The 56,802-nt window shown below is 41.9% G+C and carries 37 protein-coding genes and 3 tRNA genes (1 of these 40 running past the window's edge); 18 read left to right on the forward strand and 22 right to left on the reverse strand.

What is annotated here, in order from left to right; all coding sequences use genetic code 11:
- From ACED29_RS00955 to yfaE, 4 genes are all read left to right on the forward strand, one after another.
- Positions 1-346 carry the 3' portion of an HAD family hydrolase gene (locus tag ACED29_RS00955; protein WP_182756249.1) on the forward strand. The gene continues 326 nt to the left of window position 1, outside the view, so the window shows 346 of its 672 coding nt (coding positions 327-672); the start codon falls outside the window, past its left edge; it ends in the stop codon at positions 344-346.
- Positions 347-888: 542 nt separating this feature from the next.
- Positions 889-3,177 (forward strand): class 1a ribonucleoside-diphosphate reductase subunit alpha, encoded by a 2,289-nt coding sequence (nrdA, locus tag ACED29_RS00960; RefSeq protein WP_124014756.1) that lies wholly within the window; start codon positions 889-891, stop codon positions 3,175-3,177.
- A gap of 71 nt (positions 3,178-3,248) precedes the next feature.
- On the forward strand, positions 3,249-4,379 hold the full coding sequence (gene nrdB, locus ACED29_RS00965) for a class Ia ribonucleoside-diphosphate reductase subunit beta (protein ID WP_182697282.1): 1,131 nt from the start codon (positions 3,249-3,251) through the stop codon (positions 4,377-4,379).
- Positions 4,369-4,767 (forward strand): class I ribonucleotide reductase maintenance protein YfaE, encoded by a 399-nt coding sequence (gene yfaE / locus ACED29_RS00970; RefSeq protein WP_182722855.1) that lies wholly within the window; start codon positions 4,369-4,371, stop codon positions 4,765-4,767. The genes nrdB and yfaE overlap by 11 nt, the downstream gene beginning before the upstream one ends.
- Positions 4,768-5,388: 621 nt before the next feature.
- Here the strand turns inward: yfaE and ACED29_RS00975 are convergent.
- A complete protein-coding gene (locus tag ACED29_RS00975; RefSeq protein WP_371696753.1) occupies positions 5,389-6,243 on the reverse strand; it encodes a hypothetical protein in 855 nt (284 codons plus the stop codon).
- A gap of 42 nt (positions 6,244-6,285) precedes the next feature.
- On the reverse strand, positions 6,286-7,434 hold the full coding sequence (locus ACED29_RS00980; RefSeq protein WP_124014753.1) for a BamA/TamA family outer membrane protein: 1,149 nt from the start codon (positions 7,432-7,434) through the stop codon (positions 6,286-6,288).
- Positions 7,435-8,006: 572 nt separating this feature from the next.
- Between ACED29_RS00980 and ACED29_RS00985 the strand changes: the two genes are divergently transcribed.
- On the forward strand, positions 8,007-8,870 hold the full coding sequence (locus tag ACED29_RS00985) for a PA4780 family RIO1-like protein kinase (RefSeq protein ID WP_124014752.1): 864 nt from the start codon (positions 8,007-8,009) through the stop codon (positions 8,868-8,870).
- A 396-nt stretch (positions 8,871-9,266) separates the two neighbouring features.
- Complete coding sequence (locus tag ACED29_RS00990; RefSeq protein WP_182697280.1) at positions 9,267-9,590, forward strand: hypothetical protein; 324 nt, start codon at positions 9,267-9,269, stop codon at positions 9,588-9,590.
- A 429-nt stretch (positions 9,591-10,019) separates the two neighbouring features.
- On the opposite strand, the gene ACED29_RS00995 is transcribed toward ACED29_RS00990, so the two are convergent.
- Positions 10,020-10,310: a hypothetical protein gene (locus ACED29_RS00995; RefSeq protein ID WP_124014750.1), complete on the reverse strand. Its 291-nt coding sequence runs from the start codon at positions 10,308-10,310 to the stop codon at positions 10,020-10,022.
- Between the two features lie 290 nt (positions 10,311-10,600).
- Here ACED29_RS00995 and ACED29_RS01000 point away from each other — a divergent pair, with 290 nt between their 5' ends.
- Together ACED29_RS01000 and yghU are read left to right on the forward strand one after the other, a co-directional pair.
- A complete protein-coding gene (locus tag ACED29_RS01000; RefSeq protein ID WP_371696756.1) occupies positions 10,601-11,275 on the forward strand; it encodes a haloacid dehalogenase type II in 675 nt (224 codons plus the stop codon).
- A 152-nt stretch (positions 11,276-11,427) separates the two neighbouring features.
- Positions 11,428-12,285 (forward strand): glutathione-dependent disulfide-bond oxidoreductase, encoded by an 858-nt coding sequence (yghU, locus tag ACED29_RS01005; protein ID WP_182697279.1) that lies wholly within the window; start codon positions 11,428-11,430, stop codon positions 12,283-12,285.
- A 141-nt stretch (positions 12,286-12,426) separates the two neighbouring features.
- Here yghU and ACED29_RS01010 read toward each other — a convergent pair whose 3' ends face one another.
- Positions 12,427-14,442, reverse strand: a complete 2,016-nt coding sequence (locus ACED29_RS01010) for an FAD-dependent oxidoreductase (protein ID WP_182722852.1) — start codon at positions 14,440-14,442, stop codon at positions 12,427-12,429.
- A 163-nt stretch (positions 14,443-14,605) separates the two neighbouring features.
- Here ACED29_RS01010 and sppA point away from each other — a divergent pair, with 163 nt between their 5' ends.
- Positions 14,606-16,450: a signal peptide peptidase SppA gene (gene sppA / locus ACED29_RS01015; protein ID WP_371696758.1), complete on the forward strand. Its 1,845-nt coding sequence runs from the start codon at positions 14,606-14,608 to the stop codon at positions 16,448-16,450.
- Positions 16,451-16,582: 132 nt separating this feature from the next.
- Entirely contained in the window at positions 16,583-17,596 is a 1,014-nt protein-coding gene (gene ansA / locus ACED29_RS01020) for an asparaginase (RefSeq protein ID WP_182697276.1), read from the forward strand.
- Positions 17,597-17,693: 97 nt separating this feature from the next.
- On the opposite strand, the gene ACED29_RS01025 is transcribed toward ansA, so the two are convergent.
- The 10 genes from ACED29_RS01025 to ACED29_RS01070 form a co-directional block, all read right to left on the reverse strand.
- The gene (locus tag ACED29_RS01025) at positions 17,694-17,975 is read right to left on the reverse strand and encodes a YeaC family protein (RefSeq protein ID WP_124014744.1); all 282 of its coding nucleotides are present in this window, start codon (positions 17,973-17,975) and stop codon (positions 17,694-17,696) included.
- Positions 17,972-18,289, reverse strand: coding sequence for a zinc ribbon domain-containing protein (locus tag ACED29_RS01030; RefSeq protein WP_124014743.1), 318 nt, complete (start codon positions 18,287-18,289; stop codon positions 17,972-17,974). The genes ACED29_RS01025 and ACED29_RS01030 overlap by 4 nt, the downstream gene beginning before the upstream one ends.
- A gap of 53 nt (positions 18,290-18,342) precedes the next feature.
- A complete protein-coding gene (locus tag ACED29_RS01035) occupies positions 18,343-19,467 on the reverse strand; it encodes a M14-type cytosolic carboxypeptidase (protein WP_124014742.1) in 1,125 nt (374 codons plus the stop codon).
- A gap of 96 nt (positions 19,468-19,563) precedes the next feature.
- Entirely contained in the window at positions 19,564-20,226 is a 663-nt protein-coding gene (locus ACED29_RS01040) for a response regulator transcription factor (protein ID WP_124014741.1), read from the reverse strand.
- Between the two features lie 154 nt (positions 20,227-20,380).
- On the reverse strand, positions 20,381-22,174 hold the full coding sequence (locus ACED29_RS01045; RefSeq protein WP_182697274.1) for a DUF885 domain-containing protein: 1,794 nt from the start codon (positions 22,172-22,174) through the stop codon (positions 20,381-20,383).
- Between the two features lie 855 nt (positions 22,175-23,029).
- The gene (locus ACED29_RS01050) at positions 23,030-24,349 is read right to left on the reverse strand and encodes a DEAD/DEAH box helicase (protein WP_182722848.1); all 1,320 of its coding nucleotides are present in this window, start codon (positions 24,347-24,349) and stop codon (positions 23,030-23,032) included.
- A 198-nt stretch (positions 24,350-24,547) separates the two neighbouring features.
- Positions 24,548-24,637: transfer RNA gene (locus ACED29_RS01055), tRNA-Ser, on the reverse strand.
- Positions 24,638-24,867: 230 nt separating this feature from the next.
- Positions 24,868-25,500 (reverse strand): YchE family NAAT transporter, encoded by a 633-nt coding sequence (locus ACED29_RS01060; protein ID WP_182742455.1) that lies wholly within the window; start codon positions 25,498-25,500, stop codon positions 24,868-24,870.
- Positions 25,501-26,134: 634 nt separating this feature from the next.
- Entirely contained in the window at positions 26,135-28,186 is a 2,052-nt protein-coding gene (locus ACED29_RS01065) for a prolyl oligopeptidase family serine peptidase (RefSeq protein ID WP_371696761.1), read from the reverse strand.
- A 207-nt stretch (positions 28,187-28,393) separates the two neighbouring features.
- Positions 28,394-29,929, reverse strand: a complete 1,536-nt coding sequence (locus tag ACED29_RS01070) for a fumarate hydratase (protein WP_124015022.1) — start codon at positions 29,927-29,929, stop codon at positions 28,394-28,396.
- A 180-nt stretch (positions 29,930-30,109) separates the two neighbouring features.
- On the opposite strand from ACED29_RS01070, the gene pabB reads away from it, so the two are divergent.
- The 4 genes from pabB to ACED29_RS01090 all read left to right on the forward strand — a co-directional run bounded on the left by pabB (position 30,110) and on the right by ACED29_RS01090 (position 37,265).
- A complete protein-coding gene (gene pabB / locus ACED29_RS01075) occupies positions 30,110-31,531 on the forward strand; it encodes an aminodeoxychorismate synthase component I (protein ID WP_371696762.1) in 1,422 nt (473 codons plus the stop codon).
- 371 nt (positions 31,532-31,902) lie between these two features.
- Entirely contained in the window at positions 31,903-32,586 is a 684-nt protein-coding gene (locus tag ACED29_RS01080; protein WP_124014735.1) for a glutathione S-transferase family protein, read from the forward strand.
- 326 nt (positions 32,587-32,912) lie between these two features.
- The gene (locus tag ACED29_RS01085) at positions 32,913-34,634 is read left to right on the forward strand and encodes a phospho-sugar mutase (protein ID WP_371696763.1); all 1,722 of its coding nucleotides are present in this window, start codon (positions 32,913-32,915) and stop codon (positions 34,632-34,634) included.
- Between the two features lie 237 nt (positions 34,635-34,871).
- Positions 34,872-37,265, forward strand: coding sequence for a TonB-dependent siderophore receptor (locus ACED29_RS01090; RefSeq protein ID WP_124014733.1), 2,394 nt, complete (start codon positions 34,872-34,874; stop codon positions 37,263-37,265).
- Between the two features lie 356 nt (positions 37,266-37,621).
- Here the strand turns inward: ACED29_RS01090 and ACED29_RS01095 are convergent, their stop codons facing one another.
- From ACED29_RS01095 to malQ, 6 genes are all read right to left on the reverse strand, one after another.
- Positions 37,622-39,352 carry a glycogen synthase gene (locus ACED29_RS01095; RefSeq protein ID WP_371696764.1) on the reverse strand — a complete coding sequence of 577 codons (1,731 nt, stop codon included), beginning with the start codon at positions 39,350-39,352 and terminating at the stop codon, positions 37,622-37,624.
- Positions 39,353-39,361: 9 nt separating this feature from the next.
- The gene (gene glgC, locus ACED29_RS01100; RefSeq protein ID WP_124014731.1) at positions 39,362-40,624 is read right to left on the reverse strand and encodes a glucose-1-phosphate adenylyltransferase; all 1,263 of its coding nucleotides are present in this window, start codon (positions 40,622-40,624) and stop codon (positions 39,362-39,364) included.
- A gap of 95 nt (positions 40,625-40,719) precedes the next feature.
- The gene (locus tag ACED29_RS01105) at positions 40,720-43,278 is read right to left on the reverse strand and encodes a glycogen/starch/alpha-glucan phosphorylase (protein WP_371696766.1); all 2,559 of its coding nucleotides are present in this window, start codon (positions 43,276-43,278) and stop codon (positions 40,720-40,722) included.
- Positions 43,278-45,377 (reverse strand): glycogen debranching protein GlgX, encoded by a 2,100-nt coding sequence (gene glgX / locus ACED29_RS01110; RefSeq protein ID WP_371696768.1) that lies wholly within the window; start codon positions 45,375-45,377, stop codon positions 43,278-43,280. The genes ACED29_RS01105 and glgX overlap by 1 nt, the downstream gene beginning before the upstream one ends.
- A 48-nt stretch (positions 45,378-45,425) precedes the next feature.
- Positions 45,426-47,651, reverse strand: a complete 2,226-nt coding sequence (gene glgB, locus ACED29_RS01115) for a 1,4-alpha-glucan branching protein GlgB (RefSeq protein ID WP_371696797.1) — start codon at positions 47,649-47,651, stop codon at positions 45,426-45,428.
- A 10-nt stretch (positions 47,652-47,661) separates the two neighbouring features.
- The gene (gene malQ / locus ACED29_RS01120) at positions 47,662-49,884 is read right to left on the reverse strand and encodes a 4-alpha-glucanotransferase (RefSeq protein WP_371696770.1); all 2,223 of its coding nucleotides are present in this window, start codon (positions 49,882-49,884) and stop codon (positions 47,662-47,664) included.
- A gap of 594 nt (positions 49,885-50,478) precedes the next feature.
- On the opposite strand from malQ, the gene ACED29_RS01125 reads away from it, so the two are divergent.
- Positions 50,479-51,054 carry a CoA pyrophosphatase gene (locus ACED29_RS01125; RefSeq protein ID WP_124014726.1) on the forward strand — a complete coding sequence of 192 codons (576 nt, stop codon included), beginning with the start codon at positions 50,479-50,481 and terminating at the stop codon, positions 51,052-51,054.
- A 93-nt stretch (positions 51,055-51,147) separates the two neighbouring features.
- On the opposite strand, the gene ACED29_RS01130 is transcribed toward ACED29_RS01125, so the two are convergent.
- A complete protein-coding gene (locus tag ACED29_RS01130; RefSeq protein WP_124014725.1) occupies positions 51,148-51,483 on the reverse strand; it encodes a hypothetical protein in 336 nt (111 codons plus the stop codon).
- A gap of 181 nt (positions 51,484-51,664) precedes the next feature.
- On the opposite strand from ACED29_RS01130, the gene asnS reads away from it, so the two are divergent.
- Complete coding sequence (asnS, locus tag ACED29_RS01135) at positions 51,665-53,065, forward strand: asparagine--tRNA ligase (protein WP_371696772.1); 1,401 nt, start codon at positions 51,665-51,667, stop codon at positions 53,063-53,065.
- A 147-nt stretch (positions 53,066-53,212) separates the two neighbouring features.
- Here asnS and uvrB read toward each other — a convergent pair whose 3' ends face one another.
- Positions 53,213-55,234: an excinuclease ABC subunit UvrB gene (uvrB, locus tag ACED29_RS01140; protein WP_124014723.1), complete on the reverse strand. Its 2,022-nt coding sequence runs from the start codon at positions 55,232-55,234 to the stop codon at positions 53,213-53,215.
- Positions 55,235-56,541: 1,307 nt separating this feature from the next.
- Between uvrB and ACED29_RS01145 the strand changes: the two genes are divergently transcribed.
- Positions 56,542-56,617: transfer RNA gene (locus tag ACED29_RS01145), tRNA-Asn, on the forward strand.
- 23 nt (positions 56,618-56,640) lie between these two features.
- Positions 56,641-56,716, forward strand: a tRNA-Asn gene (locus ACED29_RS01150).
- Positions 56,717-56,802 lie beyond the last annotated feature (86 nt).

Genomic DNA, 56,802 nt, shown 5'->3' on the forward strand with positions numbered 1-56,802 from the left:
TGTCGTCACCAATAAGCCAGCTCGATTTGCTCGGCCATTAATACAAAAGCTGGGCTTAACCGATAAACTGAAAACCATGATCAGCGGCGATAGTACCTGTCACGCTAAACCTCATACTGCGCCGATGTTATTAGCCGCTCAACAAATAGCCATCGCACCTCAAAGTATTTTATACCTAGGTGATGCTGAGCGTGATTTAGTTGCCGCTCGCAACGCAAGTATGATAGGTGGCATTGCCTTATGGGGCTATTTATCACCCAGCGACACACCGAATACATGGCCAGCAACATGCCAATTTGAACATGGTGCAGCATTAAAACACTTTTTTACTCCGTCGTCTTTTTGAGATCGATTCATCGAAAATACACCTCTGAATGCATCATTGGCTAAAGATTATGCTGACAATCACTTACCGATCAAAAGCCCTAAAAGATCAATCTAAAATTGAGGGTAAATTTTCGATCGCTGTTTATTTTAGCGATCAAAACTTTCTTATTTGATGGTTGAAAAAATATCATTTATAAAAAACACGTTATAAATTTGGGCTCTAGGGTTAGCTGTCACTAACCCTGCCGTTTATCCTCAAGTTATCCACAAGAAGTTAATATAATTGTGGCTTGCAAAAAAACTCAAACCTCACTATCTTGTATCTTAGATTTTAAATAACACCATATCTTGTGTGTGGCCGACAATCAAAACACTACTCCACAGCATAACAAGGAGATAGATGTTAACTGAACGTATTGGTGGTTTACTGCCATGTTGTGAGTACCTTCAAGTTGATTGTTTTAACATGGAATTGTTTTGTAACGGGTTCAGATCGAACCCAGCAGCACTGAATCCAACAACAGATCACATGATTAGATATAGAACCAAGGCCTCTCTTCAATGAATAGCAATATGACAGTCACTAAACGCAGTGGCGAACGTGAATCGATCGATTTAGATAAAATTCATCGCGTGATCACTTGGGCAGCCAAGGGATTAAAAAACGTCTCAGTATCTGAAGTAGAACTTCGATCTCATCTGCAGTTTTTTGATGGCATTCCAACTGAAGCCATTCATGAAACGATCATTAAGGCCGCGGCTGACTTGATCTCTCCTGAGTCACCTGATTACCAATTTGTGGCAGCCCGCTTAGCGGTATTCCACTTACGTAAAAAAGCGTTTGGCCAATTTGAACCGCCTAAGCTATTCGATCATGTCACCAAGTTAGTTGAAATTGGTAAATATGACATGCACATCATGGCGGATTACAGCCGTGAAGAATTAGACATCCTTGATGGCTATATTGATCACTGGCGTGACATGAATTTCTCTTACGCCGCAGTCAAGCAGCTAGAGGGTAAATACTTGGTTCAAAACCGTGTGACTCACGAAGTATATGAAAGCGCACAGTTTTTATACATCTTAGTCGCAGCGTGTTTGTTTGCTCGTTATCCGAAAGAAATCCGTTTGAAGTACATTAAAGACTTCTATGACGCGACATCTTTATTTAAGATTTCACTTCCAACGCCAATCATGGCGGGTGTTCGTACACCGACACGTCAATTCAGCTCATGTGTACTCATCGAGTGTGATGACAGCCTAGACTCAATCAATGCTACGGCATCGTCTATTGTTAAATACGTGAGCCAACGTGCTGGTATTGGTATTAATGCAGGCCGTATTCGTGCTTTAGGTAGCCCTATTCGTGGCGGTGAAGCATTCCACACCGGTTGTTTACCGTTTTATAAGTATTTCCAAACGGCGGTTAAGTCTTGTTCCCAAGGCGGAGTCCGTGGTGGTGCAGCAACACTGTTCTACCCGTTATGGCATCTAGAAGTTGAATCACTGCTAGTACTGAAAAATAACCGTGGTGTTGAAGACAACCGTGTGCGTCATCTTGATTACGGCGTGCAGCTAAACAAATTAATGTACCAACGTTTAATCAAAGGCGACTACATTAGCTTATTCAGTCCATCTGATGTGCCTGGCCTTTACGATGCTTTCTTTGAAGACCAAGTCGAATTTGAACGTTTATACCTGCAGTATGAGCAAGACAGCAGCATACGTAAAAAGCAGATCAAAGCAGTTGAATTGTTTTCACTGATGATGCAAGAACGTGCCTCTACTGGCCGTATCTATATTCAAAACGTCGACCATTGTAATACGCACAGTCCATTTGACTCTAAAGTAGCACCGATTAAGCAATCTAACTTATGTTTAGAAATTGCCTTGCCGACTAAACCGTTAACTAACATTGACGATCCAGACGGTGAAATCGCCTTATGTACTTTATCAGCGCTTAACTTAGGTGCGATTAAGGATTTATCTGAACTTGAGCCTTTAGCAGATTTAGCTGTGCGTGCATTAGATAACTTACTTGATTATCAAGATTACCCAATCAAAGCCGCGCAAACCAGCTCAATGAATCGCCGTACTTTAGGTATTGGTGTGATTAACTTTGCCAACTATTTGGCTAAAAATGGTAAAAAGTACTCTGACGGTTCAGCAAATAACCTGACTCATAAAACCTTTGAAGCAATTCAGTTCTATTTACTCAAAGCGTCAATGAACTTAGCTAAAGAGCAAGGTGCATGTCCGTTATTCCACGAGACAACTTATTCGAAAGGTATTTTACCTATCGACACCTATAAGCGCGATTTAGATAAAATTTGTGACGAACCATTGCACATGGATTGGGAAGGTTTACGTAGCGATATTAAGCAGTACGGCTTACGTAATTCGACCTTGTCTGCATTAATGCCTTCTGAGACTTCATCGCAAATTTCAAATGCGACTAATGGTATTGAGCCTCCACGTGGATTGATCAGCGTTAAGGCCAGTAAAGACGGGCAGTTAAAGCAAGTAGTACCAGACTTTGAGTTGCTTAAAGACAAGTATGAACTGCTGTGGAATATGCCAAATAATGATGGTTATATCCAGCTTGTTGGTTTAATGCAGAAGTTTATCGATCAAGCGATTTCAGCCAATACCAATTATGACCCAAGCCGTTTTGAAGGCGGTCGTGTACCAATGCAAACCTTGCTTAAAGACCTGTTAAGTGTCTACAAGCTAGGGATTAAAACATTGTATTATCATAACACTCGCGACGGTGCTTCTGATCAATTTGACGACATTATTGCTGTCGAAGAAGAAGACGATGGCTGCGGTGGCGGTGCGTGTAAAATTTAATCTTCACTTTATGTATATTTAGCGGGGGTCTTCCCCGCTTTTGGAAAATGCGTTTTCAGGACACCTAAATAATGGCTTACTCAACATTTTGTCAAATACCTAACGATTCGACCAAAGAACCTATGTTTTTCGGTCAATCCGTGAATGTGGCACGCTACGATCAGCAAAAATATGAAATTTTTGAAAAACTGATTGAAAAGCAATTAAGTTTCTTCTGGCGCCCAGAAGAAGTTGATGTCAGTCGCGACAAAATTGATTTCGGTGATTTACCTGACCATGAAAAACATATTTTTCTGTCAAACCTTAAATACCAAACATTGCTCGACTCTATTCAAGGGCGTTCACCTAACGTAGCGTTTTTACCGTTAGTATCGCTACCTGAATTAGAAACCTGGATTGAAACCTGGTCATTTTCTGAAACGATTCACTCGCGTTCGTACACTCATATTATTCGTAATATTGTTAACAATCCTTCTGTGGTGTTTGACGATATTGTGCAAAATGATGAAATTTTAAAGCGTGCCGGTGATATTGCGGCTTATTACGATGATTTAATTCACCTTACCCAGATTAATAACCTGTTAGGCGAAGGCACTCATGTGATCGACGGCAAAGAAATTACCGTTAACTCACGCATACTGAAAAAGTCATTATATTTGTGCATGATGTCGGTTAATGCTTTAGAAGCGATTCGTTTCTATGTCAGTTTTGCATGTTCATTTGCTTTTGCTGAGCGTCGCGTTATGGAAGGTAATGCTAAAATCATTCGCCTGATTGCCCGTGATGAAGCCTTGCACCTTAACGGTACGCAACACATATTAAGCTTAATGCAAGGCGGCAAAGACGATCCTGAAATGGCCGAGATTGCAGCTGAATGTAAGCAAGAGGCCTACGACTTATTTGTCAAAGCGGCAGAACAAGAAAAAGCATGGGCCAAGTATTTATTTAAAGACGGATCAATGATTGGTCTTAACGAACAGATTTTGTGCCAGTATGTTGAATTTATTACTAATCAGCGGATGAAATCGGTACATTTACCACAGCCATACGAAGAATCGTCAAATCCTCTTCCGTGGATGAAAAACTGGTTAGAAAGTGATGCAGTACAGGTTGCCCCACAAGAAGTTGAAGTGTCTTCATACCTTGTAGGACAAATTGATTCTTCTGTTGATGGCGATGAGTTTTTAGATTTTGACCTATAAAACATTTTTCAAAAAAGCGCCTATTGTAAGCTTGAAAGGACAGCCGGTTATTTTATTTGACGGCCAACACTCAAGCTTACTAGAAGCGCTTGAAGCGAAAAAAGTAAAAGTATTTTCAGAGTGTCGCAACGGTTTTTGCGGCGCCTGTAAAACCACAGTCATATCAGGAGAAGTCAGCTACCTCTCCAAACCTCTGGCAGAGCTTAAGTCTAACGAATGTCTGCCCTGCTGCTGTGTGCCTGAAAGCGATTTAAACCTCAAATTATCCACTGAGGGCGTACAAATTGTGGCTAAACGTCAATATGCGGCGGAAAATAGTAGCCATAAACAGACAACAGCATTAACCCAGCAGTTACAGATAACCCCCAAATTAGCCCACGAAGGTTAATCGATAAATTATTCTGTACTGTTTCTTGTATTTCAGTTGATCTGTTCCGTTAAACGACATCAGCAAATATCTTGCAGTAAATGGATTGCAGCGGCTGTATTGACCTTTACATACAAAGGTTAGGATTACGGCTCAACTGTTGGGATTTAACTATTGAGGTTTAACCTACTCGCTGATATTCAGGGCGAAAATGAATGGTATTTGTTTACCCAACTGAATCTAAACCTTCCAGCACTAATGCTAATCTAATCTTAACCTCAGTTATCTCCATAACAGCAGATCGCGGTATATTTTATCGCCGCTAACACTATTATCTTAAGCACATATGTCTCTTCATCAGCTTGGTTATTTTTAGCAGTAACACTGTCTATTTAACCTGAACTCGGGATAAGCATTGGACAAGAAAAGCCTGAAGGAGTGATGTTAAATAGGGCAGGCAAAAAGCGGATTGTAGCGCGACTGATATACCTAACGTCAGCTTAACCCTATGACTAACACTGATAACTGAAACTGAATCGCCATAATATGGAGCATGAAGGGATCAATAAGCAGCGTTTAAGCTTGTTATCGGGACAACAAGCTATTCAGAGGACATCGCTTATCACCTCTTTACGTTAGCGATTAACTATTGCTCAAAGCGTCGCAAGATGACACGTAACTGTCTAACTCAATATTCCCTTGTAAAATAATCCCATGGTAATGTGCTTTTACCAGTTGATAATCTATGCTCGGCGCAAAATAGTAAGTCACCTCTTCCGCCCCAGTTTGCTCAACGGGTATAAGTTGTAATTCTCCCCAGGGTGCGATGTTAGAGGTGAGTGGGTCTTTAACATAGTACTGATAGGATTCAACCGCATCAGAGGCTTGTCTTATCAGCGCAAATTGCTGTCGCCCGTTGAGTAAATACTCACGAATTTGAATGGCTAGAGTATCAACATCTCTGAGCGGTATGCTATTTGATTGGTAATGGCTGACTTCACCATCAACATCAACACGAGAGCCGAGACCGTGATTTTCTAGAGTGACTTGCATGTCTCGGGCACGAAAGCCGGTCACTTGTTGATGAAACTTATGCGTTAGCCATTCATGAGTGGAATTTGACCAAGATAACTCAGTGCGCTGCTGGTATTGAGTGCCAATACCTAAAATACTGGCTTTACTTGTTGAGGTAATAACGGCTGATTTACCCTGCCAGTTCTCGGTGCGGGTCATGTTACCCATGTGCAGACCACTGAGAAAAATAGAGTAATGAAAGTTTCGCTGACACTCTTGCTCAACCTCAGCGGCCATGGCACTACTACTGTGCAGCAATCCACTTGAAAAACCGAGAATCATCAGTATTCTCGTTGCCGCTAAACAAGCTGTGGTTGATACATTAATATGACAATACCTTGTCAGTATCGGTCTTATTGGTGCCATTGATGTCACTAGAAAAAGCATTTCGGTTTTCTTTTCCTTTAAAAATAGGAATCGCATGAAGGCCTTATAAGCAATAATAAGACCTTAGGAAATATCGACTTAAAAAACTTCATTTACATTTAAGTAGAAGTTAGTGTCGTTCTCACCCACCCCAACGTCAAAACGTAAATTAATATTGTCTTTAATTTTAAAGCGGAATCCAGTGCCGTAGGCGGTTAATAGAGTATCCGTTAACTCACTGACTTTAGGCGCAACACTGCCGACCGAGCCCCAAAATACCATGCCATAGCGCTGAAATATTGGTAATCGATATTCAACCTGTCCCATCATCATTTGCTCATCGCGATATCGGCCTCTAATGTAACCGCGCATCGCATCTGAACCGCCAAGGTCAGGTAAAAGATTCCACGGCACGTCACCACTGGTAAGGTGACCTTGAACTTGCCAAGCGATTAATCCAGGTGTTGTCCCTAAATCGATATAATTCGCTAATTCAATATTATAGGTAGAAAACGAATCGAATTGGTCATTTTGATATAATCCAGCATCCAGCTGAAACAACCAACCTTTTGTCGCATTTAAACGATAATCTCTTGAGTCATAAATACTGGTGATCACAACACCTGAGCTAAAATTATCTGGCAAAAGGCTATTTGCATCAACAGGGGCTTGGGTGGCAACTAATTCTAGACTGTCTGCTGTGGTATAAATAAAATCAGCACCTACGCCAATAAAATAGTTATCGGCGACTTCGGTCATCCAGCGCGGTTTAAAACTATACAGTTGTTCTTTGAATTCGTGATGATTAAGGTCTTGATCGCCTTGTTCAATCCCGACACCATAATACACTGCAGCTTCGTTGTGCAGCTCTAAATCAAGGAGCAATCGCTGCTTACCTTGATTTAAAAACGTCATGTTCTCGACTGTAACGCCATAGGATTGATTCATTGATGCAAACGAGTTCAATACTAATGATGAGGGCTGCTCTTCACTCGATGCATTATCGGTTTTATATAACCCTACCATTAATAGCCCTACACCAAACTTCTTCTCTGGGGTGTAATAAGCCGTAGGCAAATAGCTCATATCAATGGTTTTAGTGTCATCAAACTCACCATCGGCACCAAACACAGACAAAATATTATCAATCCATGTGGGTTGCATGTCTTTGGGGGTTTCAAAAAGAGGTTCAACTGCGTTGGCGGCGTTAGAAAAAATAAATAGTGCTAAAAGTAAGGTCCGTTTCATAAAAACTCTATTAAATGTAAAAAGAATTAGGCTTGCATGATGACTTCCATGCCAATGATTGAATCAAGCTTGTGTTAGTTGGCTCCGTAATACTAAGTGGTAAAAGCTGTTGTCGATACAATGGTTTCAAATTCAATAACGATCAAATCTTCAAGTATTATCCTCGCTATCACTCAATACTAACTGAATAAAAACTGAAGCCTTACTGAAGATAACGCTTATTTGAGTCAGAATTTAACCATTATCTCTTCCTCAAGCATCACTGTAGACATACTCTATTTGGCATCATTTACGTCAATGATACCACTAGTGTTCATAATGCCTGCTAATATAGCATATTCAGTGGTTAATATTGATGATAACTCCGAGCTCAGCCGATGGGCCTCACTCGGGGGAAATGTATAACATCAGCTATATTTAGGTGGGTTGCTACAGGATTTTGATTCATTAGACAAGAGTATACAAACGACAAATTCAGTAATATATGCCTCATTTAATCAGTGATCCATCTGCAAGTAAAAATTATTTCCTTAGATATATCATCCAGCGCGCAAGTAAGGTATAACGACGCTATGAAAACGCCTATACGATTACAACCACTGGTTGACGATGGTCTCGTCGATGAAGTGATAAGCCAACTCATGAGTGGCAAAGAAGCTACGGTCTATATGATCAGATGTGGCGATGCGATCCGCTGCGCGAAAGTGTATAAGGAAGCCACTAAACGCAGCTTTAAAAAAGCAGCACAATATCAAGAAGGTCGAAAAACCAAAAACAGTCGTCGTGGTCGAGCCATGGAAAAAGGCTCTAAATACGGTCGAGAAGAACAAGAAAAAGCCTGGCAAAATGCCGAGGTCGATGCATTATACAAATGCGCGGCGGCTAAAATTAGAGTACCTGTGCCTTATGGCTGCTTTGATGGTGTGCTACTAATGGAGTTGATCACCAATATTCATGGTGATGTTGCACCGCGATTAAACGACGTAACACAGATGAGTGTCGAGCAAGCACAAAGCCAGCATTACATTATGATGGGCTATGTTGTGCGTATGCTATGTGCGGGTATTGTGCATGGCGATTTGTCTGAGTTTAACGTGCTGGTCGACAAAGATGGTCCAGTGATCATTGACTTGCCTCAAGCTGTTGATGCATCAGCCAACAATAATGCCAAAGCAATGTTATTTCGTGATGTGAATAATATGACTGACTATTATTCACAATTTGCCCCAGAATTAGCCGCGACAAAATACGCTAAAGAAATGTGGGCCTTGTATGAACAAGGTGAATTAACACCAGAAACACAGTTAACCGGTTTGTTTGAAGAAGACACCACAGCCGCTGATGTGGATTCTGTATTAGAAGAAATCAACGCTGCTTTTGAAGAAGCTCAAGAAAGACGCGAGCGTATGAGCGAAGCGAACAACGACGAGTATTAAATCGATAGTTCATTCATGTGAACACCTAGGGAGACGTACGGACAAATTATCGAAGCTTTTATAGAAGATATAGTCTGGTAAATGTCTCCCTATTCTTTAGCTCTAATGAAAACGCAGAATCACGTACGCCCCCTTGTTAATTAAGCAGCAAGTTGTGTAAATATAAACGCTAGCTGCCTAAACTCTTCCGATTTGTGCAACCATAGCTAATCCTATTACGAACAAATACAATAATGTCCTTAATGGCTAAATCAGATCCTTTTTCCGCCATAGTCAGCAGAGAATCTTACCCTTGGCACACAGGCAAAATAATCAATTTCACCGCCTTACATAACCTTACTTTTATCATGGTTAATTAGGTGTATAATAAGATTGAAAGTTAACAAGGAGAATATTATGAATAGCTATGTTGTATCAGTATTACTCGTTTGTCTTACTACTTCTTTGCCTGTTACTGCTATTGGAAATGAAAATGGAGCCATGAGAATGTCTCAGATGCCTGTATTTTCCGATTTTGATAAGAATCAAGACAAATTGATATCTGAAGAGGAATTTGTGCAATTTCAAAAAGCACGGCAAGAGTTGCATCAATCTGAAGGGCGCATGTTAAAAAATGCCTCACGTGATGGTATGTTTGAACGTATCGATTTGGATCACAATAAGTTTATTGATGCTGAAGAGTTTCAATCTCATCGTGAAATGATGAGAAAGTCTAAATAATCTCTGCTCGGGATAATAATCAATATCACTTTAGAGAGGTCATCAACATCACCTCTCTTTTTAAATACACGAAACGAGAGCACATGAGATTTAGCCATCTCAATCAGCATAATAGAACGTCTAACTCCCCCCTTTCCAATCAAACACCATTCAAACTTGGCTTTATCGGGCTTATGCTTTGCGCAGTTCTCTGTACAGCCCTAGAGATCAATTGGCCAGTGAAAATAATATCACTATATTGTCGACGTTTTTATACGCTTGTGATGATTTTATCCCGAACAAACATCGCCTCGGCCCTTTGGCTTATCAATGTTGACTATGTGTAGGTAAATGGCTAAAACACTGGGTCACACAGTCTCAGGTACTCATTGCTGCGTCGAATATCATAGCCTCAACATCACGAACTATCACCAAGCTAAAATGGATAAATTATTCTGCCGCAACAAGCTTGCTTTTAAACACGCCGTAAAAGGCAATGCAGGCACCAGCAAAACCTAAGAAAGAACACACCAGACGATAGTCATTGTTGTCGATAAAGAAATTAGCCACACTAAATACCAATAAAATCAATAAACCAATATTTTTGGTCATCATCATTTTAGGCTCAAACATCAGCCATTGTTCGCATTTAGGGCATTGTGTTTCAACGCCATGTTTACCTTTGCGTACTTGTTTAAGTGCCTTGCGGGCAAACACACCCTGACAACGAGGACATTCCATTTTACATCACCTTTAATGATTTTTAATCAATATAATACAATGAATTAACTTAGTATCAAAGCTTATCATTCAACCCAATTTCTGATAAGTATAACAAACACCTTTGATTATTTATTAATTTTAACGATCGCTCAAAATCATATTTGAACGAATGTTACAGTTAGTTTATAGTCAAGGGAACTTGGGCATCATTAGCAAAATAAACACCGCATAGATGTGGATATTAACAACCTAGCTTGGCTACTTATTCAGAGCTTCAGCATTGACCATACACTCACAGAGCAATAATCATGAATAAAGTCATTGGATTTGATGTTTATGGCACCTTAGTGGATCCGCTAGAGATGGGCCAACATCTGCAACAACTGATTGGCGATAAAGCGCTAGAGTTTGCGCAACTGTGGCACGATAAAAAAGTCGAGTATGCGTTTCGTCGCGGATTAATGCAGCAATATGCAGATTTTGCAGTTTGTACTCAACAAGCACTGCAATATTGTTTGACGGTTTACAACCTTACCCTCACTGCAAGTGCACAACAGCAACTGCTGGCAAAATTTAGTCAACTATCGGCCTTTGAGGATGTTATTGTTGGCCTAGCATTACTGCGTAATCAAGGCCATACCCTAGTCGCATTTTCAAATGGTCCAGAACTAGCCGTGCGCAATTTAATGCATAATGCTGGCGTGTTACCTCAATTACATGATGTCATCAGCGTGGACGACCTACAGACCTTTAAACCTAATCCTGCGGTTTACCATTATTTAATCAACCGCACTCAAACTGATCCCACTCATTGTTGGATGGTATCGAGCAATCCCTGGGATGTTATTGGTGCAAAAGCTGCTGGACTTAACACAGCTTGGATCCAACGCGACAGTAAAAAAGTATTTGACCCCTGGGGCATTGAGCCAGACTTAACCGTCAGCAATTTAATCGAATTAAGTGAACAGTTAGAAGCCTGGTAATAAATAATTAACATGTTGCATTTAAACAATAAAAGCATAACTCATACGCGTTGATGCTAATACATTATAGCGATACACGCTACACTCATAATATTGTGCTAAGCGCATTATAAATTTACATAACCTGCTTTCAGGTTGTACAAGGATATTTTATGACTAACCAATATACCCCACCTAAAGTTTGGCAAAATAATACCAATGGAGCTAACAAGTGGGCGAGTATTAATAGCCCTGAGTCAGGTGCTAGATTCGATAAACAACTGCCTGTCGGTAAGCATTCTTTACAACTCTATTCCCTTGGTACACCCAACGGGCAAAAAGTAACTATTCTGTTAGAAGAGTTACTTGCATTAGGCATTAAAGAAGCGGAATACGATGCTTATCTGATTAACATCGGAGAAAAAGATCAATTTTCGTCAGGGTTCGTTGCAGTCAATCCAAACTCAAAAATTCCTGCTTTATTGGATAAATCTGCTGATGAAGATGTGACTGTGTTTGAATCAGCTTCAATTTTGGTTCATCTAGCAGAGAAATTTGACCAATTCCTGCCTAAAGATGGTAAAGCCAGAACGCAAACATTTAACTGGCTGTTCTGGGCCCAAGGCTCTGCCCCATTCCTTGGCGGTGGTTTTGGTCATTTTTACGCTTATGCTGATGAAAAGCAGGAATACCCGATTAACCGTTTTGCAATGGAAGTGAAACGCCAATTAGATGTGTTGGATAAACAACTGGCAAGTAACACCTTTGTAACCGGTGAAGAATACACCATTGCAGACATCGCCATATGGCCTTGGTATGGCAACTTAGTCTTAGGTAATTTATACAGTGCCGCTGAGTTTTTAGATGTTGCCAGCTATAAAAATGTAACTCGTTGGGCCAATGAAGTATTAGCTCGCCCGGCTGTTCAACGTGGCAAAATAGTTAACACTTCATGGGGCGAACCATGGGAAATGTTACCAAATCGTCACAGTGCAGCAGACATTGATGCCGTATTAGCATTAAAGCCTTAATCTAAGCCCACAAATAACAGCTGATGAGCTAACCTCGTCAGCGTATTAAAAAGCCTTCTGCAATACAGAAGGCTTTTTATTTAATTCACGTTATGAAAGTGCTCTCAATGCAATCAGGTAAATACTCGCATTTCACAATGATTAGATGCTCATGGCAAGCTCAGCGCCTTGACGGATAGCCCGTTTAGCGTCTAATTCTGCAGCTACATCTACCCCGCCAATTAGGTGCACTGGCAAGCCACTGCTCTTCATTTCATCAACCAGACTGAGATTAGACATTTGTCCTGCACACAACACCACGTTATCAACAGCCAGAATTTCAGATTGTTCGCCGACTTTAATATGCAGCCCTTGCTCATCAAACTTTTCGTAACTTACACCAGTTTTCATGTGAACCTGATGCTGTTTTAACACACTACGATGGATCCAGCCGGTTGTTTTACCTAAGCCTTTACCCATTTTGGTGGTTTTACGTTGCAATAAATACACTTCACGACCAGGGACATGTTCAGCTTCTGCAGTTAATCCGCCAGCGTGTTGATAGGTCTTATCAATGCCCCACTGTTTTAACCATTTATCGGGTTGCAAGGTGCTCGATTCTAATTCACATAAGAAATGCGCCATGTCAAAACCGATACCGCCAGCACCAATTAGCGCTACGGTTTTACCAATCTCAACTTGGCCAGTTAATACTTGTTGATAATCGACCACTTTAGGATTATCAAAACCCGGTAGTTTTAAAGCGCGAGGGACAACACCTGAAGCAATGACCACTTCATCGAATTTCTCAGTAGCTAATACCGCTGCATCTAATTTAGTGTTAAGACGCAATTCAACCTTATGTAGCCTAATTTGATTCATAAAGTATCGAATGGTTTCGTTAAACTCTTCTTTACCCGGTATTTTACGGGCCAAATTAAACTGACCACCGACCTCTGACTTGGCTTCAAATAATACGACCTCATGACCACGAGACGCAGCATAAACAGAGAAAGCCATACCTGCTGGGCCCGCCCCCATAACAGCAATGCGCTTTTTATGGGTGGTAGGTAGAAAATTAATTTCGGTTTCATAACAAGCGCGAGGATTAACTAAACAGGTTGCTCGTTTCATCGAAAAGGTATGGTCCAAACACGCCTGATTACAACCAATGCAAGTATTAATCAATTCAGGGGTATTGGCAGCAGCTTTATTCACAAACTCAGCATCAGCTAAAAATGGTCGGGCCATTGACACCATGTCAGCTTGACCCGAGGCAATAATTGCCTCGCCAATTTCTGGGGTATTAATTCGGTTCGTGGCGATTAACGGTATTTTGACTTCTTGTTTGAGTTTTTCAGTCACCCAAGAGAATGCACCACGCGGCACACTGGTCGAAATTGTCGGAACACGCGCTTCATGCCAACCGATGCCAGTATTAATAATACTCACGCCCGCTTGTTCAAGGGATTTAGCCAGCTGTACCACTTCGTCCCACGTTGAGCCATTGTCGACTAAGTCGAGCATCGATAAGCGGAACACAATAATAAAATCACTGCCAACCTTGTGTCGAATAGCGTTGACGATTTCAATCGGGAATTTAACCCGATTTTCATAACTGCCACCCCATTCATCACTGCGTTTATTGGTACGCGAACTGATAAATTGATTGATTAGATACCCTTCAGAGCCCATCACTTCAACACCATCATAACCAGCTTTTTTTGCCAAGGCGGCACTGGTTGCGTAATCCTTAATGGTTGAGCGCACTTGGCGTGCAGACATCGCTGAAGGAGTAAAAGGGGTAATAGGTGATTTAACTTTGCTCGGCGCTAAACTAAAAGGATGATAACTGTAACGGCCCGCATGCAAAATTTGCATACAGATTTTACCGCCCGCCTCATGCACGGCATCGGTGACGATTTTATGTTTACCGACTTGCCAAGAAAAGCTTAATTGACAAGCATGTGGCGCTAAACGGCCGCGCAAATTAGGTGCGATACCGCCAGTAACGATTAACCCTACGCCACCTTGAGCACGCTCTTTATAAAAAGCTGCCAGTTTCTCAAATCCGCCTTTTTCTTCTTCTAAACCCGTGTGCATTGAGCCCATCAACACGCGGTTTTTCAGCTTTGTAAAGCCGAGATCTAAAGGTTCTAATAAGTGTGGAAACGACATTCAAACATCCTTTTTAAACAAGTGATTTAAATCAGCATACCCTGACAGTAAATTTTGCTCAATCATTTAAACGCTCCCTTGTTAAAAACCTTTACAATTGAATTTCACATTTATATTGATTTTCAGTTAGGATGACTACATTAGACTGATAAAGGAGTGGCAAATGTCCGCTAAACCCTCGTTTTTAAAAAGGATGTTTTTACTGTTATGGAATACAGTAAACGGTATCCGCAAGTTAATCATCAACATCATATTTTTTGGTTTGTTGGCCGTCATCGCTGTGGTATTGCTCAATAGCGAAGATGAGATTGTCATCGAAGATCAAACAGCCTTAGTACTAAACTTATCTGGCAGCATAGTCGATCAAAAACATTATGTTGATCCAATTGAAATGGCATTAAAACAGGGACAAGCTAATGATCCCGAAGGTGAAATGTTATTAGCAGATATTCTTTATACTATTAATAACGCCACTGAAGATAAACGTATCAATAGCATAGTGTTGGATTTGGCCAATCTTCAAGATGCTGGCATCAGTAAAATGACCGCCATAGGTGAAGCATTAAATCAGTTTAAAGCGGCTGACAAATCGGTGATAGCCATGGCCAATGGCTATGATCAAAACCAATACTTTTTAGCCAGCTTTGCGGACAAAATATACCTTAATAACCAAGGTATGGTGTCGCTTGATGGGTTAAGTCGTTACCGTTTATATTACAAAGCGGCATTGGACAAGTTGAAAATTACGACTCATGTATTCAGAGTTGGTACGTTTAAATCTGCTGTAGAACCCTTTATCCGTGATGATATGTCTGATGCGGATAAACAAGCCAGCAAGGTATTACTAAATGATATTTGGCAGAGCTACTCAACCATTGTGGCCAGTAACCGTCAAATTGCCCCCGACCAATTAGTGTTAACCACTGATGAGTACTTGGCTCAGCTTGATAAAGCTGAAGGTGACAGTGCTAAAATGGCTATAAACATGAAATGGGTCGACGAGCTGGTTTCTGCAGATGCATTTCGCGTTGCCATGATTGAGCGTGTTGGTAGTGATAAAGAAGGTAAAAACTTTAAACAAATTAGTTTTAATGACTACCGCAAATTAACGGCGCCAATGCCTCAATTTATTGAGCATGACTCTGTAGCGGTTATCGTTGCCAAAGGTACCATCCTTAACGGTAAACAACCTGCTGGACAAATTGGTGGCGAAAGTACCTCTGCACTGCTGATGAAAGCTCGCTTTGACGACAAAGTCAAAGCCGTCGTACTGAGAGTTGATAGCCCTGGCGGCAGTGCATTTGCCTCAGAGCAAATTCGTCAAGAAGTGTTAGCGCTAAAAGCGGCAGGTAAACCTGTAGTGGTAAGCATGGGGAGCCTAGCGGCGTCTGGTGGCTATTGGATATCAGCCAGTGCCGATTATATTGTCGCAACCCCAACTACCCTAACCGGTTCGATTGGTATTTTTGGTATGTTTGCTACATTTGAACAAGCACTGAGCCATTTTGGGGTGACCTCTGATGGCGTGGCAACCTCTGAATGGGCTGGATTGTCGCCGGTTCGGGAATTAAGCCCTCAAGTTGCTGCGGTAATTCAACGTCATATTGAACGTGGTTATCATGAGTTTATCTCTCTTGTGGCTACAGAGCGTCATATGACGCTTGAGCAAGTTGACGAAATTGCTCAAGGCCGTGTTTGGACAGGTAAACGCGCATTAACCTTAGGTCTAGTTGATGAGTTAGGTGACATGGATATTGCATTAGCCAAAGCGGCTGATTTAGCTAAAATGGACAAATTTGATGTGAAAGTGATTGAACAAGAACTCAGCGCTGAACAACAAATTATGCAGCAATTCATGGGGGCTGTGGCCGCTTATGTACCAGACAGCGTTCGTCAGACCAACATAGTTGAAAAGTTTGTCAGTCAGTGGGCTGGTGCATTTGAGACATTGTCAATGTTTGATGATCCTAACCATGCTTATTTGTATTGCGAAAACTGTAATTATTAACCTATTGCATCACCGTAATATGAAGATTATTCAAAAAAAGCCTGCCTAGCAGGCTTTTTTATTGGGGATCGTTAAATAAGCTCGTATAATTTACACAATCTGCAATTATCGCTAAATAAGAGTCCTATATTTATGCCAAAACGATCGATTTACGTAGCCTATACAGGCGGTACCATCGGAATGCAAAAAACAGCCAATGGTTTTGTGCCTGTGTCTGGGTTCTTAACCGATTGTGTACAGTCTATGCCGGAGTTTTATCATAACGAAATGCCTGAATTCGTGATTCATGAATACAGTCCACTGATTGACTCATCTAATATGGCGCCAACCGATTGGCAAATGATAGCAAACGATATTCAAGCAAACTATGAAAAGTACGACGGTTTCGTTATTTTGCATGGCACTGACACCATGGCTTATACCGCATCGGCTTTGTCATTTATGCTCCAAGGTTTGTCTAAACCTGTCATCGTCACCGGTTCCCAAATTCCATTGGCGCAATTGCGCTCAGACGGTCAAACTAACTTGCTCAATTCACTGTATATTGCCGCCAATTATCCTGTTGCTGAAGTGTGTTTATTTTTTAATAACAAGCTGTTTCGTGGTAATCGCTCCACGAAAGCGCATGCTGATGGCTTTGATGCATTTGCATCGCCTAACTTCCCTATGTTGCTTGAAGCAGGTATTAAAATTAACCTCAAAGCAGGTAAAATTAGTAAGCCAACAGGAGAGCCTTTAGAGGTTGTGACCATTAGTCCGCAACCCGTTGGTGTGGTTACGCTTTACCCTGGTATTTCTACGGACATTTTTAATAACATTTTACAACAACCGGTAAAAGCACTGATTTTATTAACCTTTGGAGTGGGCAATGCGCCACAAGATAAAAAGTTGCTTGATACCCTCAAACAAGCCGATGAACGCGGCATCATATTGGTCAATTTAACCCAGTGTTTTCAGGGCAAAGTCAATATGGGCGGTTATGCTACCGGTAATGCTTTAGCTCAAGCTGGGGTGATAAGCGGCGCAGACATGACCATTGAAGCTGCATTAGCAAAACTGCATTATTTGCTTTCAATCGGATTAACCTCAGCGCAAATCAAACAACGCATGCAGGAAAACCTTATTGGTGAGCTAACAGTCGATTAAGTTGCCTTGTCTGCAGCCTAATAGCAAAATCTGAAAACAAAAATGCGAGCTCTGTAGCTCGCATTTTTGTTGACTATAACTCGTTTATTGAATGAGTTTATAAATCAGCTTCTTTAAACTCGGCGATAGGATCGCCTTTAAACTGTTTTTTCAGCTCTGATTTAGACAACTCATTAATATTCCCACCCGCACCAATAGTAAAATGTTCAGTTTGCTGAAGCTTACGTGCTTGATACAACATCACTACTTGCAAAGTCGATTCACGCTGTGGCTGAGTTAATACTGTACCATCATCCCACTTACCTAACTCAGACGCAGACAATAAGCGCAGGTATACTTCTTCAGGCATTTCATCAATGACTTTATTGATATCGTTCATACTGATTTCCGTTTATGTAACACTATTCTGACTCGGGTAATAAGATAGCCCGTAAAGCCAATAACAAAACTTGCAATCGCGAGATAAGAAGTTGTGCCCTGAGCAGGCTCTCCTCCCCAAAACCACACGACAACCCCTGCGATAAACAATGTCAGAAAAATAAAGCTTTGGGTCATTAAGCTATTAGAACGCTCAATATGACTGATAATTTTTAAAGACTCAGTATTACCATCCAAGGCTGTTTTACAATGTTGACATTGTTTAGCCAGACTTGAAATACGCTTTTGACATTTAGGGCATGCAACTAAGGCCATAATTTACTCTACCTGCTGATCATCTAACATTAAATTTAGCGTTTATGTGGAAATTATAGCTGCTCAACAACAGCTAACATCGCGACTAAAGACGCTTCACCTAAATATACGCAACGTTCTGGAGACCAGCCCACAAATGGGTCGGCTAAATTAGCATTGTCTTTAAATGGCATCTCTAACGTGTTTGATAAACAACTGAATGTATTCGCTACCCAGTTAGACCCTACGGTTAAATTTGCTTGACCCGGTTCATCCTTGTCGTAACCAAACTCTGTTTGGAAATCAGCACTGGCAATCGTTAATGCACTCAGGAATTGTTGTTGTAATGCGGCCATTTTATCGTTGTAGTTTGGTACACCTTCACAGCCCGCTAGGAACACATAAGGAAGACCTTCATCGCCATGAACATCGTAAAACAAATCAACACCAGTTTGGTGCATTTTATTGACAACATAATACACCTCAGGACTTTTCTCTAAGCTCGGAGTCTGCCATTCGCGATTAAGATTGGTACCAACGGCATTAGTCCGTAAATGGCCACGAGCGCTACCATCTGGGTTCATATTAGGCACAATGTAAAAATTGGCTTTGTCTAACAACGCTTTAGATGTTGGGCAATCACTATCAAGCAATTGATTTAACAAGCCTTCGACTAGCCATTCAGCCATGGTCTCGCCAGGATGTTGACGCGCAGTGATCCAGATATTTTTCTTATCAGGATTAGCATCACCAATTTTAAGCAAACTCATGTCACGACCATCGAGGGTTAACCCAAGGTGCTCAAGACTGACAGCTGGATGCAATTGTACTTCGCTGATTAAATCTAAATGACGTTCGTAGCTATAAGGAGCAAAATAGGCAATTTGAATCGCTTCACAATCTAGCTCTGCGTGAATGGTTAACTTGCCATCAACATATTGGGTTGGCAATCTGAACCAAGTTTGACGATCATAACTGGCAACCGCTTGGTAATCTTCCCAACCTTTCGGGTATGAGGCATCACCTGCATTGATAATATTAAGGGTATATGTCTGGCCAACTTCACCTTCTAGACGAAAGTTAAACCACTGATAAAACTCACCGCCGAAGTCGGGACGAATGGCGAGTTGTATATCGTCATGTTTATCAATATTAATGACGTTAATGTTGCCGCCGTCGAAGTTTGCTGTAATCCGCATTAGATTATCCTTTAATGTGCTTGCACTTATTTTGGGCTGAGTAATCGCCTTTTTTATGCGCCATAGCTTATCAAATGCGGCAATTGCTGTGAACCTTTAAAAGTTAAAGCTGTACCCTTGACCGCGAACCGTATTAATTAGCTCACGTGGCAAATTGCGTTTAACTAATTTACGCCGTGTATTACTGATGTGCATATCTAAATTACGGTCAAATCGACCCAACTCTTTGTGTAATACTCTGCGTTGTAATTCTTGTTTAGTAATCACCTCACCCTGGCGATCAAACAAATATTTAAACAGGCGATACTCTGTTTGAGTCAGCACCAGGGACTTTTCAGCAAAACGAATCGTATAACTGGTGTCATCAAAGCTAATATCATGATTAAAATTATCATTCATTGGTGCTTGGAGGCGCCGATGAAGCACATTAAGACGCAATTGTAATTCACGTATATTGATTGGTTTTGCTAGATAATCATCGGCACCTAACTCAAGAGCATTAATGCGCTCTAGTTCGCAGCGACTGTCTGCGAGCACAATAATAGCCGTTGAAGGTTTTCTGGTAACGAGTAACCAAAAGGAATCCATTTTGGGCACTGAGTAGTCTAATAATATCGCTTCGAGCTGAGTGGTTTCCATATAAACCAATGCATCGAAGGCATTATTGACGCGATGAACACTATAACCCTGCTCACTTAGTTGTTGACCTAAGTCGCTTTTATCGGAGAGGCTATGTTCAATGAGTAGGATATTGTTCATGATAAATCACTTAATGATAACGATTACCATTAAGATTATCATATTGATTTGTGTATAACTAGATGTAATCTTTGTTGCCGCCGTTTGATTAACAAAAAAAGGCCTGAAAATTCAGGCCTTGAGATATTTGCCACACAAATCAGCAGAAGCTAAGCTATTTTTCTAGCATCAACTGCTTGATAAATTTAACCGGGGCACTGCCGTAACTTAAAAACTGTTCATGGAACTGTTTTAAATCAAAATCATCGCCTTGATTGGCTTTTAGCTGTTCACGGAAATCATAGATCTCACGATAACCAGCATAATAACTGGTTAGCTGTACTTGACTTAATGTTGCTCGGCGCCATTTTCCTTCAGCTTCAGCACGTTGCTGGAAGGCTTCATTTTCAAGTAAATCAATCACCTGCTCTTCGCCCATACCGTTGACTTGAATACTGTAATCTAAAATAGTGTTACAAATAACGCGTAAGTTCCACTTGTAATACATCAACCACATCTCTGGCTCAAAATTACCATAGCCCTCTTCTAACATCATGCGTTCAGCATAGACAGCCCAACCTTCTATCATGGCACCGTTACCAAATAGACTTTTGACTAAACTAGGCGACTGATTTGAATACACCAATTGGGTGTAATGCCCTGGGATCGCTTCATGGATATTAAGCACTTGTAAGATCCAATGATTGTATTCACGTAAGTAACTTTCAGCAGACTCGGCACTCATATTATCAAGTGGCGTCACATTATAATAAGTGTTACCACCTTGATCATAAGGCCCTGGGGCACTGATAGATGCGCCAGCAAAACCACGCATATACTCAGGGGTTTCACGAACAACCAATGGCTTATTAGGATCAAGTGTTACCAATTGCTTGTCATTCACAAATTGAATCAGCTCAGGAATTTGTTTGCGTACTTCAGCAACAAAATTTTCCCGTTTAACATGTTTGCTAGATAACACATCGATGAGCTGACGGATCGCTTGTCTTTCATCGGCAGGTTTTGGCGTATCAATATACTTTGACCAAAGAGTATCGGTTAGCTTAGCCATTTCTTGCTGAACTTGATTTTTATCTGCTACCGCTTTGTTGTACAACTGTTTTGCGGTCATACCAGACTGAATATCAAAGGCGAATTTTTCTTCATACAATGTTTCACCGATACGAAAATCTCGGGCGCCCTTTTCAGTCAATTTGCTTTCAAGTGCAGTTAACCACTCAATATGCTGTTTAATGGCTGCTGTTGCGGCATCAAAGCGCTGAGTGAATAAGGCCTTTTGATCTGTACTTAAGCCAGAATCGGCAACTTGCTGTACTAATGCATCAGACAATACCGAAAAAGCCCCTTGGTTTTGCATAATCGCAAGTTGAGTGTGCTCAAGAGTTGGGTCGCTAATGTTATTTCGTGCCGCTTCATAATAAGCAGGTACATTTTCAAGACGAGCAATCACTGAGGTGAGGCGTTCATCTAATGGTGCAAAGTCCTCATTAATAATTTGCGCAAATCCACCGGCAACATTGTAATTTGACGGGTCCCACTGCCAACCTTTAAACCGAGTAATTTCCCACTGCATTGAATCAACTAAATTACTCAACAGTTTATAATCGATTAGCTCATTAGCTGACAAGGATTGCGGATCAAACTCAGCCATAGCCATTTGCTGTTGCTTAACAAAAGCCAATGTTTTATCACGGCTAGCTTGATTTGGGATATCCAAATAGCCATCATTAACATGCTTACCACTATACAAGGCCCAAGTCGGTGACAATTGCCAAAGCTCATCGATAAACCGTTGTGAATATTGGTTAAAATTTAATTTTTCTGCTGATGTACTAGCCTGCGCATTAACGCTATTTTGTGGATCACTTTGTTGCATTGAGTTATCACTACAGCCCGCTAATGCGGCTAAAGCGAAAGAAACCGCCAAAGGAAGTAGACCTTTTTTCATTTGTTATCCCTTAAATTGTTATTATTGTTTGTGCAAAATGACTTATCTTATTATGTTACATTTAGCGCTTTTTGGGTGCTATTTTTATGAGTAATAACTTGCTTGATTAACGTGATCAAGTTGATGAAAACTATCTTGCTAGCATTATTAATAGTTAATCATGTTCGTGACTTATTTGCAGCAAGCAGACATCTTTTGTGACATAAAATCTTACGCTATCGATGCTATAACGGCCTACTACAAGGTATTTGGTTACATTTGTGCAGCCGTGCCCATCGCCAATGGCAGACCTTCAATATGACCACTATCCCTACTACCTAGATCTTAATGGCACAAAGGCCACTAATGCTGAAAGCTATCAGTGAGCAGGTTGCATCTTATTAAGATGAGATTACCTATAATGCTCAACGTTGGTAATTGCAGACAGCCGTTAACAGCGACAATTACTCATCGATATTATCTGGAACAACAATAATGACGTTATCAATGTCACAGTCAGCGGACTTGGTGCACAAAGGTAGCGTACAAGCCCCAAAGTAATTCAAAGATTTTCTTGGCGCTTATAGCTTAATGAGTTGAACTAGCGTAATTAGTTTCATTGGCTCAATTGGTTTAACAAAAGCGTTGGAGGTTAGCCATATCAGGGCAATGTTACCAGGCCTCATGGCTGTTTTGATGGTAAACCGTACCCTAGACAGCAAAAGCAGTTTGCAGTGTTAACCATAGCCATTCGGTTTGTGCTGTCGCCAGACTCCCCTAGCCTCTTTTTTATCGACACAAAAAGCATCGACACAAAAAAGCGGAATAGACATTCCGCTTTAATCAGAGACGAATTAACCTTTGACTCAGTCTAGGTTAGATATTCCATGGATTCACTTTACCGCCTTTAGTGCTTGTCGCTGCTTTGGTGGTTTTGGTTTTTCTAAAATCAGCTGGAGCCGTTTTCGACTTACCTAAACTAAGCGTGGGTCTGTCAGTATCGGGGGTTGATTTATGTTGACGACTCTTAGGCATAAAATTCAATACCGAAATTGGGATCGGTTTTTTTGGTTCAAAACCTTCGATGACCTTGCGTTCAATTAAATGCCCTAAACGACTTTCAATCATACACAGATTTTTAAAGTCATCATTTGACACAAAAGAAATTGCCACACCAGCAGCTCCCGCGCGACCTGTTCGGCCAATACGATGAATGTAATCATCGGCAGGAAAAGGTAAATCGTAATTGATAACACGAGATAAATCATCAATATCTATACCGCGGGCCGCAATGCCGGTTGCCACTAAGTATTTAATGTTACCTGATTTAAAATCAGCTAGAATTTGCTCACGTACTGGCTGACTTCTGCCACCGTGAATGCATTCAGCGCTAATGTCACGTTTTTCAAGCTGACTGACCAACTTGGCCGCACCTTGTTTGGTTTCGATAAATATCAGCGCTTGGTTCCACTCTTCTGTTTTAATTAAATGACTTAATAAAGCAGATTTTTTGTCTTTATCTACTGTGGTTAACCACTGTTCGATTTTTGGTGCTGAATCGCGATCAGCAATCACTGAAATTTCTACTGGGCGCTTAATGGCCGTTTTCGCTAACGCACGAACTTGGTTTGATAAGGTGGCTGAGAACAATAAACTTTGGCGCTCAGAAGGTAACTTATCAATCACTTTATTAATGTCTTCAATAAAGCCCATGTCGAGCATTCTATCTGCTTCATCCAGAACCAAGACTTCAACTTCATCAAAGTGCACAGCACGTTGAGTATATAAGTCGAGTAAACGTCCTGGGGTTGCAACCAGAATATCGACACCCTCGATTAATGCTTGTTTTTGCGGTTTTTCATCAACACCACCGTAAATCGCAAATGATGTTAACGGTAAGAACTTAGCATAATGCACAATATTGGCTTGTATTTGCACAGCCAGTTCACGTGTTGGGGTTAAAATTAATGCCCTAATACGCTTTTTACGCTGCATTTCACTGTCGGCTAAGCGCTCCAATATTGGTAACACAAAACTGGCGGTTTTACCGGTACCGGTTTGCGCGGCCGCAAGCAGGTTTTTACCCCGTAAAATAACCGGAATAGTTTGTTGTTGGATTGGTGTTGGTTGACTGTATCCCACTTCATGTAGGGCATTGACAATCGTGTCGCGTAATCCAAGTGTCGAAAAAGGCATGAAAGTGGGTCTCAGTAGTAGAATAAGAATAAAGCATTATAGAGGCTGCGCATAACAAGCGCTAACACCAAGTAAAGATAAGGCATGCGATAAAATAGCATGGTAGACAAGGGAGAGAACTAGCATCACCCAAATGTCGTGGTTTTATTTAAAAATACAAATGAAAAAAGACGTCCGAAGACGTCTTTTTTCATAATATGGCGGTGAGCGAGAGATTCGAACTCTCGTTAGGGATAAACCTAAACACACTTTCCAGGCGTGCGCCTTCAGCCACTCAGCCAGCTCACCAATTTTTTGACTGAATTTTTATCAATAACAGCAAAGTCATATGATAAAAAGCCAATCTTTAATATCTGATTACATTGAGGCTATATATTAGTTCTCACATACAAAACTGCATCAAGCTTAGTCGCAGTATTGCTAATCGAGGCGTACTTTACGCAAATGCCGATAGCGGGTCAAGCTAAAAAACCCGACTATCAAGCGTTTGCACAAATGCTCAGCAACTTATCAGTGAACTAACCGATTAATGTGGGGAAAAGGCCTTTAGCTCCTGCGGCAATGACTTCAATGCCTAATGACAACATTAATAGTCCCATTAAACGGGTAATAACGTTAATGCCGGTTTTTCCGAGTAACTTAAACAATACTGGCGCCATACGAAATAAAGCCCAGCTGACAAGGCCTATGGTCACAATAGTTAAGAACATGCCAACGAAGTTAACCATCTTATTATGCTCTGCGGCAAACACAATCACCGAGCTAATGGCGCCAGGACCTGCCATCAAAGGCAACGCTAATGGCACCACAGCAACAGATTCCATCCCAGAAGACTCACGATCTTCTTCTTGGTTACGTTTTACTTCACTGATCTTACCTTGCAGCATCGACATCGCAATAATACATATCAAGCTACCACCAGCAATACGAAATGCAGACAATGAAATACTGAACATACTCAGAATATGCTGACCGGCTATCATAGTGACTAATAAAATCACCACAACAGCAAAGTTAGCCACTCGGTTGGTATGGCGGCGCTCAACTTCAGTTTGATGGCTGGTTAAGCTCACAAATACAGGCAATAACCCTACTGGGTTAATGATGGCTAACAGTCCTAAAAAGAACTTGATATAAAGCATAAAATCCACTGACTGCACCCTCTTAATATTACCTGATTTAAAGCTCGATTCTGAGGGCGCTAATGTAGCTGAAACCCAGACATTTCCCAAATGAAATTTTTTATATTTGATAGGCCATTTTACAATACAAAAACTAATGGAACATCTATTTAACCTCTTTAACCGTTTAATTATAATCCACGAAAAATGAGGCGCTAAGTAATTTTATTTCACGATATTGCACACATTAGCCACTAACTGATGCTTTAATCTACTAACCGCTTTGGCGAATCACCTTGTCTGTACTAAAAATACTAACCCGCCACTGGTATGCATATTGGCCAAAGATGAAAAATACTAACATTGAGCCAAATTAGATAACTGAAAAATATTCATGTTTAGGCACTGGTTGGTCGTCGATAAAATCCCTTGCTATTGAGGCGATAATATTCACTCGCAACACCAAGATTAACCAGCCACTCATGCTTTCATGTTAATCCTGTAATAACCGCTGATATTAGGCCATAAAATAGCGTACAACAAAAAAGAGATGTTGCCAGTAGCAACATCCCTTTTATTTGACCGTTAATACTCATCTGTGTAATGACTAGGTCGCTGATATCAACACAGGACTGAGTCTAAAATTGCAGATAAGGTATAAAACCTATTTAGCCGTCCAACGATCCATCCAGCCAAGCACATTCTTGTACCATAGCTGTAGATTATCTTGATTTAAGATCCAATGGTTCTCATCCGGGAATACCAGTAGCTCAGATGGAATACCTTTACGTTGCATCAAGGTAAATGCGGCTAAGCCTTGGCCATAAGGTACGCGGTAGTCTTTTTCACCGTGAATAACCAGCATCGGAGTTTTCCAGTTTTCAACATAATTAGCTGGGTTAAACTTTTCATATAGCTCTTTGTTTTGATCGTATGGACCACCAAATTCATATTCAGGGAACCATAATTCTTCAGTGACATAATACATAGAACGCATATCAAACAAACCGGCATGATCAACTAAGCACTTGAAACCATCGTTCCACTTGCCTTGGAACCAGTTCATCATATAACCACCGTAAGAACCACCTAGGGCACATGCATTGCTCGCATCTAACCAAGGTTGCTGAGTCGTCACGGCAGCCATACCCTTTTTAAGATCTTCAAGTGGTTTACCGCCCCAATCTTTACCTATTGAGTCAGTAAACGCTTGGCCATATCCGGTAGAACCATGGAAGTCGACCATCACCACACCGTATCCAGCACCAGCCCATAGCTGCGCATTCCAGCGGCTGCTAAAACTGTTGCCAAATGAGCCTTGTGGGCCGCCGTGAACGAGGTAAGCAATCGGGTATTTTTTACCTTCTTCATAGTTAACTGGTTTAATCCAGTAGCCATGAACGGTTTCATCGTTCCAACCTTTAAAGTTAAACTGTTCAAATTCCCCAAAGGTAATATTGGCTAATTTGTCTTTGTTGACATCAGTCAGCTTAGTCAATCGCTCACCTTCTAAAGTCACACTGTATACATCACCGGGTTCAACTAATGTCGATTTTTGGAAGAACAATTTATTATTGGCGACCGCAATTAAGCTGTTACTACCTTGATTATAAATCGGACGCACATCGCCAAATTGGGTATTGACTTCAAACAGTGTCACTTGACCAAGATCTTGCGCCGTCACATATAACGTGCGGCCATCGGCGCTGAAATTGAGCGAACTTGGGCTACGATCCCATAATGGAGCGACTTCTTTTTCTTGGCCAGTGACATTGTCACGTAACATAATGCGGTTGCGATCAGCTTCATAACCAGGCTTAGTCATGGCTAAATAAGCCAGATAACGGCCGTCGGCTGAGTATGTTGGTTGTGAGTCCCACGCTTTGTTGTCTGGGGTTAAATTAACCGTTTCACCGCCCGCTATTGGCACTTGCCATAAGTCATAGTTGGTGGTCCATGCTTGATCGTTACTGGGCGCTTTAGCACTATAGACAACGAATTTGCCATCTGCGGTGAAGGTTACTTCTTCCATGCCTGAAAAAGGCTTAGGCGGCGTTTCAGTATCGCGACCGGCTGTAACATCAATCGCGGTGGTGACTTTTTCACCATCGAGTGAAGCCACAAATAAATGATTACGCGCGTGATCTTCCCATGTATCCCAATGACGGACCATTAGCTGCTTATATAACCGTCCAGTGCTTTTACGTTCAGCTTCTGCGGTAAACATCTCTTTTGAACAGGCTAAGTCTTTACACTCTGGAAATACCCGCAGGGTCATGACAAGCTGTTTGCCGTCGTTAGACAATTTGTAGCCATTAATGTCTAAAGGTAAATCAGTAATCGCTATCGCTTCACCACCATTTAGCGCCAGTTGATACAATTGGCTGCTTCCAGTGCGGCTAGCAAGAAAGTAAATTGATTTTCCATCAGGCGAAAAACTGACATCATGCTCAGTTCCGGCGGCAGAAGTCAGTTGTTTTGGCTTAGCATTTTTATCGCTCAAATCGAGCAGGTAAAGATCCGAGTTAGCCTCGCCTTTATCATCAACCACTTTGACGCCGTAAACCATGGTTTTGCCATCATTTGAAACGGCTGCCGAATGCAACTTATTTAGCTTAACTAATTGTTGAACGTTAAAGGCGGTGGGCTCTGCCGCATAAACTGATGTAGCCAAACCAGCAGCTACCAATGCAAATAATACAGAAGACTTTTTCATTGTTATCTTGTCTCAGTTGTTTAAATAAAAACATGAGTGCGCGTTGAGCTAGATACAACTCGACTAACGCGTAATCATAAAATGTGTATTGCAGACTAACCAAAGCAAAACGCTCAGGCAACATGCCTTTTGTAAAAAGCTGTAAACCCGAGCGTTAGATCACATTGACACATATGGCTTAAACATAAGCACAGTCGTGTTTATCGCTTACTTTGTTGCTTTACTGTTCGCGATATTAATTTTCCAAATCGCCGGACCGGTTTCGTGTGCATTGACACCATTGGTATCAACCGCAACAGTTACCGGCATATCTTGTACGTCAAACTCGTAAATGGCTTCCATGCCTAAGTCTTCAAATGCCACCACGCGTGACTTCTTGATCGCTTTAGACACTAGATATGCTGCACCGCCAACGGCCATTAAATACACCGCTTTGTGCTTTTTAATCGAAGCAACGGTTTCAGGACCGCGTTCAGACTTACCAATCATCCCCATAAGGCCTGTTTGGTCTAACATCATGTCTGTAAACTTATCCATGCGAGTGGCGGTTGTAGGACCGGCTGGGCCGACCACTTCATTGCCGACAGGATCAACTGGGCCCACGTAATAAATAAATTTACCCGTAAAGTCGACGCCTTCAGGTAAACCTTCACCAGACTCAAGTAACGTTTGAATGCGTTTATGAGCAGCATCACGGCCAGTCAGCATTTTACCGTTGAGTAGTAAGGTATCACCACTTTTCCACGTTTCAATTTCGGCTTGAGTGATGGTGTCTAAATTCACATGATGAGTATTCTCACCCGCTTCACGAGTGATCTCAGGCCAATCAGATAACGATGGTGGCACTAAATCCACAGGACCTGTGCCATCTAAATGAAAATGAACATGACGCGTTGCGGCGCAGTTAGGGATCATCACCACAGGTTTTGAAGCGGCATGGGTCGGCACAGACTTAATTTTAACATCCAGCACTGTGGTTAAACCGCCTAAACCTTGTGCACCAATACCTAAATTGTTTGCTCGTTCAAAAATGTCTAAACGCAGCTTCTCTTCAGTTGTAACCGCACCACGTTGCATTAATTCATGGATATCAATCGATTCCATTAATGACTCTTTTGCCAGTACAGCCGCTTTTTCAGCTGTGCCACCAATACCTATGCCTAACATACCCGGTGGACACCAACCCGCGCCCATTGTTGGTAAGGTTTTTTCAACCCAAGCAGCAATGTCATCAGACGGGTTAAGCATAGCCATTTTAGATTTATTCTCTGAGCCACCACCTTTAGCGGCAATCATCACTTCAACTTGGTTGCCCGCAACCATATCAATATGCACCACAGACGGAGTATTGTCTTTAGTGTTTTTACGTGCGCCAGCAGGATCTGACACAATTGATGCACGTAAAGGATTATCTGGATTAGTGTAAGCACGACGAACACCTTCATCGACCATTTCTTGAACGGTCATATCGGTTTTGTCCCACTGAACCGACATACCAATTTTAACAAAGGTAGTCACAATTCCGGTGTCTTGACATAAAGGACGTTTACCTTCAGCAGACATACGCGAGTTAATCAAGATTTGAGCTATGGCATCTTTAGCCGCAGCGCTTTGTTCACGCTCATAAGCCTTGTTCATTGCATCAACAAAGTCTTTGGGATGGTAATAGGAAATGTATTGCAAAGAATCTGCGATACTTTCAATAAAGTCCGCTTGTTTAATCACAACCGCTTGACTAGACATTGAAGATTCAGTTGTAGAGTGAGATGTGGTATTCGTCGACATATGGGGCGCTCCAGCAGCCATTGCGGCCTAACATGGTTATCGTTTTTATTAGAATCGATTTAATATTAACTATTAAGGCCAATATGATACTCTTTCCATCCTTTTTGGGCTACATCACATTTTAGATAAGGGTTATCGATGTCTGCGCGGGCAAAAAACGCACTTTTTATGCAAAAACTGGATTGGAAAATAGACACTAAGGCGCTATTTTCACTTTTTAGCCACCAGCCATGGGCGACATTACTCGACTCCGCCAATGCGCCGCACCAAGATGCCACTTTCGACATTATTGGGTTTAATCCTATCGCAACCTTAACTAGCCATGACGGAATTTGCTCATTTAATGCTAAACATCCAAAAATAATCGCGCTTAATATCAATATCAATCAGCAAGCCAGTCCATTTGAAACATTAGCGCAACTGCATGCTCGTCTTTATCCTTGTGCGCAAGGATCTCTGCACCCTTTTAGTGTCGGTGCACTTGGGGCATTGGGTTATGATTTGGGTCGAGATATTGAAAACCTGCCTGAAATAGCGGTTAAAGATATTCATCTTAATGATATGAATGTTGGATTTTATGATTTCGCCCTGATATATGATTACGCAGAAAAGTCTTGGTACGCATACCATTTCGACGGCTGCGGCGCACTTGAGTATGAGTTGAATTTAATTCAATCAAAAATAGAGCATAATCTAAAACAGACATCCAGCTTGCCTGCTTTTCAATTAACCACACCATGGGTTAACCACATTAGCGCTGAACAATATCAACATAAGTTTGCACGTGTTCAAGAGTATTTGCTCAGCGGTGATTGTTACCAAATCAATTTAACCCAACGATTTGAGGCGCAATATCAAGGTAATGAATGGCAAGCTTACTGTGCATTATCCACGGCGAATCAAGGCCCTTTTTCAGCGTTTATACGCCTTGAACATCATTGTATTCTGTCTATTTCGCCAGAACGCTTTATTAAACTAAGCGACCAGCAGATTGAAACTAAACCGATAAAAGGCACGTTACCTCGACATCAAGATCCGCTTTTGGATCAACAAGCTGCAGCAGCATTACTTGCATCCGAAAAGGATCGCGCTGAAAATGTTATGATTGTTGATCTGTTACGCAATGACATTAGCAAAGTCGCGGCGCCCGGCTCGGTTAAGGTACCGACATTATTTGCGATTGAAAGTTTCCCTGCAGTACACCATTTGGTCAGCACCATAAGTGCCACACTGGCACAAGATAAAAATGCATTTGATTTACTCCAAGCAGCCTTTCCTGGCGGTTCAATTACTGGCGCACCAAAAATTCGCGCCATGGAAATCATTGAAGAGTTAGAGCCATCACGACGAAATGTCTATTGTGGGAGTATTGGTTATATCAGTCAAAACGGTAATATGGATACCAGTATTACCATTCGCACTTTAGTCACCGAAAATAACCGTATTTACTGTTGGGCTGGCGGTGGCATTGTCGCTGATTCAAATGCCGACGCTGAGTACCAAGAAAGTTTTGATAAAGTCAGCAAAATATTGCCTTTGTTGGCGAGTCTGAATCAGTAAAAACAGGTGTCGATAATCATTCGTTATACCAAGACTTACAACACTAGATGATAGCGATTGTTGACTTGTCAGCAATCGGATTGTTTTTAGTGCTGCCGCGTTATTGATTACTTACCTGAAATAACGCCCTGTCATAGCCTCTACTTTAGATAAAACAGTCACACACTGCTTAAAACAACTCCTAAAAAAGATAATCAGGCTTTAAAGGCCATCGCTTTCACTGCAATCAAGTTACAGTGCTCTCCCGTATATTTAATTACATAATAACAATACCCTATCGTCTTCCTATCAATTTTGAGCGATCGATCAAATTAATTTGAGCATTCGTTCAAAAACTGTTTTAATACACTTCTTACTTATAAGGAGTTCACATGATTAAATTTTATTTCCATCCAGGCCCTAACCCAATGAAAATTGCGCTGTTCCTTGAAGAAACAGCTCTCGAGTTTGAGCTCGTGCCAGTGGATACCTTAAAAGGTGAGCAACATACTGCGGAGTTTAAAGCGATTAACCCCAACAGCAAAACCCCTGCTATTGAAGATAATGGCGTGCGCGTATTCGATTCAAGTGCCATTCTTTTATACCTTGCAGACAAAACAGGTCAATTAGCTGGCAAGCCTGAAAATCGAGGGGAGCTATTATCTTGGTTAATGTTTGTCGCCACTGGTTTAGGACCTTATTCTGGTCAATGTGTACATTTCACCCACCATGCACCTGAGAAAATAGCTTACGCTACAAACCGTTATCAACGTGAAACTCAACGTCATTACCAAGTCCTTGACGCACATCTTAATAACCGTGAGTTTATCGTGGGTGATGCATTGAGCATTGTCGATATTGCTGCATGGGGTTGGGTTGATAAAATCGGCTATGTATTAGGTCAAGATGCACTGGCCACTTACCCGAATGTTCAACGCTGGTTTAACAGTATCAACAATCGTCCAGCCGTTGCACGAGCCAGAGACATGGGTAAAGATATTGTATTTAAATCAGAATTTGATGAAGCCGCAAAACGTGCTTTTTTCCCACAAAATTATGCTGCTGAAACAAAATAGATTTTGATCCTGTCACAAAAAGGCTTGTTGATAACCCTCACAAGCCTTTTTTGTATCTTGTCTAGGCGACAATGCTCTTGCTTGTAATGCACGCTTAACGCTATGGATTTGTATATTCACTTTAGAGGTTGTAATACTTGCTTTAGAGGTTTCATATTTAGCGGCAACTGTTTGTTTATAGACTAATGATTACGTTCAAGCATGTAGACTAAGCGTAGAAATCATGAATACAAATTGTTATTTTTATTCATTTGGTAACGAATTCACTTGTTCTCGTGGCGCGATTTTCCTACTGTTATTGAAAATGATTATCAATGAGGTGATTCATGAATACCCATCTTCAACATCAAATTAACCATTGGCTCAACAAAGACCCCGACCCAAAAACTCGCGCGCAACTGCAAGCACTCATTGATTCAAACAATGAAACTGAACTTGCCGCTCGCTTTGCAGGCCGTTTAGCCTTTGGCACTGCAGGGCTTCGAGGTGAAGTTGGTGTTGGGCCAATGGCGATGAACCGTTTAGTTATTCGCCAAACCACTGCCGGTTTGGGTGCTTACTTACTCGAGCAGATTAACAATGCTGCCGAGCGCGGTGTGGTAATTGGTTACGATGGTCGCCACGATTCTTATGATTTTGCCCACGATGCGGCGAGTGTACTAACTGCCATGGGCATTAACGTGTACTTGACTCATAAAGTTGCCGCCACGCCATTAGTCGCTTTTGGGGTAAAACATCTTAATGCTGCCGCGGGTATTGTGGTAACAGCCAGCCATAACCCACCACAATACAATGGCTATAAAGTCTATTGGGAAAATGGCGCACAGATTATTCCACCTCACGACAGCGGAATTGCTGCCCAAATCACTCGTGCAGCCACTCAAGCTATGCCGTTTTTAGCCTTAGATGATGCCATTGCACAACAAAAGCTGAATTGGTTGCAAGACGATTTTTACCAAGCCTATCGCCAGGGAATATTTGATGCCAAAGAGCTGCAATATCGCAATGGCCAAGATAAAGTCAGTTTAGCGTATACCGCAATGCATGGTGTGGGCGCCGACATGGCTGAAACTGTGTTAAAAGATGCTGGATTTACTCAGGTGTATTCGGTAGCCGCGCAACGTGAACCTGATGGTGACTTTCCGACAGTTAACTTCCCCAACCCGGAAGAAAAAGGCGCCATGGACTTAGTGATTGCTGAGGCAAAAAAGCACAAGGCGACTCTGGCTTGTGCCAATGATCCTGATGCAGACCGCTTTGCTGTTGCTGTACGTACAGCAGATGGTGAATATAAAATGCTAACTGGCGATCAAGTCGGGGTTTTATTGGGTCATTACTTACTCAGCCACGCCCCTAAAAATCAACAACTCAACGGCACAACCATAGTGTCATCAAGCCTATTGTCTAAAATCGCCTCTGAGTTCGGTGCCCAAAGCTACACTACGCTAACAGGTTTTAAATGGCTGATGAATGTCGGTATTAGTCAGCATCAACAAGATAACCAATTTTTATTCGCGTATGAAGAAGCACTCGGTTATACCATAGGTAACTTAGTGTGGGATAAAGATGGCTTATCGGCCATTGTTGCCTTTGCGCAACTCACTGCAGAGCTTGCCGCCAATGGCCAAACCATCTGGGACAGATTAGAACAGATTTATCGCCAACACGGGTTTCATCTTAATGCCCAAGTCAGTATTGCGCTTAAGCCTGACACCCCCAATATTGGTGAGTTTTTACGTGAAAACCCACCACTTACCATTGGTGAGTTCGCTGTGGTGTCTAGCGATGATTTAAAAAGCCTACAGCGTACTTGCGCCGATGGCAGCAAACACGCCATTGATCTGCCCAGCAGTGATGTATTAATTTATGCTTTAGCAAATGGCGCACGCGTAATAGTTCGTCCCTCTGGCACTGAACCTAAAATTAAGTGCTATTACGAAATAGTCGAAACCATGACCAATACCGATACTTGGGCATCAGCACAAGATCGCGCCGAACAAGCGATGGCAGCTTTTATCTCATCCCACCAAGCAAGCTTACCCAACTAAGAGCCGCTTAACAGCAATCACATCATCTACAATAAATGCCTGTGACTGATCGCAGGCATTTATTGTTTGCGCGGTTTAATGGTTAATAAATGAACGCCACTAAGTGTTCAACTAGACCAGAGTGTCATGACATATGACTGATTAGACTAACTAAGTCAGCAGTTAGTACTCCTATGCATCAGCGAAAATGTCCTATAATGTTACAAAGTTTACTATAACGTTATCGCAGGATTACTAATGTATAAAAGTCTCGTTTGTTTGGCCGTTATTGGCAGTATTTCAGCTCCTGTAGCCATCGCTGCAGAGGAAGGTGAAAACCTAGAGCGCATTCAGGTCATTGGCTCGCGTATCGCCCTTCGTACCGCTACAGACAGTGCAACACCTGTCGATATTATTACCTCCGAACAACTTGAAGCCACCGGGATTACTGAAACGGCCAAAGCATTACAATTTGCGGCACCAAGTTATAGCTTCCCATTTTCATCAATTACCGACGGCAGTGACGCTGTGCGTCCAGCAAGCCTTCGCGGGATGTCACCGGATCACACCTTAGTGTTGGTTAATGGTAAACGCCGTCATGGTTCGGCATTAGTGCATTTGGCCGGAACCTTAGGCAAAGGTTCGTCAAACGTTGATTTAAATGCTATTCCGATGACAGCCATTAAGCGAATTGAAATTTTACGTGACGGTGCCTCTGCACTTTATGGATCTGACGCTATCGCTGGGGTGATTAACGTTGTACTGAAAGACAGTGACCAAGGCGGCAGCATTACGACTCAAGTAGGTCAAACCTATGAAGGTGATGGTGAACAAGTTCGTTTAGGCGTAAACCAAGGCTTTAGCTTCAGTGACGAAGGTTTTGTGAACGTCTCTTTAGAGGCTCATCAGAAAAACTCCACCAACAGAGCGGGCTTTGATACTCGCCAGCAATATCCAACATTAGCCGACGGCAGTCCTGATCCCCGTGAAGCCACATTCGATCGTAAAAACCATCATGTTGGCGACAGTGACTATGATAACTACGGCTTATTTTTGAATGCTGAACAAGGGTTAGATACCAAGGGTAAGCTTTATGCCTTTGGTGGCATTAGCAAACGTAACTCAAGTTCAGGCGCTTTTTATCGTCGCGCACTTGATTCTCGCAACGTGATTGAAGTCTATCCAGACGGATTTTTACCGCAAATAAGCCCAGAAATTATCGATTACTCTTTAGTAACCGGTTATGAGTTTGAGTTGGGGAAATGGCAAGTTGACTCATCGGCTGGTTTTGGTAGCAACAGTTTTGAATATACCTTAGAAAACAGTATCAATGCCTCGCTCGGCCCTATTAGCCCAACAAGCTTTGATGCAGGAACTCTGTCTACCAGTGAACTTAATCTTAATGTCGATGCTTCAAGCTACTATGATTTTGCTAATGACTCAGACTTATTAGTCGCGATGGGCGTGACATGGCGTCAAAGTGGCTATCAAATTGATGCAGGCCAAGAAGAGTCGTATATCAAAGGCGATTACCAAGGGAAATCCGGCGGTAGCCAAGGTTTTGGTGGTTTTACCAAAGAGTCTGAAGTCGATGAAGACCGCACTAACCTGGGACTGTATATTGAACTAGAAAACCAACTCACCGAAGATTTTTATTGGGCAGCAGCAGTGCGTTATGAAGATTACTCTGACTTTGGTAGCAACACCAGCTGGAAGCTATCTGGCCGTTATGAGCTGACGGACAGTCTGGCACTTAGGTTAACCACCGACACGGGGTTCCGTGCACCCAGTGTGCAGCAACTGTATTTTACTAACGTATCGACCTTTTTTGATCCCGATCCTGTCACTGGTGAGTTTATTCCTAGAGAATCAGGCACCTTTAATCAGTTATCGCCGATTAGATCAGAGTTAGGTATTCCAGATCTTAAAGCTGAACAATCACATTCTTATAGTGCAGGTATTGTTTACACGGGTAATAATGGTTTTGCAGTCACATTAGATGCTTATGAAATTAATGTCGATGACAGAATCATTTTATCAGGCGCTATAGATAAAGAAAGTTCACCGGCGATTGCCGCTATCCTTGAGGGCACCAATGCCGACTCGGCTCGCTTCTTTATGAATGCGGTTGATACTAAAACTCAAGGCGTCGACTTAGTTATCACTCAAGGGATAGACCTTGGTGAATTTGGCGATTTAAAAGCCAACCTAGCCTACTCATACAAAGAAACTGAAATTGAGTCCATTTCGTTGCCTTCAATCCTCAATGGTTTAGAAGACGAGCTATTTGATAATATTGAAGTTGTTCGCATGACTGAAGCCAATCCTAAAAACACTGCTAACATTGGCTTTACGCATCAGTATGACGACTTCACTACCAACTTACGTTTCAGTTATTTCGGAAACTACACTGTGGGTTATTCATCAAGTGAAGTGGAATATGGCTCAAGATGGACCACAGATTTAAGTACTCGTTACCGTGCAACCGATAATCTCGCCGTCACCTTAGGGGTACAAAACCTGTTTGATACTTATCCAGAGAAACGTCCTGAGGATAATAACTTTAACGGAATTTTCATATACCCGCTCACCAATACTCCATTTGGGTTTAATGGTGGTTACTATTACTTGGATCTTCGCTATACCTATTAGTCACTAAACTAGTAACACAAGACGGTATATTTATTGGTCATAGCACGATATCAGCAGCAGACTCATGAGTCATCAAACGGACAACATCGTTCGATGGCTCAGCACAACGCTTCGAGATAAAGTGCACCATATAAAGTCGTCAGCTATTTAGCAGGTCAAGCTTAAGTAGTTATTGGAAGACAAAAAAGCCAATCAATTTGATTGGCTTTTTTATTGGCTAATTGAGAAATTGCGGCTATCAATACAAAGAGTGCCAAGAGCTGCCTGCTACTCGTTTGCTAATAATTTGAGTAACCGGTTGAGTGCTACCTAGTCACATTATCCAATATGATTCGCTTGGACACTGACTGGATAGCTCAATTGCTCACATATAACTTTTCAATATACTGTTTAGCAACCTCATCCCAGGTAAATCGTTGTTTGGCGGCATTTTGTTTCACTTGCTTCCAAGTATCACTGCCAAATAACTCGAGCACTTGAGTAAAACGTTCAACCAAGGCTTCACCTTGTGTCGCCAGTGTTGCACCGTTAAATACCCAGCCACTGACATTATCTTCAATCGTATCATTGAGCCCCCCGACGCCATGAACTAAGCATGGTTGGCCTGCCCGCATCGCGAGCATTTGACTGATCCCGCAAGGCTCAAATGAACTGGGCATTAAAAACAAGCTGCCCAAGCGATAAAGTTGCTCAGATAAAGCTTCGTCATAACCATGTAAAAACACAAAGTTATCATAACGTGCTGCGGTAGCTTGTAATGCATTAGCAATATTCACATCACCACTACCAAGTAACATAAACACGCCATTAGGTTGATGTTTCTTGAGTGATTCGAGAATAGCCTCTAACACTGTTTTCGCCGAGGCATGAATTTTAGTGGCGTGAGTAGGGTTAAAAGGCTGCAACAGAATCAACACTTTTTGTTCTGTTAAACGCCCAACTGAGGTCAGTAAAAATCGTTGCTCATCATCTGACACACTGCTTTTTAGGGCGGTTAAGTGATGATAGTCGGCTAATATAGTCTGCTTAGATTGATTGATCCGTGTTAACGCAATGGAGTCTAATACACTCAGCTGGCTTGTTTTAGTTTGCCACTTAATGACGGCATTCTCAGCTTGAAGTAATAACGCCCAATACTCGCTCTGCTGAGTAAGCTGGGCTTGATTAGATTTATGGCTAACATCATCATAAACACAGCCATTAATGATCCCAACCACATTACCTTGTAAAGACTTAACCACTAAATCGGCCTCTAACCCTTCGCCACCAAAAAAGCCTTTGTGATAGTCAGATGGCATTAACACCTCTTGCGCATAACTGGGCGACACTAAATGCACTTTGTCACTGAGTACAATGCCCATGCGCATCGGATTAACACAATTGCTGTAACGAGGGTCAAATATACTGGTATCGGCAATAAGGTTTAATTTACCCACATATTGCGGAAACCAATGGGCAAACGATGAATCATCGCCAATAAAAGGCCGGATCCCTTGTAAGGCCAAATTGTGAATGGTAAACACACAAGGTAATGCTCTCAGCGCAGAAAAATCATCTACGCATCCACGCAGCATGGCAACCATTGCACTGTGCCAGTCATGTAAATGCAACACCTCAAACTGTGGTAATAATTTATTCACCAAGCACGTGGCCACACTAAGAGAAAACAGTGCAAACTTGGTTGCATCTTCGGCAAACGGTCTGTCTGCCGAACCACTGCAATACACTTGGCCTTGGTGATTAAATAGCGGATGATCAAATAGATAGATTTGAGCTACCGCGTCATCCCATTGATCTTCAGCCACATTAAGGATGGCATCTTTATGTTGTGGTCTTGGCAAGCGATAAACCGCTACAGTATGGCGCTGGCCAGCAAAATCAACTTCAACATCAGCCATGTGTGCGGCATGATAATGTGGCGCTAAGAAGCCATAATTTGGCATGGCCACATCGGCTATTACGCCGCATTGTACCAATGCTGGCGGCAAATCACGGATGACATCCGCCATGCCCCCAACTTTAGCGCCATGCAGTGCATCATTTTCTGCTGCCACCAGCAGGACTCGTTTTACACTCGCAGGAGTCATCTAGGATCCTTATTCAAAGCCAACCGCTAAACCTAACATTTTGCGGGTTACCAAGGTAATGCCTTTTTCTGACACCCTAAAACCCCTCGCCTTGTCATGTTCTTGATTATAACCAATCGACATGCCTTCAGGAATAATACAACCCCGATCTAAAATGGCATTTTTTATTTTGCAATTCTTCAGTACCACCACATCGGGTAATAATACCGAATCTTTGACTGAGGAATAAGAACACACACGCACTTCGTCAAATAGCACGCTTCGTTTCACTTTGGCACCAGAGATAATACAACCGCCGGAAACGATTGAATCAACTGCCATACCGCGGCGATTATCATCATCAAACACAAACTTAGCCGGTGGAAGCTGTTCCTGATATGTCCAAATTGGCCACTTAGCATCGTATAAATTTAATGCTGGTGTTGGCGACAATAACTCCATATTCGCTTGGAAAAATGAATCTAAGGTACCCACATCGCGCCAATAGGCTGGCTCATCAGACACTGAAGTTGTAAAAGGAAACGCGAACACATTATGTGTTTTGATAATTGCTGGAATAATATCTTTGCCAAAATCACGATCTGAGCTTTCGTTATTGGCATCTTTTCTTAATTGTTCGAACAAAAATTTAGTATTAAAAACATAGTTGCCCATTGAGGCTAAACACTTTTCTGGATCAGTTGGGGTTGGCTTAGGCTCTGCGGGCTTTTCTTCAAAACCAATGACCCGATTATCACTATCAACTTCCATCACCCCAAATGCACCTGCCGCTTCTGCAATTGGGGTTTCTAAACAACACACAGTCATATCGGCACCCGACTCAGCATGAGCGGCGAGCAAACCAGCATAATCCATGCGATAAATATGATCGCCAGATAAGATCATCACATACTTAGGGATTTCATGCCGAATAATGTCAATATTTTGAAATACCGCATCGGCAGTACCTTGATACCAGTTACCAGATGTTTGCTGTGACGCAGGTAAAATCTCAACCGATTCCCCTAGTTCCTTTTTGAAATGACCCCAGCCACGAGTAACATGCCGAATTAAAGAATGTGACTTATATTGCGTCACCACTCCCACTCTTCGTATTCCTGAGTTAATACAGTTTGATAACGGAAAGTCGATAATGCGATACTTACCACCAAAATAAAGCGCAGGTTTCGCACGCCAGTCGGTTAATTCATACAACCGAGAACCTCGACCACCCGCTAATATCAACGCATAGGTATCACGAGTTAAATTACTAATATAACGAACATTACTCATAAGCAGACTCCATTTGGCTATTCAACTTAGCCACCAATAAACAAACATTAATCTACGATTTACGTTAATTACAGCGTCGCTGCACTTTCCTTGTATTACTTTTTCATCCATATTTCATCACGGTAGCCCGCTATGGTGTTGTCGCTTGAAAAACGCCCACTGGCGGCAGTATTTCGAATACTTATTTTTTGCCAGCTATCTTGATCAAGATACGTCTTAGCGACCTGCTCTTGTGCTAAACAATAACTGTCAAAATCAGCAGCGGTCATCCACTGATCATTAGGATCAATAATTGAAGCGATAATGTCGTTAAAAATACCCGGTTCGACCAAATTAAAATGGCCACTTTTTAGCATACTCATCACCCCATTAAGGGCTGTTGAATGCTCAACAATGTGTTGCGGTTGATAATTTATCCGCGCTTGAGCGACTTGGTTAGCATCTAAACCAAATAAGAAGAAATTATCATCACCCACCTCTTCCAGCATCTCAATATTGGCGCCATCTAAAGTACCAATCGTTAAGGCTCCATTCATCATGAATTTCATGTTTCCTGTGCCCGATGCCTCTTTACCTGCTGTAGATATTTGCTCAGATAAATCGGTACCTGGACATATTTTTTCCATGGCACTGACGTTATAGTTGGGCAAAAATGCCATGCGTAAATGTGGCGTGACCAAAGGATCGGAATTGACCATATGAGCGACATTATTAGCCAGTTTAATAATTTGCTTGGCCATGGCGTAACCTGGTGCGGCTTTGCCTCCTATGAGTACACAGCGTGGCACCATATCTTGTGTATCGCCACTTAAAATACGGCGATATAAATGAATCACATGAAGGATATTCAGGAGCTGACGTTTATATTCATGAATACGCTTCACTTGCACATCAAACATCATTAGTGGGTCAAACTCAACATCGCATTGCTGCTTCACAAATGTGCTTAGCGCTTGTTTATTTTCAAACTTAATTTGCGCCCATTCTTTAACGAACTGCTTGTCACTGCTAAAAGCATTAAGTGCGGTAAGACGAGATAAATCATTGATCCATTCGTCACCTAGACGACGGCAAATAAGTGCCGATAACTTAGGATTACAATACGCAAGCCAACGCCTTGGGGTAACACCGTTGGTTTTATTATTAAATTTATCGGGCCACAATTGATAAAAGTCATTAAACAGCCCTTGTTTGAGTAACTGAGTATGCAAGCCCGCCACACCGTTAACTGAAAAACTGGCAACAATGGCTAAATATGCCATCCTAATATGTTGCTCGGGGCCTTCTTCGACAATCGACATGCTGGCTAACTTTTGAATATCTCCCGGCCAATGGTGAGCCACTTGTTCTAAATAACGAGCATTAATTTCGAAGATAATTTCGACAATGCGTGGCAACATGTTTTTCATCATAGGTACCGACCAGCGCTCTAACGCTTCGGGCAGTAAAGTATGATTGGTATAGGCCATAGATTGACTGGTAATCGCCCATGCGGCATCCCAACTCAAACTGTATTTATCCAGTAACAGTCGCATTAACTCAGGTACGGCAATGCTGGGGTGAGTATCATTAAGCTGTAACACGTTATGTTCACTGAACTGGCTGAAGTCTTCACCAAATTGACTAACGTAACGGGCCAGTAAATCTTGCAAACTGGCTGATGATAAAAAGTATTGCTGGCGTAGTCGTAATTCTTTGCCATTCACACTCGAATCATTTGGGTATAAAACCATGGTGATTTGTTCAGCCAAATTTTTAGTGGCAACGGCTTCAGCATAATCGCCCTCGTTAAACTCGGCTAAATCAAATTCGTCATTGGCTTCGGCTTTCCATAAACGCAGTGTATTGATACGGCCATTCTTAAATCCTGGGATTGGCATATCATAAGGGACAGCTAACACGTTTTGCGTATCTGCCCACACATGATGTCGATGTCCATGCTTATCAACATAAGTTTCGGTATGACCAAAAAAAGGCACGCTAACAATACGGTTAGAGAGGCGAACTTCCCATGGGTTACCATGACGTAACCAGCGATCGGGACGCTCTACTTGATAACCATCGACAATCTTTTGCGCAAACATGCCATATTGGTAACGAATCCCATAACCAGTAACCGATAAGTCTAAACTCGCACAACTGTCTAAAAAGCATGCCGCTAAGCGCCCAAGTCCACCATTACCAAGACCAGCATCTTGTTCAACTTGCTCAATATCTTCTAAGCTGGTGGCGTATTCGGTTAACACCTGTTGGGCATCAGCAGTAATGTCTAAACTCAACAATGCATTACCTAGAGCTCGGCCCATTAGAAATTCAAGTGATAAGTACGCAACCTGTTTTTGTTGATATTGATTGTCTTTAATCCGTGTTTGACGCCAGTTATCGAGCATTTGTTCTTTAACGCTTTGCGCCACGGCATTAAAAAGCTCATGTTGTTCATGTTCGTCACGACATAACCCGTAGCGGATATGTCGGGCAAGTGATGCCGATAAATTGTCACAGGGTTCACAAGGATCATGATGAGCACTACCGACCTTGTCAGCTTGCGAGGCCGCCACGACATTTTCTTTACTCGTCGCCTTAGTGCTAGCTTTACTGCGACTGGCACGCACAGTGGTTTTTTTTACACTGGCGTTATCTTTTGCTGTGGTCATCAATGACTCCTAGTAAATTCGGTATGAAATAGCATTAAACTACGACTGATTACATTCACTTGCTTATTAGCATCGACTTCGGGTTCACTTTCTTGGGTATGCAGTAAGCAATGCCAATGGCGAAAATGGGGTAATTGCGGCAGAGTAAATTGGTGGGGCAACTCATCGACATTAATCATCAATAATAACGCTTCGGTACTTTCCGCCACCGCACCAATGTCGGCATCCGCTAGATTACCGGTTAAAATCACGCTTAAGGTACGGGTATGATGTTCACACCAATTTGATTTATTCATCACCTCACCTTGGCGGTTAAACCAAGCTAAACCGTTATCAAATAAGGCTTCTGGTTTATGAATAAAAGCTTGGTGACACAGCATAGGAAAGCGTTTGCGCAAGCTGATCAACTGCGCAGTAAAATTCACTAACGACCAATCTATTTGCTCCCAGTCAAACCAGCCGATAGGATTATCTTGGCAATAGGCGTTATTATTGCCTTGTTGTGTTTGACTTGATTCATCTCCCGCCAACAACATGGGCACGCCCTGAGACAACAATAAACAGGTTAATAAATTGCGTTTTTGTCGCGATCGAATGGCATTAATCGCTTCATCGGCAGATTCACCTTCAATACCATAGTTGTAACTGCAGTTTTCTTGATGACCATCACGGTTATCCTCACCGTTAGCCAAGTTATGGCGATCGTTGTAGCTCACCAAATCATGTAGGCTAAAGCCATCATGACTGGTGATAAAATTAATACTCGCCGCAGGGCCTCGGCCGTTATGTTCAAAAAAATCACTCGAGCCATGAAATCGCTTGGCAAATTCAGGTAATAAACCACTATCCCCACGCCAAAAACGGCGCATTGCATCACGGTAGCGATCATTCCATTCACTGAATGCCACTGGATAATTACCGAGCTGATAACCACCGGGGCCAATATCCCAAGGCTCGGCAATGAGCTTAACCTTGCACAATACTGGGTCTTGGGTAATAGCATCAAAGAATCCACTTCCGGGATCAAAACCATAAGCCTCACGGCCAAGACAACTGGCGAGATCAAATCTAAACCCATCGACGCCCATAATTTCGACCCAATAACGCAAAGAGTCCATGACTAACATTAATACTTGCGGATGATTGAGATTAAAGGTGTTACCACAACCAGTATCGTTAATATTAAAGCGCTTATCATTAGGCAATAAACGGTAATAACTGGCATTATCGATACCGCGAAAACTGTACGTCGGCCCTAAATGGTTTCCTTCGGCAGTATGGTTAAATACCACATCGAGGATCACTTCAATCCCTGCGGCGTGAAGTGTTGAGACCATTTGCCTAAACTCAGCAATATCACCCTCATCAGATAAATAAGCAGAATGAGGCGCCATAAAGGCAATACTGTTATAGCCCCAATAGTTATTGAGGCCTTTTTCAATCAAAAAAGGCTCATCGAAAAAGCCATGCACGGGCAACAACTCTACGCTGGTAATACCAACATTTTGTAAGTAATCGACTATCGGCTTGCTCGCTAGGCCCGCAAAGGTGCCTTTTTTTGTTGCATCGACCTGTGGATGTTGTTGAGTAAACCCCTTTACATGGGTCTCATAGATAATGCTTCGAGCCAGACTAATATTGAGCGGTACGATTGGAATGTCTTTAACAAACTCATAATCGATCACTTGTGCTTTGGGCAAATAAGGCGCGCTGTCTTGAGTATCAAATGACAAATCTTCATCAAGGGCATTAATGTCATAACCATAGACCGCCGGATGGCATTTTAGCTCTCCAACCAGCTTTTTTGCATATGGGTCGAGGAGCAATTTATGGTGATTAAAACGATGGCCAAGCTGCGGTTGATAGGGCCCAAAAACGCGATAACCATACAAAAGCCCAGCTTGAGCATTGGCTAGATGACAGTGCCAAATTTGCCGTGTTTTCTCAGTCATAATGTACTGAGCAACCTCAATTTCCCCCGTGGCATCAAAGATACACAACACCACTTTGGTGGCATGTGCTGAAAATAACGAAAAATTCACTCCGCTATTATCAACCGTCGCTCCCAGTGGATAAGGATAACCGCTGCTTATACCCATAACATGCCCTTTTGAAGTCAAACCCTGCTGTTTTAACATGTTGCACTATTATGGCAACTCATGCGGTTCCGGTGCCCAAATACTGCATCCCAGTGGTGGCACTGTAATCACTAAACTGTAAGGCATGCCTTGCCATTCTGTTGCTTGTATTTCATACGTTGCATCATTGACAACATGACTGCCGCCATAATGACGGTGGTCACTGTTAAGTATTTCGTTATAGGACTGGTCGGTTGGCACCCCAATTCTAAAGTGGTGAAAAACCTGTGGCGACATGTTGACCACAATCACCACAGGTTGTTGTTTATCAATACCAAAACGACAAAATACTAAAATGTTATCGTCGGCATTATTGCAGTCGAGCCATTGAAAACCATCACTATAGTGATCGCGTTGATATAACGCAGGATATTGCTGATAACACTGATTGAGATCGCGTACCCAATCTTGCACGCCTTGATGCGGCGTATAGTTTAATAAATGCCAGTCAAGGCTCTGGTTATGGTTCCACTCGTTGCGCTGAGCAAACTCATTGCCCATAAACAATAACTTTTTGCCCGGATGTGCCCACATGAAACCGTAATAAGCGCGTAACGTAGCAAATTTCTGCCAATCGTCGCCGGGGATTTTATGTAATAACGACCCCTTGCCGTGGACCACTTCATCATGACTAAGCGACAAAATAAATTGTTCGGTAAAGGCATACACTAAGCTAAATGTCAGCTCACCATGGTGATAACGTCTGAACAAAGGATCGCTGCTGATGTAACGCAGTGTGTCGTTCATCCAGCCCATGTTCCATTTAAAACCAAAACCTAAGCCGTTATTACTGGTCGCTTGAGTCACGCCTGGCCACGCAGTTGATTCCTCAGCGATCATATTAATGCCAGGAAAACATTGGTACATGCGCGCATTAAGCTCCTGTAGAAAGCTGATAGCTTGAAGGTTTTCTCGGCCACCCAGTTCATTGGGGATCCATTGGTCGGCTGTGCGGCTGTAATCGAGATATAACATCGACGACACAGCATCAAGGCGTAAACCATCAAAATGGAATTCGTTTAGCCAGTAATAGGCGTTGCTGTATAAGAAACTGCGTACTTCGGCGCGACCATAATTATAAATTAGCGTATCCCAATCAGGATGCTCACCTCGGCGCGGATCTTCATGTTCATATAAGCAGCTACCATCAAATCTCACCAGCCCGTGTGGATCTCGAGGAAAGTGTGCGGGTACCCAATCAAGCAATACTGCAATACCTTGTAAATGGCATTCATCGATAAAGGCTTTAAGACCATTAGCGTCGCCAAAGCGATAGGTAGGCGCAAATAACCCGACAGGTTGATAACCCCAAGAACCGTCAAATGGATACTCACTGATTGGCATCAATTGCAAATGGGTAAAGCCCATTTCTTTGACATACGGCACCAGTTCGGCAATGAGCTGTGAATAATCGGTGTAATCTTGACCGTCATCACCACTACGACGCCATGAGGCTAATTGCACTTCATAAATAGACATAGGTTGAGCATGAGGCTCACGGCTAGCTCGTTCAGTTAACCATTCGCCATCTTGCCAGTCATAATGATCAAAATTAGGGATTTTTGACGCATTGTGCGGCGACGGTTGCATGGCAACGGCATAGGGATCAGATTTAATAATCTCATTGCCATGAACATCGCAAATAGCGAACTTATAGTGTTGATCAGGTTCAACATCTGCAATAAAAATATCCCACAACCCACTCGCAGGATGGTGGCGCAACACATGGCGTTTTTTGTCCCATAAGTTAAAATCGCCCACCACAGCCACTTGCTTGGCATTTGGCGCCCACACACAAAAATGCACACCTTTAACATCATGATGCTCGCGCCAGTTAGCCCCTTGAAAATGATAAGTTTGTAACTGACTACCTTCACCGAATAAATACACATCATCAGGATTGAGTAAACTATCAAACTGATAAGGATCATTGATGAGCTGTTCACACAATGGGTATTGCACTCGCAATAAGTAAGCAAAAGGTTTCACTCTGCGGCCCATTTTACCGGCAAACAAACCTTGTTGATTAACCTGTTCAAGACTGGCCACTTTACGGAGATCTTTTGCGTTTAACACATCGATACTCAGTGCACCGGGAAGTAAGCAACGAACAATTAATCCTTTATTATCACTACTACTGTGCATACCAAGTAATGAAAACACGTCAGTGTACTCACCATTTAATAAGGCTATTTCACTATCTTGCTGAAAATACGGGGTCGCTACAGTCATAATCAGTGATCCATTAATGGCCGAGTGTATCGGATGAGGGAATGTTTACAGCACTAACGCTGCTTCGGGCGTTGCTGCGAGATTGTCGTGCACAAGCTATCGCTTCAAGACGTTGTTGTACTTTAGGACTTTGGGACATTTGCTTAATAGACAAAGGTAACCTGCGCTGCCAGTTAGGGAACTCTTTCCAAGTACCAGGAATATTAACCCCATGCTTATCAGCGACTAAGTCACTTAATTGCACACTAAACAATTGTGCATTGCCTTTGGCGGCAACACTTATCCAAGCCAGTAACACACTGTCAAACTCTAATTCATCCACTGAAGATGTGGGCAGTGGTAACTCAAACGCATGTTCGCGGATAAGTAAATCGACTAATTGTATTTTTTCTTGCTGACGCTGCGCTAAAAGCTGCTGTAATTTATCATCGGTTTCGATCAAATTAAGCTGACGTCGTAGACGTAAATCGTCGCCAGACCACCACGCAAATAATGTAGGAACATCATGATTAGCTAGCATCATCAAGCTCTGGCGCTTGTGTTCTTGTGGAGACTTGAAGCCGTGATAATCTTTACAGAAATAGAATAATTCGTTCGAAAAAATACCCGCGTCACGCAAACAAGCCACTATTTCTGGCGGAACTATGCCTAAGTCCTCACCAATAACGACACAACGCGCCCGTTGGCTTTCTAAACACACAATAGCTAGTAAGGTTTCAAGCGGGTAATAGACATAGCTGCCATTGCCTAAATCGTCCTGTAACGGCCACCACCATAGACGCAGCAACCCCATGACATGGTCGATCCTCAAGGCTCCGCAACTTTGCATATTACTGCGAACCAGTTGGATAAAGTGGCTAAAGTCATGTTGTTTTAATTTGACCGGATCAAATGGAGTTAAGCCCCAATTTTGGCCTTGCTCGGCAAACGGATCTGGCGGCGCGCCGATACTGGCGTTATCGCAAAAAAAATCAACATTTGCACTCACCTCCGCCCCATGGCTAATGGCACCAACAGCTAAATCACGGATCAGTCCAATACTCATGCCGCACTGCTTCGCATTAAGCTGACAAGCTTGTAATTGCTCATTGGCAATGAACTGTAAATATAAATAAAACCCAGCATCATGAGTGAAATTTTTAGATGCCAATTTCAATTCCATGGTGACAAATTGCATTAATGCAACGTCATCTTGTTCTATGAATGCCAAATACTCTTTAAATCTGGGGGTTTCATACTTAACATGGTCCAAGCAAAATATTTGATACAGTTTTTCAAATGCAGCATATTTTAACTGCTGAACTTCATCATAGTTAATCAAATGAGCTTGATTGAGGATCTGTCTTTTTTGTTGCCATTTTTGTGATAATAACTCCCCATCAAGGGCGTTATATTCACCAACGGCTTCAATTTGTATGTATAAGGGATTTAAACGCCGACGATCCGTTGGGCTATATGGACTGGGATTATCTGGCTGGCTGATGTCTAAAGCATGAAGTGGATTAAGCAGAATAAAATCAGCACCAGCATGAGCCGCGTAATCAATCAGTTCGGCTAAATTGCCAAAATCGCCTATGCCCCATTGAGCATCATTACGTAATGCATAAAGCTGCGCATTCAGTCCCCAAAACTGTTTATCTGTTTGTGCTAAACGACCTTGATAGGCCATAGATGGAGAGACCATTAATTGCCCATGCAACACATCAGGATGAGCTGGATCATTGATAAAGGATAAACTCAATGAGTAGTATCCTAACTGCAGGCTGGGATGAACGAAAAATAAGCGATACTGACAATAACGCTGACCGTTAATATGGTATTCACCGACAACAATACAGTCATTGACCTGTGCAGAGATCGAGATAGAGTGTGCATTTTCACCGTGGATCTTGATGCTAAAAGCACCTGAGTCACGCTCTGGTAAGTAAATATCAACATGAGGCTTATCAATTAAACACCATTGAAAGTTATGCAGTGGCTTTAACCAAGGTTGGATATCGAGCTGGCTGATCTTAGCTGCAACCTGTGACTCTGATAATGGTTGATGATAAGACTCATTGAGATGACATAACGCTTCGCTATGACGGCTAAAAGCATGTTGATGACCTGAAGATGGTAACAACATTGTGGTTAAAATACCCTGCCTGTCCTTAGCGGGTATATGAACAAGATTACCGAAACAATCGATAAACTCTGCCCCTACGCCTTGCAAATACAGTAACTTTTCTAGCTCCATATTTGTCCTCCTCGCGTGAATTAACTACTGAAAATACAGCAGTTACCATGCCAGTTAATCATAACAAATTGACTACAGATTAATGGCAGTAAAATGACAAAACATATTACTTATAAATCAGATGGTTAATTAAATTCAATTTAACAAATATTGTTACTTGTGACGCTCATCTGCGATTAGTTATCGCACAGAAATAGTGCAGAAGATACAAAAAAAGTGCATAACATCATAAAGTTTGCTTTGCTATTGCCATAAAATAGCGCAGCTAAATAGAAGAGACTTCCAGATGAATTAATGATCATCAGTAGACCACTGATTAGCCACCTGTAGCATTTGCCTGCTATTGATGAAAGATTAATAAAATAGGAACGAAATATTGATTTACTATAGACGGGGTATTGAATGGTATTAAATTTATAACAGGTGTTGTTTTTCTATAAGATATCTAAGCCCACTCATATCGAGCATTGTGGTAAAATGCCACCATTAAATGGCTCCGTTATGCTGGTTAAGCTTTGGTAGATACCATCGAATGATTGTGACTATTTACGACTAAAACAACCAGATATAATAAATAGGATCCAGACGTTACCAATGAATAAACACGAATTCACTTTACGCTATAACTTACATCGGCTGCGCTCAACCATCACCTCTGCGCCCAAATCATATCTTGGTCGTCAAGCCGCGGTGTTAATTGCAGTAATGGAAGTCGATCAGCAACTGCATATTATGTTAACTCGGCGTCCTATGCATTTACGTCACCATCCTGGTCAAATCAGCTTTCCTGGCGGTAAAGTTGAGCCAAATGATAGGGATATTATTCATACGGCACTGCGCGAAGCGCACGAAGAAATAGGATTACAGCCTGAAAATGTCGATATTCTAGGGATTTTTCCTGCGCACAAAACCTTTACTGGTTTTGAAATTACCCCTGTGGTAGCGATGGTAAAGCAGCCTTTTGAATTGGTGCTAGATCCTGGTGAAGTTGAAGATTGCTTTTTGGTACCACTCAATTTTTTTATTGAGCGCAGCAACCGCCATAACATGTTTCATTATCGTCATGGGGCAAGGTATCAAGTTCACTTTATGCCTTTTGAAGACAAGTTTATTTGGGGGGTTACCGCCGCCATTATCGACTTATTGTGTCGTCATATCGATGTCAATTAAGCCTATAACATTGGCGATTTAAATAAAAATCCAATTCAACACCCAAACGGTAACCACTTTTATTGGCTTCTGCATGAGCATTAATCTACACATCTACACCACGTAACGAATGTACAAACCCGCAGACACTGACACCAAAAACAACAACGGAATATTAACCCAAAACCCTATGCGCGTAGTGGCCTTAGCATAAAAATTTACCAGCAGGTTGAGAAAACTAACACCGGCACACCACCAAATTAGGTATTCTAATTTAATGGTTAACTGTGGATCCCAGTTCAAGCGGACCGTGGCACCCTTACTCAAAAAGTACCCTACGGCTCTATCGGGTCTGGCTTCGCCAAAGATAATCAATGCATAAATGGCTAAGCTCCAGCCTAATAATGACAAAATAGTCAACACCACTTGTATAATACCTAAACGAGACATGGCCTTTTCCTTGGTTAACGAGAGAATACGAGGCTAATTCGCCAAATATTTAATCGACTTACTCAAAAGTATCACAATAATCTTTATAGAATAGCGTTTTCAGCTTGAGAAAAGCCACCAGCAAGGTAAGATAAACCCAAATTTTATATTTATATTCTATACGTTGGAGAATAAAGCAACAATGAGCATTGCATCTGTCGCTTCTGTATTTAAAGCTGAACACGCCGTTGGTTCACATGTCACTATACGTGGCTGGGTAAGAACTCGTCGTGATTCAAAAGCGGGTATCTCTTTCTTGGCCGTTTATGACGGTTCATGTTTCGACCCTATTCAAGGTGTCGTGCCAAATAGCCTAGCCAATTACAATGACGATGTATTGAAATTGACTGCAGGCTGCTCTGTTGTGATGACAGGTGAAGTGGTAGCCTCTCCAGGTGCCGGCCAAGCATTTGAATTACAAGTATCTGAAATCGTAGTGACTGGATTTGTTGATGATCCAGATACTTATCCAATGTCGGCTAAACGTCATTCTATTGAGCATCTTCGTGAACTCGCCCATTTACGCCCACGTACCAATATTATTGGTGCTGTAGCTCGAGTTCGTAACTGTTTATCGCAAGCAATCCATCGTTTCTATCACCAAGAAGGTTTTATCTGGGTATCTACCCCACTTATTACCGCTTCTGATTGTGAAGGCGCAGGTGAAATGTTCCGCGTGTCAACGTTAGACATGGAAAATCTTCCACGTACTGACGCAGGTAAAGTTGATTACGATAAAGATTTTTTCGGTAAAGAAGCATTCTTAACCGTATCGGGTCAGTTGAACGCTGAAACCTATGCTTGTGCATTATCCAAAGTGTATACCTTTGGCCCGACTTTCCGTGCTGAAAACTCCAACACAACTCGCCATCTTGCAGAATTCTGGATGGTTGAGCCTGAAGTGGCGTTTGCTACATTAGACGATGCGGCTGAGTTAGCGGAAAAAATGCTTAAGTTCGCTTTCAGTGCGGTACTTGAAGAGCGTATGGATGACTTAACCTTCTTTAATGAGCGTATTGATAAAACCGTTATTGAACGTTTACAAGCCTTTGTGAGCAGTGATTTCGCCCAAGTGGATTATACTGATGCGGTTGAAATCCTTAAAAAATGCGGTAAGAAGTTTGAATTCGCAGTCGAATGGGGTATCGATCTACAGTCTGAGCACGAACGCTACCTAGCTGAAGAACACTTTAAAGCACCTGTGGTAGTAAAAAACTACCCGAAAGACATTAAAGCTTTCTACATGCGCTTAAATGATGACGGTAAGACAGTTGCCGCTATGGACGTGTTAGCACCAGGCATTGGTGAGATCATCGGTGGTGCGCAACGTGAAGAGCGATTAGACGTACTTGATAAGCGTTTAGCTGAAATGGATTTAAGCCAAGAAGATTACTGGTGGTATCGCGACTTACGTCGCTATGGCACAGTACCTCATGCAGGCTTTGGTCTAGGTTTTGAACGTTTGGTATCGTACGTTACTGGCGTTAACAACATTCGTGATGTTATCCCGTTCCCACGTGCCCCACGCTCAGCCAGTTTCTAATTAGCTCAATAATATGCAACAACAAAAACGCGCCAATTGGCGCGTTTTTTTATGAGCAGTTTTAGAATAATTTATCGATGCAGTTGTTTGTGATCACATGAGACTCTTCCCCATCTGGCAGCAGACAGGGATTATATTTTCAACTTGTTAGCTATTAACAATGATCAGATCTCGTAAATGTTTAACGTCGTCACGCACAGCTGCTGCTTGCTCAAACTCTAAATTTTTAGCATGTTCATGCATTTGTTTTTCAAGTTTATCAATTTGATGACTCAAATCAGCAATACTGGTGTATTTAGCGCGCTCTTCTGCGACTTCAGCAAATTTAGAGTGATTTTTACGTGTACCTTTACTGAAGTTGCTATCACCAACATCCATCACATCTGTAATACTTTTCACCACACCTCGCGGCACAATCCCATTGGCCACATTGTGTAGATGTTGTTTTTCGCGTCGACGCTCCGTTTCCCCCATGGCTTTAGCCATTGAGTTGGTTATGCGATCTGCATATAAAATAACTTTGCCGTTAACATTACGGGCCGCACGACCAATGGTTTGGATAAGTGAGCGTTCGGAACGTAAAAAACCCTCTTTATCGGCATCTAAAATACAGACTAATGATACTTCTGGTAAATCTAAGCCCTCACGTAATAAGTTAATCCCAATCAGTACGTCAAAACGCCCTAAACGTAAATCTCGGATAATCTCAACCCGCTCAACGGTATCAATGTCAGAATGCAGATAGCGCACTTTTATGCCATGTTCATCAAGGTATTCACTCAGATCTTCTGACATCCGTTTGGTCAATGTGGTAACCAGCACCCTTTCATTCACCGCCACACGTTTGTGGATCTCAGACAATAAATCATCAACTTGAATACCCACTGGACGCACTTCTAAAACAGGGTCGAGCAACCCCGTAGGCCTTACCACCTGCTCTGCTATCTCTCCGGTACTTTTTTCAAGTTCATATAAACTAGGTGTCGCAGAAACAAAAATAGTTTGCGGCATTAATCGCTCAAACTCTTCGAACATTAATGGCCGATTGTCCAATGCAGATGGTAATCGAAAGCCATACTCTACTAAGTTCATTTTTCGGCTTCGGTCACCTTTGTACATAGCGCCGATTTGCGGCACTGTGACATGTGATTCGTCAATGATCAGTAAACCATCTGCAGGAAGGTAATCAAGTAAAGTTGGTGGACCATCTCCAGATGATCGACCGGATAAATATCGCGAGTAATTTTCAATTCCAGAGCAGTAACCCAGCTCGACCATCATTTCAATGTCATATTGGACCCGTTCAGTGATCCGCTGAGCTTCAATCAACTTATTGTTATCAAGTAAATACTGACGGCGTTCTCGTAGCTCTTCCTTTATCTCTTCCGTGGCGGCAAGAATTTTTTCTCGCGGGGTAACATAGTGGGTTTTAGGATAAATAGTGGTGCGTGCGATGCGCTTGTTAATCTGTCCAGTCAAAGGATCAAATTCGCTTAAGCGTTCAATTTCATCGTCAAACAATTCAATTCGAATCGCTTCACGTTCAGATTCTGCCGGAAAAATATCAATCACTTCACCACGAACTCGATATGTGCCGCGTTGTAATTCAATATCATTGCGTTTGTATTGCAATTCACTGAGTCGGATGAGGATGTCCCGTTGCCCCATAAAATCACCTTGGCGCAAATGTAATAGCATCTTCATATAAGAGTCGGGATCACCTAAACCGTATATAGCTGATACCGAGGCGATGAGCACCACATCTTTACGCTCTAAAAGCGCTTTAGTGGCCGATAGACGCATTTGCTCTATGTGAGCATTCACAGATGCATCTTTTTCTATAAAGGTGTTAGACGCAGGAACATAGGCTTCAGGTTGATAGTAATCGTAGTAGGATACAAAATATTCAACCGCATTATGTGGAAAAAACTCCTTCATCTCACCATAGAGCTGAGCTGCAAGGGTTTTGTTAGGCGCCATGATAATAGTTGGCCGCCCCATTTGCTTAATGACATTGGCGATTGTGTATGTTTTACCTGATCCAGTAACGCCGAGTAGCGTTTGGCTAGCCACACCAGATTCTAAACCATCAACTAATTTTTTTATCGCTGTAGGTTGATCGCCGGCGGGTTCAAATTTGGACTCTAGGGAAAAAACGGACTCTGACACAACACGGCTTCCTATTTTAATTAACTGTTTATGATATACCCAAAAACAAGCAAATGGCGATATAAAATATCATTGCACAGCTTCTCTTATCATTTAAAGCTATGCCCAAATGAACCCTAAAAGCGCATTATAGCCATTAATTGGGGCATGTTTTATTCAGATCAATATCAGCGACTTAGCACTGTAATGTGACAAAATAAAGATCCTAAAGTGAAAGTTATAAACAAATGGATAAGGTCATGATTAAATCACTGTAATACGCCGAAAAACTAACTTAAATCATAATTTAATACACAATCTACTGTCCAAAGAGATTACAATTTTGCAACTGAGAGAACAGTGACAAAAGAAAGTTGTTGATTTTTGTATCTAGTTGATTAAATACAACTTAACTTATCGCTAAATAATTGTACCAATTTAAGTCCGACTCAAGCGCAATAAGGGGTTGCCGCTCATTTACATAAGAAGTCCACAAGTTTATCCACAGATTTAGTGGATAAGTCAATAAAGTTCAATACTGCTGCGGGGTAGCGACCAAGTGAGTTTCATAAAAGCGTAAGAAATTTGTGATGAAATTTAATTACATTTGCAGATTAATACGAAAGATAGCGACAATAGTTCACCTATTGGGTCAAGAACAGCTAAATTCGATAATCTACAATTACTTTAGCAATCGATTGAATATCGATCAAGCTTGCGATCCCATCTCTGAGTCATCTACTTTCGATACACATTTCATTAATGTTAATCTTCATTCTCTTAAATACATTAGTTAAACTGAGCTAGCTCTTAGCCGAAATATCAGCACTTGAATAATCACTTTATTATGATGAGGCATCAAGATGGAAATCATGAGATGGAGTTAAGCGGCATGAGTGAGCGGTGCTACAGTAAAAGTGACCACAAACGTGATCTCAAGAGATTGGCTAAGTAGTCTAATGTATCAACGCACAATTTATTGCTCGATATATGCTTATTGAGAGACTTTGTCGCTAAAACTTGTGCCACTTTCTGTTACAAAGAGATAAATCAAGTCAGTCGAACAAATTTCAACCACAAACTACCTACTCCCCAAAGAAATTGACATAAACAGCATCGTTAGTGTTCGACAATAGATTTTATGAGTAAGTGATTAATTTTGTTTTCATTGTCAAAATATCACCACAAACGAGCAAAAGTCGTTCACGATGTGTGTTTGGTAACCAATTAGTCACATAAATGCGTTTTTTTTTATAACTCGAGTTGACTCAGTTACCAGAGCGTTTTACTATGCGCTCCGTTCTCAGCAATACATTGCTAAAAACGCTTCCCCAGTAGTTCAGTTGGTAGAACGGCGGACTGTTAATCCGTATGTCACTGGTTCGAGTCCAGTTTGGGGAGCCAATATTTACCGTTATCGAAACGATTCCCCAATAGTTCAGTTGGTAGAACGGCGGACTGTTAATCCGTATGTCACTGGTTCAAGTCCAGTTTGGGGAGCCATCGAGATAACACATTTGAAATAATACGCTTCCCCAATAGTTCAGTTGGTAGAACGGCGGACTGTTAATCCGTATGTCACTGGTTAG

The sequence above is a fragment of the Shewanella sp. 5S214 genome, from assembly GCF_041439795.1.
Lineage (GTDB): Bacteria > Pseudomonadota > Gammaproteobacteria > Enterobacterales > Shewanellaceae > Shewanella > Shewanella vesiculosa.

Coding starts and splice junctions, on each gene's coding strand:
- ACED29_RS00995 (WP_124014750.1), bottom strand. CDS start 10,310: ATGGAATGTCCTCGTTGTCAGGGTGTGTTTGCCCGCAAGGCACTTAAA.
- ACED29_RS01085 (WP_371696763.1), top strand. CDS start 32,913: ATGAATACCCATCTTCAACATCAAATTAACCATTGGCTCAACAAAGAC.
- nrdA (WP_124014756.1), top strand. CDS start 889: ATGAATAGCAATATGACAGTCACTAAACGCAGTGGCGAACGTGAATCG.
- ACED29_RS01125 (WP_124014726.1), top strand. CDS start 50,479: ATGAATAAACACGAATTCACTTTACGCTATAACTTACATCGGCTGCGC.
- malQ (WP_371696770.1), bottom strand. CDS start 49,884: ATGGAGCTAGAAAAGTTACTGTATTTGCAAGGCGTAGGGGCAGAGTTT.
- glgC (WP_124014731.1), bottom strand. CDS start 40,624: ATGAGTAATGTTCGTTATATTAGTAATTTAACTCGTGATACCTATGCG.
- ACED29_RS01030 (WP_124014743.1), bottom strand. CDS start 18,289: ATGGCCTTAGTTGCATGCCCTAAATGTCAAAAGCGTATTTCAAGTCTG.
- nrdB (WP_182697282.1), top strand. CDS start 3,249: ATGGCTTACTCAACATTTTGTCAAATACCTAACGATTCGACCAAAGAA.
- ACED29_RS01080 (WP_124014735.1), top strand. CDS start 31,903: ATGATTAAATTTTATTTCCATCCAGGCCCTAACCCAATGAAAATTGCG.
- ACED29_RS00980 (WP_124014753.1), bottom strand. CDS start 7,434: ATGAAACGGACCTTACTTTTAGCACTATTTATTTTTTCTAACGCCGCC.
- ACED29_RS01025 (WP_124014744.1), bottom strand. CDS start 17,975: ATGAACGATATCAATAAAGTCATTGATGAAATGCCTGAAGAAGTATAC.
- ACED29_RS01090 (WP_124014733.1), top strand. CDS start 34,872: ATGTATAAAAGTCTCGTTTGTTTGGCCGTTATTGGCAGTATTTCAGCT.
- ACED29_RS01040 (WP_124014741.1), bottom strand. CDS start 20,226: ATGAACAATATCCTACTCATTGAACATAGCCTCTCCGATAAAAGCGAC.
- ACED29_RS00985 (WP_124014752.1), top strand. CDS start 8,007: ATGAAAACGCCTATACGATTACAACCACTGGTTGACGATGGTCTCGTC.
- ACED29_RS01045 (WP_182697274.1), bottom strand. CDS start 22,174: ATGAAAAAAGGTCTACTTCCTTTGGCGGTTTCTTTCGCTTTAGCCGCA.
- pabB (WP_371696762.1), top strand. CDS start 30,110: ATGTCTGCGCGGGCAAAAAACGCACTTTTTATGCAAAAACTGGATTGG.
- ACED29_RS01000 (WP_371696756.1), top strand. CDS start 10,601: ATGAATAAAGTCATTGGATTTGATGTTTATGGCACCTTAGTGGATCCG.
- ACED29_RS00990 (WP_182697280.1), top strand. CDS start 9,267: ATGAATAGCTATGTTGTATCAGTATTACTCGTTTGTCTTACTACTTCT.
- ACED29_RS01065 (WP_371696761.1), bottom strand. CDS start 28,186: ATGAAAAAGTCTTCTGTATTATTTGCATTGGTAGCTGCTGGTTTGGCT.
- ACED29_RS01130 (WP_124014725.1), bottom strand. CDS start 51,483: ATGTCTCGTTTAGGTATTATACAAGTGGTGTTGACTATTTTGTCATTA.
- ACED29_RS01035 (WP_124014742.1), bottom strand. CDS start 19,467: ATGCGGATTACAGCAAACTTCGACGGCGGCAACATTAACGTCATTAAT.
- ACED29_RS01105 (WP_371696766.1), bottom strand. CDS start 43,278: ATGACCACAGCAAAAGATAACGCCAGTGTAAAAAAAACCACTGTGCGT.
- ACED29_RS01070 (WP_124015022.1), bottom strand. CDS start 29,929: ATGTCTAGTCAAGCGGTTGTGATTAAACAAGCGGACTTTATTGAAAGT.
- yghU (WP_182697279.1), top strand. CDS start 11,428: ATGACTAACCAATATACCCCACCTAAAGTTTGGCAAAATAATACCAAT.
- ACED29_RS01050 (WP_182722848.1), bottom strand. CDS start 24,349: ATGCCTTTTTCGACACTTGGATTACGCGACACGATTGTCAATGCCCTA.
- ACED29_RS01095 (WP_371696764.1), bottom strand. CDS start 39,352: ATGACTCCTGCGAGTGTAAAACGAGTCCTGCTGGTGGCAGCAGAAAAT.
- ACED29_RS01010 (WP_182722852.1), bottom strand. CDS start 14,442: ATGTCGTTTCCACACTTATTAGAACCTTTAGATCTCGGCTTTACAAAG.
- ansA (WP_182697276.1), top strand. CDS start 16,583: ATGCCAAAACGATCGATTTACGTAGCCTATACAGGCGGTACCATCGGA.
- ACED29_RS00975 (WP_371696753.1), bottom strand. CDS start 6,243: ATGCGATTCCTATTTTTAAAGGAAAAGAAAACCGAAATGCTTTTTCTA.
- sppA (WP_371696758.1), top strand. CDS start 14,606: ATGTCCGCTAAACCCTCGTTTTTAAAAAGGATGTTTTTACTGTTATGG.
- asnS (WP_371696772.1), top strand. CDS start 51,665: ATGAGCATTGCATCTGTCGCTTCTGTATTTAAAGCTGAACACGCCGTT.
- glgX (WP_371696768.1), bottom strand. CDS start 45,377: ATGGGTATAAGCAGCGGTTATCCTTATCCACTGGGAGCGACGGTTGAT.